The following is a 55,159-nucleotide window of genomic DNA, read 5'->3' on the forward strand; positions in this document are numbered from 1 at the left end:
ATGTGCCAGCCCGGGCGGCCCGTCCCGTACTTCGACGCCCACGACGCGCCCTCAGGATCTTCCGGCTTCGCACGCTTCCACAGCACGAAATCGAGCGGATCTTCCTTCGCGTCGTTCGCGGCGACGCGCTCGCCCGCGCGGAGATCGTCGAGCGACTTGCCCGACAGCTTCCCGTAGTTCGTGAACTTGCGCACCGAGTAATTGACGTCGCCGTCGGTCGCCTGGTACGCGTAGCCGTTCGTCTCGAGCGTTTCGATCATGCCGAGCATCTGCGGGATGAACTGTGTCGCGCGCGGCTCGATGTCGGGCCGCTGGATGCCGAGCGCACTTTCGTCCTCGTGCATCGCGCCGATGAACCGGTCGGTCAGCGACCGGATCGTCTCGCCGTTCTCGACCGCGCGGCGGATGATCTTGTCGTCGATGTCGGTGATGTTGCGCACATACGTGACCCGGTAGCCGATCGCACGCAACCAGCGCTGGACGAGGTCGAACACGACCAGCATGCGCGCGTGGCCCACGTGACAATAGTCGTAGACGGTGATCCCGCATACGTACATCCGCACTTCGCCGGACTGGCGCGGCACGAAAACTTGCTTGTCACGCGCGAGCGTGTTGTAGATGCGCAGTGATTCCATAGAGATGAACCGTGAGCCGAAGGAAACCGCCCTGGCGAAGCTCGCCCAGCATGCGACACGGACGGACCATCTGCTGCGGCGCCAGGCCGAGCGTCCTCGTATCACATGGGGCGGTCAGGCTGCAAGCACAGCGGTGACGGCCACAGAGGCTAAGAAAGACTGTCTGACGCTCGCCGGAACGCGCAGACGTTTTGTTAGAATGGCTCGGAGTATAACATTCCGATTTAGGCCTATGAAACCTCATCGCGGCCGCGCGCAGAGCGCTGCGACCCTCGTTGCGACCACCGTCATGGGCGTCGCGCTGACGCTTTTCGCGGCCCCCGCGGCGCATGCGCAGAAGGCCCCGCCCGTGGCCGACGGCACCCCCGAGGTCGATGCGTCGATCGCCGGCAAGCAGTGGAAACAGGCACTTGCGCAGCTCGACGCGCGCATCGCGTCGAACCCGCACGACGTGCAGGCGCAGTTCAAGCGCGGCACCGTGCTGGCCCGCCTGAACCGCGACGACGACGCGATCCAGCAGTTCGTCGCGATCACGCAGGCCTACCCCGAGCTGCCCGAGCCGTACAACAACCTTGCGGCGCTTTACGCGAAGCACGGCCGCTACGACGAAGCGCGCGCCGCGCTCGTCACCGCGACGCAATCGAACCCGGGCTACTCGCTCGCGTACGAGAACCTCGGCGATCTTTACCTCCGGCTCGCGGCCGAATCGTACAAGCGCGCGCAATCGCTCGGCCGCACGAGCGGCGCGACCGCGCAGCGTCTCGCCGATCTCCAGAAGATCGTGTCGCCGGCAAAGGCCGCGCCGAGCGCCCGCGCGGTGACGCCGGCCACGCGCGCCTACACCGACCGCGCAGCCGCGAACGTGGGCACCACCACGCTGCCGATGTCGCCGACGTTCCAGTTCAACGGTCCGTCGGGCGCACTGGCTGCGCCATACGTCGCGCCGTCGCAATAAGCGGCGCGGCCTTTCTTCCCTCCCAACCTGAGGATCGCAATGAAACGTCTGTTGCTGGCGCTTGGCGGCGCCGCCCTTCTCGCGACCGCGCCCGCATTCGCGCAATCGGCTACCGCGCACCCCGTCGTGCAGCTGAAGACCTCGCAGGGCGACATCCGCGTCGAGCTCTACCCGGAGAAGGCGCCGAAGTCGGTCGCCAACTTCCTCGATTACGTGAAGGCCGGCCAGTACAACGGCACGATCTTCCATCGCGTGATCAAGGGCTTCATGATCCAGGGCGGCGGCTACAAGACCAACTTCGAGGAGAAGCCGACCCGCGCGCCGATCCCGCTGGAGAGCCGCAATGGTCTGAAGAACCTGACGGGCACGATCGCGATGGCGCGCACGAGCGATCCGAATTCGGCCACCGCGCAGTTCTTCATCAACACGGTCGACAACGGCGGCCTCGACTACCCGAACCCGGACGGCAACGGCTATGCGGTGTTCGGCAAGGTCGTGTCGGGCCTCGACGTCGTGAAGAAGATCGAAGGCGTGGCGACGACCTCGCGCGGCCCGATGCAGGACGTGCCGGCGCAACCGATCGTGATCGAATCGGCCAGCATCGTCTCGAAGTAAGAACCTGCCGGCACGTCCGGCGCCACACGCGGCCGCGTCGCACGACCGGCCGCGTGCCATTTAAACCGCCTCACCGAAGGAATTCATCATGGTTGAACTGCATACGAACCACGGCGTGATCAAGCTCGAGCTCGACGCCGCGAAGGCACCGAAGACGGTCGAGAACTTCCTGAACTACGTGAAGAAGGGCCACTACGACGGCACCGTGTTCCACCGCGTGATCAACGGCTTCATGATCCAGGGCGGCGGCTTCGAGCCGGGCCTGAAGCAAAAGCCGACCGACGCGCCGATCGACAACGAGGCGAACAACGGCCTGAAGAACGACAACTACACGGTTGCGATGGCGCGCACGAACGATCCGCACTCGGCCACCGCCCAGTTCTTCATCAACGTGAACGACAACGACTTCCTGAACCACTCGTCGCCGACGCCGCAGGGCTGGGGCTACGCTGTGTTCGGCAAGGTCGTCGAAGGTCAGGACGTGGTCGACAAGATCAAGGGCGTCAAGACGGGCAACGCCGGCTTCCACCAGGACGTGCCGGCCGACGACGTCGTGATCGAAAAGGCCGTCGTGGTCTGACGCACGGTTACGGAGACACTTCGATGTTGCAGGAGAGTCCGCCGCGAAGCGTCTCCGCGGGCGTGCCCGGCGAGCGCGAGTACGCGCAAGCCGCACGCCCGTTCCTGTTTCTCTCCGATCTGCATCTGAGCGAAGCGATTCCGAAGACGGTCGCCGCGTTCGAGCATTTCGTGAAATACACCGCCGACAGCGCCGACTCGGTGTTTATCCTCGGCGACCTGTTCGAATACTGGATCGGCGACGACATCCTCGACGACGATCCGTTCGCCGCACGCATGGCCGCGTTGATGCACACGTTCTCCGAGCGCGGGATCGCGCTCTACGTGATGCACGGCAATCGCGATTTCCTGCTCGGCCGGCGCTTCATGAAGGCAGCCGGCGCGATGCTGCTGCACGACCCGTCGCTGATCATGGCGTTCGGCCAGCGCATCGTGCTCGCGCACGGCGACGCGCAATGCACGGCCGACCGCGGCTACCAGGTGTTCCGCCGCTTCGCGCGCAACCGGGTCGCGCAATGGCTGTTCCTCGCGTGGCCATTCCGCTGGCGCCGCGCGCTCGCGCAGCGCATGCGCTCGAACAGCGAAGCAGGCCGGATGCGCCCTGCTTCGGCCATCTACGATGTCACGCGTGAAGGTGTGGCCGCACTGTTCCGGAAGAGCCGGGCGAGCGTGATCATTCACGGTCATACGCACCGCCCCGCTCGCCACACGGAACCCGGCGGCATTCGCTGGGTGCTGCCCGACTGGGATCTCGATCACGGCACGCCGCGCGGCGGCTACCTGCGCGTCGACGCGGAAGGCATCCACCCGATGCCGCTCGACTGACGCCGCCGCGGCTGCCGCCGTACTTCGCACGACCGGCAGCCATCGGCGCCCGTCGCGTTACACCTGACGTTCGACCGTCTTTCCTTCCAGCACCGCCGACAGCCTGCGCAGGTCGAGACGCGCCGCATCGGCGCCCTGCAGCGTTTCCAGATGCGTGCCGAGCCGCTCGAGCGCGGCGACGATTTCGTCGACACGGCGGCTTTCCTTCGCAGCGTGATCGATCAGCCCGTGGATCGCGAGCGACATCGGATCGTCGGCGTTCGGCGTGATCCCGTACGCGCAGAATGCCGCGCGCTCGGGCTGCGGCTTCGGCTGCGCCGGCATCACGACGCGCGCCGGATTGCCGACCGCCGTGCCGCCTGCCGGCACCGGCTTCACGACCACCGCGTTCGAGCCGATCTTCGCCCCCGCCCCGACCGTGAAACCGCCAAGCACCTTCGCGCCCGCGCCGACGATCACGCCGGCTTCGAGCGTCGGGTGGCGCTTCGCACCGCGCGTGAGCGACGTGCCACCCAGCGTCACGCCCTGATAGATCGTGCAGTCGTCACCGATGATCGCCGTCTCGCCGATCACGACACCCATGCCGTGATCGATGAACACGCGCCGGCCGATCGTCGCGCCGGGATGGATCTCGATACCCGTCATGAACCGGCCGGCCTGCGACGCGAACCGCGCGAGCCAGTAACGCTTCGCGCGCCAGCATGCGTGCGCGAAACGGTGCAGCACGAGCGCATGCAGCCCCGGATAACAGGTCAGCACTTCCCACGCACTGCGAGCGGCGGGATCCCGCTCGCGAATCGTTGCAACGTCTTCGCGCAGTCTCGTGAACATGATGTGGTCTGGGAAAAAGCCGGCGCGCATCGCCGGCAATGACCGGCCGTTATCGCGCCGGGTAATTTGCTTATGACGTCCGGCGATTGTAGGGCCAGTCGCGCACGGCCGCACGCGGTCGCGTGTTCACCCCGCCGACGGCACGGGTATTCGGGCGGGAGGCTGGCTGGAGCGGGCTTCCGGGGAGGATCGGCCGGGTGGAATGCGCCGGACCCGGCGGCTCCGGCCGGCCGTCGCAGGACCCGCCCAGCCCGAAGCGGCACGCGGGCTGCGACCGAACGACCGAACGACCGGCAGCCGGTACGCCGGCCGCTTACGCGTCGCCGTCGGGCTTGCCCGACTTCAGCAGGATGTGCTTCGCGACGCCGCGCAGGATGTTGACCTCCTCGCGCTCGAGGCCAGTGCGCGCGAACAGGCGCCGCAGCCGCGGCATCAGCTTCTTCGGATTGCGTGGATCGAGGAAATCGAGCGCGATCAGCGCGTTCTCGAGGTGCACATACATCCGCTCGATCTCGTCGCTCTGCGCGAGCGTGCCGGCTTCGGCCGACGGTTGCGCCAACGGCCCGCTCGCCTGCTCGAGAAACGCGACGCGCAGCTCGTATGCGAGCACCTGCACGGCCTGCGCGAGATTCAGCGAACTGTAGGCCGGGTTCGCCGGGATGTGCGCGAGCGCGCTGCACTGCTCGACATGCTCGTTCGCGAGACCGGTACGCTCGTTGCCGAACACGAGCGCGATGTCGCCCGTGCCGACCTGCGCACACGCCTGCGTGGCAGCCGCGCGCGGCGCGAGGCGCGGCGGCCCGTACTCGCGCGTGCGCGCGGTCAGCGCGATCGACCAGTGGACGCCGGACAGCGCGTCGCCGAGCGTCGGCACGACATGCGCGGATGCGAGGACGTCGTCCGCGCCGCTGGCCATCGCGATCGCCTCGGGATCGCTCTGCACGTGCGACACGCGCGGCGCGACCAGCACGAGACGCGAAAAGCCCATCGTCTTCAGCGCGCGGGCGGCCGCCCCGACATTGCCGGGATGGCTCGGCTCGACGAGCACGAAGCGGGTGGACGTGAAGCCGCCGGACGGCGGCCGGGACGAGGCCGCGCCCGGCTCGGACGGCGCGGCGGTGTTCTGCGGGGTTTCCACTACGTGACGACTCGGTTCATCAGAATGGCAGTATGGTATCGCCATCGCCGCGGCAAACCCACTCGTCCGGACGGACAGTGGGGGTTTCCCCGTATTCCGGCTGCCTGAAACTGCCGATAATCGGGTAAAATCATGCCTTTACGCGTCGTGCACCTTGTACGGCGCGGGTCGTACCCCGCTCTTTGTCAATTCGCGTCTCATCTCGCCCGGCATGCTTGCGCCGTTCCGGGCGGTTGTTCCACTTCGTGGCGGCCCGTGCCGCCGGCTACAGGATCCAGGCTCATGCATCCCATGCTCAACATTGCTGTCAAGGCTGCGCGCCGCGCCGGACAGATCATCAATCGCGCGTCCCTCGATCTCGACCTGATCGAGATCCGCAAGAAGCAGCAGAACGACTTCGTCACCGAAGTGGACAAGGCCGCAGAAGACGCGATCATCGAGACGCTGAAGACCGCCTACCCCGACCACGCGATCCTCGCGGAAGAATCGGGCGAATCCGACAACGAATCCGAATTCAAGTGGATCATCGATCCGCTCGACGGCACGACCAACTTCATCCACGGCTTCCCGTACTACTGCGTGTCGATCGCGCTCGAGCACAAGGGCGTCGTCACGCAGGCCGTCGTCTACGATCCGAACAAGAACGACCTGTTCACGGCCACCCGCGGCCGCGGCGCGTACCTGAACGACCGCCGCATCCGCGTCGGCCGCCGCGACCGCCTGGCGGACGCACTGGTCGGCACGGGTTTCCCGTTCCGTGAAAAGGACGGCCTCGACGCGTATGCACGCCTCTTCACCGAAATGACGCAGGCCTGCACGGGCCTGCGCCGCCCGGGCGCGGCGGCACTCGACCTCGCGAACGTCGCGGCCGGCCGCCTCGACGCGTTCTTCGAGCAAGGCATCAACGTGTGGGACATGGCCGCGGGCAGCCTGCTGATCACCGAAGCCGGCGGCCTCGTCGGCAACTACACGGGCGACGCCGATTTCCTGCATCGCCATGAGATCGTCGCCGCGAACCCGAAGATCTACGCGCAGATGATCCCGATCCTGAACCGCTACAGCCGAGTGCACCCGGCAGCGGAGTAAGCCCGGGCCGCGCCCGCATGGCGCGGCTTTCGCGCAAACCGCTCGCAGGCATCGTCGTGACCGCGCGCCGCCCGTCGCCCGGGAGGCCGGAAATCTTCCGTGCGCAAGGGGCGCTTCGTGCGCCTATCCTGAAGGTGCCTGAGTCGTTCGGGCGGGTCGGCATATTGCCGCCGCCCATACCGGTTGGCCGGCAACGACAATGAATGGTTTGCGTCCGGCATGCCCGCGCGGCGAACGACGCCGCCCGTCTGCCGGCCCCCGCACGTATCAACACCGCCACGACGCCGTGGCAATCGCATCCGAGTCCCCATGTTACGGCTAAGCGAAATTAAACTCCCCCTCGACCACCCCGAAAGCGCGCTCGAGGCCGCGATTCGCGCGCGCCTCGACGAGCTTGGCGTGGCGGCGGACGAGCTCCTCCGTTACACCGTGTTCCGCCGCGCGCACGATGCGCGCAAGCGTTCGGACATCAAGCTCACGTATATCGTCGATCTCGAGGTCAAGGACGAAGCGGCCGCGCGCAAGCGCATCGCCGGCAAGCCGCATTGCGGCGTGACGCCCGACATGGCGTACCACTTCGTCACGAAGGCGCCCGAGCACGCCGATTTCCTGCGGCCGGTCGTCATCGGCATGGGGCCGTGCGGCCTGTTTGCCGGGCTGATCCTTGCGCAGATGGGGTTCCGCCCCATCATCCTCGAGCGTGGCAAGGCCGTGCGCGAGCGCACCAAGGACACCTTCGGCCTGTGGCGCAAGAGCGTGCTCAACCCCGAATCCAACGTGCAGTTCGGCGAAGGCGGCGCCGGGACGTTTTCCGACGGCAAGCTGTACAGCCAGATCAAGGATCCCAACCACTATGGCCGCAAGGTGCTGGACGAATTCGTCAAGGCCGGCGCGCCCGAGGACATCCTGTATCTGAGCCGGCCGCACATCGGCACGTTCCGCCTCGTCAGCATGGTGGAGAAAATGCGCGCGTCGATTCACGAACTGGGTGGCGAAGTACGCTTCGAAACCCGCGTCGACGACATCGAAATCGATCAGGGCAAGGTGCGCGCGCTCAAGCTGTCGAACGGGGAAACGCTGCGGTGCGACCGCGTGGTGCTGGCCGTCGGCCACAGCGCGCGCGACACGTTCCAGATGCTGCACGATCGCGGCGTCTATATCGAAGCCAAGCCGTTCTCGCTGGGTTTCCGGATCGAACATCCGCAGGGGCTGATCGACCGCAGCCGCTTCGGCAAGTTTGCGGGCCACAAGCAGCTCGGCGCGGCCGACTACAAGGTGGTTCACCACAGCAGTAACGGACGGGCCGTCTACAGCTTCTGCATGTGCCCGGGCGGCACGGTGGTCGCGGCGACCTCCGAGCCCGGCCGCGTGGTCACCAATGGGATGAGCCAGTATTCGCGCGCCGAGCGCAATGCGAATGCGGGCATCGTGGTCGGCATCACGCCGGACGACTACCCCGGCGGCCCGCTCGCGGGCATCGCGTTCCAGCGCAAATGGGAAGAGCGTGCGTTCGAACTCGGCGGCGGCGATTACCGCGCGCCGGGCCAGTTGGTCGGCGATTTCATCGCAGGCCGGCCGTCGACGTCGCTCGGCTCCGTGGAGCCGTCGTACAAGCCCGGCGTGAACCCGACCGACCTCAGCACCGCGCTGCCGGACTACGTGATCGAAGCCATCCGCGAAGCCCTGCCCGAGATCGACAAGAAGATCTCCGGCTTCGCGATGCACGATGCGGTGCTGACCGGCGTGGAGACGCGCACGTCGTCGCCGATCCGGATTCGGCGCAAGGACGATTACCAGAGCATGAACGTCGAAGGGCTTTATCCCGCCGGCGAAGGCGCCGGTTATGCGGGCGGTATCTATTCGGCAGCCATTGACGGTATCGAGGTCGCGCAGGCGGTGGCGCTCAGCATGACGCCGGCGCACGCGTCCTGACGTGTTGTACGGAGCCGGCGCGTGCAGGTCCGTGACCTGAGCGACGCCGGCTTTCGTATGGTCACCCGGGAACGCGATCGGGCAACGGCATGAGGACGGCCGCCGACGGTCGCGCAAGCTCCGGCAACCTGGCCAAACGGCGAACTTTGCACGTGCACGGCGTAGCCACTGGCAAACTCGGGTCTCGTCCCGCAGGGGCGCCATATGCGGATGCGGTGCCTGGCGATCTCCGAACCTTGATCAGACTTCCGAACGCTCCACCACCACTTCACTGATTTGCAGCACGGGTTGGATATCCGTGTAATTGGCGATGTCGGCCATGATCTCCTGCGCGTGCGGGTCGCGCGCCGCCTGGAAAGCTTCGACGGAAGTGCAGACGAAGTCGCACTTGGCCACGTAAACCGGATCAACGCCCGGAGCACCGCCTGCGATGCCTTTGTCCACCGTGTAATACAGACATGCAGCGCCGAGCCGCTGTTTCACCATTGGCATATGGCTCTCGCGGTAGTACGCATGATCGAATCGCGCACCTGCGGCGTACGGGTACATGACACTGACTTTGATCATCGGGTTCTCCTGTTGCTGTACGGTAATCGGGGCGGCGCCGCCCGCGAGACGACGTCGAGGTCGCCGATATAGGGCGTGGCCAGGGCTTCTTCCAGAATCGGGATACTCATTCTTCCGATTGTAAGCACCGGTGACCCCGTCTTGCCAGTTTGGCGGCGCTGGGAGTCCAACGATGCGGGAGCCGTTCGGCGACATCGGACGCTTTGTGGGTCGGCAGTGGGATGAGTACGCCCCTCAGATAGCGGCAGATTGCCATCACCCACACCCGGCCAAACGGCCCACTTCGCGCGCCTGCATCGAAGCCATTGGCAAACCCGGGCAACCCAAGCAACAACTTCATGCCCGACCTGTGACCACGCTGTCGCCCGAAGCCATCGCCGGCCACCCCCAACGATGCAGCAGTCCCTGCGCCAAGCCAGACACGGCATGACAGCCGCATAAGTCAAACACACTCACGGCGTACGAATTGGCCATGAATCGACTGGAAACGTGGTGGATATAGGCGAATTTGCCCGACTGCCGGCGAGCATACTTGAGACCCCAATGCCCCTGCCGGACACATCCATGGCTTCCTCAAACCTGCAAGCGATCGTGTGCGGCAAGACTATCCAGGTTGTCTTGATGGCTGATGCTGGAACGGCCAGTATTTTTGTCGTGGACAATGATGACGGTTCCCATCAGTCAAAAATCATGAACGTCCGCCAGTACTTTGATGCCGGCATGGCTGATGAGGGTGTTGCCCGTCACGTACTCAATGTTGTCGTGGCGGCGATCGAGCGGCGTGGTCAGCGCTGGGCGCACTGAACTTCAGCTTGCTCGTTCGTCGGACCGTACAAGACTCACCCGCGCGTTGACGTCAGAGGGTCGTCAACAATCGCAACTGGTGCTCGGTTTCGGTTCCCTTAACCAGCGCATAGCACCGCGTCTCCCGCCGCTCGACGACAGAAAGGCCCTCCGCATCGGAGAAGGTGTTCCATACGACGCCGTCAATACTTGCAAATTCGCCGCGCGTTCGCGCAAAGGCACGCAACAGCGGACTTGCCTCACGACGAAGAACGACACGGTCCGCATTGAGCACATAGGTCGACCAGCCACCGCGGAGGATCAGGTAATAGGGTATCGAGCGGTGGTCAATTTTCATGAGCGGATCTGTTTCTTTCATTGTCATCGCTACGCGGTCTGACCGTTCGCCTTGCCGGTGACGTTACTGACTCGAGCAGTGCGCGACCGCGGCCGGATGGTGAAACTGGCCAGATCGCGGCGCTTCTCGATGGCGGACGCTTCTGCTTGCGCTGCCCCAACGGCCTCTCCGCTCGTGACAACCAAACAGGGAGGAGCAAATGCGCTTCAATACACCCCGATTCCGCATCGACCCGACGCCCCGCAGGGCCGACGGAGAGTACATCGCACACGCGAGAATTACGACGACACTGCTGGACGGAGGTGAGAGCGAGGTGCATTCCAGCGGCGATCTGGCGGGTAGCGACGCGCGCGACGATGCGATTGCGTACGCGACGCAATGGGCACAAGGATGGCTGGCCGCTCAGCCCGGCTGAAGACACAAGGGAGGTAGCGCAACTGCGGCTTGAGCTTCGGGCATCGTGGATGCGTTACCGCCTGGGGTGCTTCATTTCCTCGGCTTCCATCGCGGCGAGTCGCTCTTCACTTGCGGATACGGATTCCATGACTTCGTTGATCGAAGCCAATGCATATTCGCAGGCCAGCTTCGCTTCTTCGACGGTAGCCTCCGGCTTGTCATCGTCGCTTGGCGGAGGGGAAAGCATGTCTCCGAGCATCATCGCCAACTCGAGGGTGTCCCATTGCTCACCCTTCTGCTCTTTCTTCTTTATGTAGTGCCGGATTTCCGCGTCTTGCTCGGGCGAGAGTGGAAGGTGTCGAAACGTGTTGCTTGGGTTAGCGTCAATCATGATGTTGCTCCGACGATCGAATGCGACTCCCTTGAACTGCGGCCTTCAATGCGAGCGCACCCGATAAAAAGATGAGCGTGATGGCGCAGGTTCCTATTTTCGGCCGCGCGAATGGTGAATGCGGTCGAGGCGGCCCCAAAGCTCGTCCACTTGGAGTGCGAGGACCTTGTTTCGCACGGATTGTGTGCGGAGCCTGATGAGCTTGACTCGCCAATACGCTGGATCGCTCACGGACGATCTGTTGACGAACGCGTGTTGCGCTTGCTCAAGCATCCCGATCGATCGTCTGATATGGGCTAACTCGCGTTCCATGTCGCAGTACCAGCTCATGTTTGTCGCCTTCTGATTACGATCTTCATCTTGACGCGCCGCACGTCGAGCGCACATGCGCTCAATCGAAAGGCGATGCGCGAGTCAATTTCGAGCAGTGTCACTGCCGCACGGCGCGACGGGCGCGCCAATCATTCTTCTTGCCGCTGCGAGGCGGCCGGCCGGCATGCCACCTGCGTCGTCCAGCCGCCTTACCTCATGCTGGGGGTCAAGATGGCGACGTGAGAAGGCCCCTCGGCCGGCACGTCGTGCACGATGTTCGTCTAGAACATCTTGCGGGGCGGCAGCATGCGCTTCGCCCGTAAGCGCTGCCTGGCAACGGCACTGGCTTTTTTCCGCTTGCGTTCCGTCGTGGGCTTTTCATAGCTCGTGCGACTGCGCAACTCCCGAATCAACCCGGTCTTCTCAATACCGCGCCGGAATCGCCGCAGCGCGACATCGATTGGTTCATTGACCTTCAGTGTGACGGTTGTCATGTAGCTCCTGTTTGAAAACGTTTGACTGGAAAACTAGCCGAGTCGTGTCATGACGGTGCTGGCTATCTCGTCAGATTCGAACTCCGAATACCCGGCTCCAATTGAAAATGCACGCACAGCCGCAAACATCTGCAGCTCTTGTTGATGGCACAGCGCAGAATGCGTCACTCCGGCGGGCAGTACAGCGCCGCTCCGAGCGACCTTGCACCGGCTGATCAGATCAAGAAGTTCGTCGACAATCATTTCGTCCTCCAAATTGCTCGCAGGTCACGTTGCCATAGCGAGTCGCGTTAGAGGGCGCTCGAAAAAAAGCCCTGTTTCTCGCGATTGTCGTCAATGACGCTCTCGGCATAGCGCAGCGACGCACGACGTGCGTTACCGGCGGTATCGAACGGGCCGTCGTCGAGAAGCCTGAACGTCTGGCTCTGCGTCAGCGTGTCGGTGGTGCCGCGAAGACAGATCTTGACCGCTGCATCGAAGCCGGCATCGTAGTTATGCGGGCAGCCATCCAACGCAGGCACGTGCGGGTAAATCAGTGGATAGATCTCGAATCCACGGTAGATATGCATGCTCACAATGAACTCCCAGCGATCGATTGCGGCGACTCGCAAGGACGAGCGTATGCAGCCAGCATCGCCTGATGCATGGCGCGACGGGTCGGGGTGAAAGGGACAAACGTTGCGAGCGAGGAAATGCGCGACGCAACACGGTGGCAGGTGGAGGGCGAGCGGTCAAACGGCAAACGGGTGCTCGAACGAAACCATCATACGCGCATCGTCGATTGGGCGTCCATCTTATTTCGACTGCGACCCGGCGGATGACGAAGTGCCTTGCCGCACCGCGCCAATGGGACACCACATGCCGTCGCGCCCTCGTTCACCGAGGCGCTTACGCCGTGGCCTGTTGACCGGATGAAGGCCACGCCGAGTGCAGCCGACGCGCTGAACATGTCGATCACTGTCGTCGATGAGGCTTGAGCACGCGCTCGCCCTGCTCAACCCCGGGTTGCGGGCAATCCGTGCGGCCACCGCCAACGGTCGGTCGCAATCGCCTACAACTGACCGGGCGTCGAACTTCGAGCAGTGCCGTACGGGCCACTGATCAACTTGGGCAGCCCAAGCAACTTTTCGCGGTCACATGAGCACGCCTCTGCCGCAGTACCCGCTACCGCCACTCCCATGATGCAGCAGTACCTGCGCCTTATCTGATAAGGCCCTATCGCAAAAGCTACGCTTCAACCTACGCCGGGTCGTTCGATCTAACGGCATTCATTCGACCACCGTGTGCCGGTCGGGCATACCAAGGACATCGCGCTTCCCTTTCCAGGCGACCAACACGAACATGGCAGCCCCCCTGACCCGGTATCACGACTTCATCGGCTACGTTTTGTTGTCTGCCCCAGACGACTTCCCCGCAGAAGACTATCTGTCAGCGGACGAGCAAATGACGCTTGAGAAGGCTTTTGTCGAGTTGCAAAGCGCCCTGCCTGTTGTCGTGCCCAAGGTTTCCTCAGATTGCCTCCCTCTTCTGAGAACAATGCTTGAGATGTCGCTGGAGGCGTACCAATGCGGCGACCCCATCCGCGGCGCTCACATCCTCCAGGAATTCGAGGGGCTAATTTGGCCCAGCCGCGTACTTCCCGAGCGGTTCGCCATTGAAGCAAAAAACCGACTGAGTCGGTAGTCAACTGTCCCTCATCTTCGGGCATCAATCCTATTCTTGCGGCCTCGGTGGCTCCGGCGGATGTGGCGGATCGTGCGGACCATTTGATGCACCACCGTGATCCGGATCGGGTGTCGGCGTTTGAGGCCCCCCAAGGCGTTCGCCATTGAGCAACCCCTTCTGCTGCGCGTGCATTTTTTTTGGCTTGACCACCGGATGGCCCAAAATTGGTCCGTGCCCCGAAGGTTGAGGCAGATCGACCAGGCCCGCTGACCACGCGAACGGCAATGCGACGACTAGCATTGCTCCAACGGCTAAACGTTTCGTCGCAGAACGACCCATATCGCCTCCTTACGTCTTCTATGCGATCAGCTTCAGGGGCATGCGCACGCGCGATAACGCGTCCATACAGACACAATCTAGACCGTCGACCGCAACCCGCCCCTCGGGGTTAGCACTACGTTGCGGATTGCATTCGCGCTATGAAACGTGGGGCAGGGGTTCTGAAATTTGGGCGAAGGCACTGGAACATTCCGGCGCGCAAAGCAACTTTTTCCCGTCAAATGAGCACCAACCCTATCGCAGTCGCTGCAAACGTCACTCCAATGATGCAGCAGTACCTGCGGCTTATCTGACAAGACCATCTGCGCAAACCTACGCTTGATATTCAGACGGCAGGTCCTTGTCTCACGCGATCGCTTCTTCGCAAAAGTCTCCACTCAACATTCCGCACTGCTGTTGGATTGCGCCTGACTCGGCGCCGACTCATTTTTCTCCGGCGCGTGCATCCAATCACCGACCTTGAACGTACATGAGCTGACTGGCTCGGAGCGGTCCTGGGATCGCGATACGATGGCAGGTGCAGACCATTGCTATCGTTCCCGACTTCGTGACACCTCAAAGGCCGCTACGGATTCAGACCACCCGGTGGAGCATACAGTGCACATGAGAAGCAATCTCGCGTCTGAAGGTGATAGGTCGACCGGCGATTCCGAGAACCGCCGGCGCGAAGACCTCAACCGGCTTCTCCTCGACGTGGGTACCGGCGATCAAGATGCGTTCAGCATCCTCTACCGCCGCACCTCTGCAAAAATGTTCGGAGTGTGCGTGACGATGCTGCGAGATCGCGGTGAAGCCGAGGAGGTGTTGCAGGAGGTCTATGTCACGGTATGGCATCGGGCCGGGACGTTCGATCCGGCACTGGCCAGCGCAATTACATGGCTGGGGGCCATCGCGCGCAATCGGGCGATCGACTGCCTTCGACGTCACCGCGAGGTGCGCGTCGACGAGTCGACGATGGAAGAAGCGGTCGACGAACGACCGTCACCCGTCACAGTGGCTGAAAGCAGCGAGGAACGGCGACGGCTGGAGCATTGCCTGGAAAATCTGCCGGTCACGCAGCGGAGCGTCGTGCGAGAGGCATTCTTTTCGGGCGCAACGTATGCGGAACTGGCTGACCGCCTTCGTGTTCCGCTCGGTACGTTGAAAAGCTGGATTAGGCGCAGTTTGCTCCAACTCAAAGCTTGCCTCGAACGATGAACACCCCACTTTCCGGCCCGAATGACATTCGTTGTGCCGAATACGTGTTGGGCGTGCTCGACGGGACGGAGCGCTGGCAGTTCGAACAGGCCATGCAGCGCGATCCCCAACTGGCCACGAGTGTTGTCAACTGGCAAAACTATTTGATGCCGCTAAACGACGATATTGTCGACATCGAGCCTCCGTCGTACGTGTGGGTACGCGTCCAGAAAGACTTGGGATTGGCACCCGCCAACCGGCCCCGACCACGAGCCGGTTTCTGGAACAATCTGCGTGGCTGGCGCTGGATCGGTATCGGTTCAAGCATCGCGGCTGTTGCACTAGCCGTCCTGCTCGTTCTACCGCCCCGCGCACCCACCGTTACGGAAACCGGTCACGATGGCTACAGGATTGCAAGCCTCATCCGTGAAGGTGGCACCGCCGGCTGGACCGCGATCGTCGATGTGGAGCACGCGCGCATGCTCGTTGCGCCAGCTGGCAATATCCCCTTCGTGGCCAATCGCTCTACCGAACTGTGGTTGATTGCACCAGGTGGGCAACCCGCTTCCCTCGGCTTGATCGCCGCAGACCGTCCGACCGTCGTGGCGATTTCGAAAGCGACGCTCGCCTCGCTTGATGCCCACGCAGTGCTGGCCGTGTCGCTTGAACCGCGCGGCGGCTCGTCGACCGGGCAACCGACTGGCCCAGTGCTCGCACAAGGTGCCATCGGCGGCGTATAGGCCAGGCACACGGGCCGTCCATCGCAGTCGCGGATTAGCAAGGACGCATGCATCCGTCTCCGGGTTCGTCTCGTATCTTCGATTGCTTCCAGCCGGAAGCATCGATCTTTCGGGAGAACCCAGATGGAATCCTGCAGCAAACTGAGAATGACCGCCATGATGCTCACGCTGGCGATCGCCCTGGGCGCTACACATGCCTCTAACGCGGGTTCGATGTCCATGGAAAAAACCGTGGAGGTGGGCGGCGCAGCGATGTATCCGTCGAAGAATATCGTCGAGAACGCTGTGAACTCGAACGACCACACGACGCTGGTTGCAGCCGTGAAGGCCGGCGGACTGGTCGATACCTTGTCGAGCAAGGGCCCGTTCACGGTTTTCGCGCCAACTAACGAGGCATTCGCCGCGCTACCGACCGGAACGGTGCAGACATTACTTAAGCCGGAAAACAAGGCGACGCTGGTCAAGATACTCACGTATCACGTCGTACCCGGACGCCTCACCGCACATGATCTGGCCGTGGCGGTTGACCAAGGCGGCGGAAAGGCAATGCTGAAGACGGTCGAGGGTGACTCGCTGATCGTCAGCCATGACGCAAAGGGATGGGCTATCACTGACGACAAGGGCAATGTCGCACATGTGACGATCGGCGACGTCATGCAGTCCAACGGAGTGATTCACGTGGTCGATACTGTACTGTTGCCGTGATACCCGTAAAGTGCCAAGGGAACGGGCCGCGATCGACTGATCTCCAATATGTCGCCCCGTTCCCGATACGAGCGTGCCCGACCCCATTAGCCGCTGGCAAACAGAAGCAGCCAAAGCAACTTTTCCCGGTCACATGAGCATGCAACCCACCGCAGCACATGCACCCGTCACCCCAATGATGCAGCAGTACCTGCGCCTTAACTGACAAGGCTCAACGCGCAAACCTACGCCAAGACCCACGCTGAAGTTTTTCCGAATCGGCGCTTATCGCACCCGGTAAATCTCGGCTTTCCAGTCGAGCAGGAATTCGGCAACTCGCGTGGAATGTCCCGGATTCCCGTTCAGACCCATCCTCTCAGTGGCAACGTTATCCAAGTATGCCGCGATGGATGAGACGTCCGCTCCCCCCTGCAACATTGAGAACACTTCCGGCAAATAACTTTGGTATTCGTCACGTGTAACAGCATTTGGTGCAACACCGATAGGGTCCCATACGTAGTACAGAACCTCATCGACTCGTCGGTAAAGCTCCAACTCAGTACCGCCCAGCTTCTGTCCCATACCGCCTCAATTCGCTTTCCGCGATCGCCCCTCAGCGAAGGGGCACGCCAATTGTCAACGATCTAGACCTCGATGCCGGCTGACCGCTCCTGGCTGGTAGCGGCGTCGGCCGACGGGAAGTGAGTGGGTTGCATCTCATGGCCAACCTCGTTCACTCGGAAGCCCCCTCGATAGCCTTTAAAATCATTTGTTGGTCGTCGATTACACTCTCATCTCCGGAAAAGCGGGACATCTCCATATGCCCATCGTCGAACACGTCGATCTCGATACGCTCACCTGGCACAGTTATCGAGATCAGAATGGTGTCCGGGCGATGTCGGCCCAATGTATAAAAGAGGCGGCGTTCGTCGAGGTTACTAAGCAATTCGTACAAGGGATGCGTCATATGTCCTCCGTCACGGTCAGCAGATCACGACAAAGCCGAAAATGACACGGTAGGTCGATTCGTTCACGTAGCGGTCTCCGGTCGACATATCGAGGAAATGGACAGAACGTCCGATGTTCGATCAGCGAACCCGTACAGTCACAATCTAGACTGCCGACCGCAACTGGTGTGCCGGGGTTAGCACTACGTGGCGGGTAGCGCCCGCAGCGCAAAGCCCACGAGCTGGGGCAGGAACACGGGTCGCTGCCGATTCCCAACGTCTGCAACTGGCCGAACGGCGAACTTCGCGCAGTCGTGTCCGGCCCGCTGGTAAACTCGGGCAACCAAAGCAACAACCTCATGCCTGACCTATGACCACGCTGTCGCCCGAAGCCTTCGCCGGCCACACCCCCATGATGCAGCAGTACCTGCGCATCAAGGCAGATCACCCCGACACGCTCGTCTTCTACCGGATGGGCGACTTCTACGAGCTGTTCTTCGAAGACGCGGAAAAGGCCTCGCGCCTGCTCGACCTGACCCTCACGCAGCGCGGTGCATCGGCCGGCACGCCGATCAAGATGGCCGGCGTGCCGCATCACGCGGTCGAACAGTATCTGGCGAAGCTCGTGAAGATGGGCGAATCGGTCGCGATCTGCGAGCAGATCGGCGATCCGGCCACGTCGAAGGGCCCCGTCGAGCGCAAGGTCGTGCGCGTCGTCACGCCCGGCACGCTGACCGATGCCGCGCTGCTGTCCGACAAGAACGACGTGTATCTGCTCGCGATGTGCACGGGCCACAACAAGCGCGGTGTCGCGGTCAATGTCGGCCTCGCGTGGCTGAACCTCGCCAGCGGCGCACTGCGGCTCGCCGAAATCGAACCTGAACAGCTCGCCGCCGCACTCGAGCGCATCCGGCCGGCCGAAATCCTGACGCCGGACGGCGCGACCGACGCCGTGCCCGCGGGCGCAGGCGCGAGCAAGCGCGTGCCGGCCTGGCATTTCGACATCGCATCCGGCACACAGCGCCTGTGCGACCAGCTCGATGTCGCGAGCCTCGACGGCTTCGGCGCACACTCGCTGACGAGCGCGTGCGGCGCGGCCGGCGCGCTGCTGCTCTATGCCGCGGCGACGCAAGGTCAACAACTGCGGCACGTGCGCAGCCTGAAGGTCGAGAACGAAACCGAATACATCGGGCTCGACCCGGCCACGCGCCGCAACCTCGAACTGACCGAGACGCTGCGCGGCACCGAGTCGCCAACGCTGTATTCGCTGCTCGACACCTGCTGCACGACGATGGGCAGCCGCCTGCTGCGTCACTGGCTGCATCACCCGCCGCGCGCGTCGGTCGCCGCGCAGTCGCGCCAGCAAGCGATCGGCGCCCTGCTCGACGCGCCGGCAAACGCGAGCCTCGATGCGCTGCGCAGCGCGCTGCGCCAGATCGCCGACGTCGAACGGATCACCGGACGTCTCGCGCTGCTGTCCGCGCGGCCGCGCGACCTGTCGAGCCTGCGCGATACGTTCGCCGCGCTGCCAGCGCTGCGCGAGCGCATCAGCGCGATCGTCGCGAACGCGGATGCGCTCACGCGCGTCGACGCGGCGCTCGCACCGCCCGCTGAATGCCTCGACCTGCTCACCAGCGCGATTGCGCCCGAGCCGGCCGCGATGGTGCGCGACGGTGGCGTAATCGCACGCGGCTACGACGCCGAGCTCGACGAACTGCGCGACATTTCGGAGAACTGCGGGCAGTTCCTGATCGATCTCGAAGCGCGCGAGCGCACGCGCACCGGCATCGCGAACCTGCGCGTCGAATACAACAAGGTGCATGGCTTCTACATCGAGGTCACGCGCGGCCAGACGGACAAGGTGCCCGACGATTACCGCCGCCGCCAGACGCTGAAGAACGCCGAGCGCTACATCACGCCCGAGCTGAAGACCTTCGAGGACAAGGCACTGTCCGCGCAGGAGCGCGCGCTCGCGCGCGAGCGCGCGCTGTACGACTCGGTGCTGCAGGCGTTGCTGCCGTTCATCCCCGAGTGCCAGCGCGTCGCGTCCGCACTCGCCGAGCTCGACCTGCTCGCCGCCTTCGCCGAACGCGCACGCGCGCTCGACTGGGTTGCGCCGACTTTCACCGACGAGATCGGCATCGACATCGAACAGGGCCGCCACCCGGTCGTCGAAGCGCAGGTCGAGCAGTTCATCGCGAACGACTGCCGGTTCGGCACCGAGCGCAAGCTGCTGCTGATCACCGGTCCGAACATGGGCGGTAAGTCGACGTTCATGCGGCAAACCGCACTGATCGCGCTGATGGCGTACGTCGGCAGCTACGTGCCGGCGAAGTCGGCCTGCTTCGGGCCGATCGACCGGATCTTCACGCGCATCGGCGCAGCCGACGATCTCGCGGGCGGCCGCTCGACGTTCATGGTCGAAATGACCGAAGCCGCTGCGATCCTCAACGACGCGACGCCGCAAAGCCTGGTGCTGATGGACGAGATCGGCCGCGGCACGTCGACGTTCGACGGCCTCGCGCTCGCGTGGGCGATCGCGCGCCACCTGCTGGCGCACAACACGTGCTACACGCTGTTCGCAACGCACTACTTCGAGCTGACGCAACTGCCGGCCGAATTCCCGCAAGCGGCCAACGTCCACCTGTCGGCCGTCGAGCACGGCCATGGCATCGTGTTCCTGCACGCGGTCAACGAAGGCCCGGCGAACCAGAGCTACGGCCTCCAGGTCGCGCAGCTCGCGGGCGTCCCGGCGCCGGTGATCCGCGCCGCGCGCAAGCACCTCGCGTATCTCGAACAGCAGTCGGCATCGCAGCACACGCCGCAACTCGACCTGTTCAGCGCGCCGCCGGCCGCTGTCGACGGTCTCGAATGCGCGGACGCGCCGGCCCTGCCCGACACGCCGCATCCGGCGCTCGAAAAACTGCGCGACATCGATCCCGACGATCTCAAGCCGCGCGAGGCGCTCGACCTGTTGTACGAACTGCGCACGCTGGTCCGGTCGCATGATGCCGACGGGCACGCGTAAGCGCATTGCGCGGGGCCTGCCGGCTCGCGCCGTCGCCGCGCTCGTCGCGGCGGTACTCGCACTCGCGCAGGCCGGTGCGCAGGCTGCACCGCCGAAGCGCACCGCCGCGCCCTACTCGTTCGCGGTCGTGTCGGGCGTCATCAACGCCCCGGTAGACGAGCCGTCGGCCCAGCGGCTGCTCGATTCGATCGCGCGCGAGCGCAACCTCGCTTTCGTCGTCTATGCGGGCGATCTCAAGGGTTCGAAGGAAGCGTGCCGCGATGCGCTGTATTCGCAGCGTGGCGCGATCCTGGATTCGGCGCGCGTGCCGCTCGTGTTCATTCCCGGCCACGACGACTGGTTGACGTGCAACACCGCGGCCGGCGGTGGCTACGATCCGGTCGAGCGGCTCGATTTCCTGCGGCAAACGCTGCTCGCCGATTCGGCGCTGCCCGACCCCGGTGCGCTGCAGATCACGCGAGAGAGCGAAGTCGCCCGGTTCCGGCCGTATCGCGAGAACGCGCGCTGGATGCGCGACGACATCGTCTACGTTGCACTCAACGCGCCGGCGCCGAACAACCACTACCTGACGGCCGGCGGCCGCAACGGCGAGTTCGAGGACCGCATCATCGCGAACGGCTTCTGGATCGACCACGCGGCCGAATATGCGAAGCGTCGCGAGGCGCGCGCGATGGTCGTGATTTTCGAGGGCGATCCGCAGTTCGAACGCTATGAGCGCTCGGAGCGCTTCGCATGGCTGCGCTTCAACCGGCCGCGCGTGCGCGACGGCTTCCGGGAACTGAAACGAACGCTGGTGAAGGCGGCGGCGACGTTCCGCGGCCCGATACTGGTGATGCACGCGAGCGGCGAACCGCTGGCGAACGGCTTTCTGATCGACCGTCCGCTACACGCTGACGACGGTGAACTGGTCGGAAACCTGACGCGCGTCGCGATCGGACCGCGCCATCCGGCGAATCAGTGGGTGAAGGTGAGCGTGTCGCCGTCGCGGCAGACGATCTTCAACGTGAGCCTGCAGGAGGTGCCGAAGAACCTGCCCGTGCCGCCCGCATTGCCGCTCGTGCCGCGTGACGACGTGCCGCTGCCGCAGATGCCGGAAATCCCCGCGTTGCCGGCGCTGCCCGACTCGTCGTCGGTCGCGCCGCCACTGCAGGGCGACGGCGCCGCCCCGGGCGGCGCGTCGTGGCCGTCGCCGCCCCCTGCATCGGGGCCGGCGCCCGGCCTGCCTGCAAGCTCAGTGCAGGGTACGCCCTGACGGTGCTTCGCCGTCTTCGTCGTCATCCTCGTCGACGATCTCGAGCCCTTCCGCGCCATGCGCATGCTCATGCTCGATTTCGTCTTCGGTGGCTTCGCGAACGTCCTTCACGGTGAGCGCGAAACGCAGCGCCATGCCTGCCAGCGGGTGATTGCCGTCGAGCACGACCTTGTCTTCGGCGATGTCGGTGACCGTGTAGATCAGCGAATCGACTTCCTCGTCGCCGTCTTCCGGCGTGCCTTCGAACTGCATGCCCACTTCCAGCGGCTCGGGGAAACGATCACGCGGCTCGATCTTCACGAGTTCGGGATCGTAGTCGCCGAACGCGTCCTGCGGCTCGAGCTGAACCTCTGCCTCGTAGCCCGGCTCATGGCCGTCGAGTTGTTCCTCGATCTTGGGGAACGTGCCATCATAGCCGCCGTGCAGATAGACCATCGGCTCGTCACTTTCCTCGATCAGATTGCCCTGTGCATCCGACAGCTTGTAAGTGACCGACACGACGGTGTTTTTTGCGATTTTCATCCAATTCTCCCAAATACAACTGTCATTATACGATGCGCAACCGGTCTCAAGCCGAACCGCGGGATGCCGCTGCCGCCCCGCTCGGCGCGCCGCCTTCCGATCTTCCCACACCGCTGCTCGGCGGTCTTACGCCGGCGCAATTCATGCGCGGCTACTGGCAAAAGAAGCCGCTGCTGATCCGCCAGGCGATCCCCGGTGTCGCCTCGCCGGTTACGCGCGACGCCTTGTTCGAGCTGGCTGGCGACTATGACGCCGAATCGCGACTGATCACCCATTTTCGTAACAAGTGGCAACTGGCGCACGGTCCGTTCGAACCGGGCGCGCTGCCTGCCGTCACGCGCAAGTCCTGGACCCTGCTCGTGCAAGGGCTTGATCTGCACGTCGACGCGGCCCGCACGCTGCTCGACCGCTTCCGCTTCATCCCCGACGCGCGCCTGGACGACCTGATGATCTCGTATGCGACGGACGGCGGCGGCGTCGGCCCGCATTTCGATTCGTACGATGTCTTCCTGCTGCAGGTCGAAGGCCGGCGCCGCTGGCGCGTCGGTGCGCAGAAGGACCTGTCGCTGCAGCCGGACGTGCCGCTGAAGATCCTCGAAAACTTCGAACCGGGCGACGAATGGGTGCTGGAGCCCGGCGACATGCTGTACCTGCCGCCGCACATTGCGCACGACGGCGTCGCCGAAGGCGAGTGCATGACCTGCTCGATCGGCTTCCGGGCCCCGTCCGCCGGCGAACTGGGCGCCCAGTTCCTGTACTATCTCGCGGAGCGCGGCGGCCTGCGCGACGGGGGCGGCGACGATCTCTACCGCGACCCGAAGCAGCCGGCCGTCGACACGCCCGCGCAGTTGCCGCCGGCGATGGTCGAGCGTGTCGCCGAGATCGTCGACGCGATCCGCTGGCGCAAGCGCGACGTCGCAGAATTCCTCGGTTGCTACCTGAGCGAGCCCAAACCGAACGTCGTTTTCGACCCGCCCGAGCGTCCGCTGTCAGAATCCGCGTTCGTCACGCAAGCGTCACGGCGTGGCGTGTGTCTCGACAGAAGGGCCGCATTGATGTATAACGCGCGCTCGTACTTCATTAATGGCGAGGAAGGACCGCTCGAGCAGGCCGGTGAATGGCTGCCCGAACTGGCCAATCAACGCCAGATGGAGGCGAAACGGTTTGTAACACTATCCCGGGTTCCCTCAATGACAGCCTTATTGCACGAGTGGTATCGTGCGGGCTGGATACGGGTCGGAAACCGGAATTAGTGTGAGTCGCCCCGTATGCCCGTACGGATCAAATTCTGTATGGGAAAGACAACGTATTGACCCCGCATTTGTCGACGGTCGATAGGAAAGTGCATATAATTTCCGCCCAAGCCGTAGGGAAGATTCACGCTCTAAGAAGTGCATCTCCACCAGCGGCCCAGGTCGGTGTTGGAGCACATTACCGGTATTGTTTCGCGCTGTTGCTTACCTTTAACCATAAAAGGACGTGATCATGAAGAAATCCCTCCTCGTAGCTTCCCTGTTGGCTGCTGTTGCACTGGCTGCTTGCAACAAGAGCGCTGATCAAGCTGCTTCGTCGGCTGCAAGCGACGCGGCGGCTGCTGCTTCGACGGCTGCTTCGGCAGTTGCTGGTGCAGCGAGCGACGCTGCTGCCGCTGCTTCGTCGGCAACGGCTGCTGCGAGCGACGCTGCTGCTGCAGTGGCGTCGGCTGCTTCGGCAGCGACGGCTGCTCCGGCTTCGGGCGCAAGCCAGTAAGCCTCAGCGTCAGCTGAAAAAAACCGGCCCGAGGGCCGGTTTTTTTACGTCTGCCGTTTCCGTACACATCGCCCGGCCGCCGCAGCGGGCCGCCGTAACGGCCCCGTCCTGCTCACCCGAGCATCAGCCAGTCGAAGCCCGCGTCCTGCGAGGCCACGATCACGTCCTCCCCATCCGTCCCCAGTACGCCGCCGAACGCCCGGCGAGCCAGTTCCGGCAGGTTGTTCTGCTGGCTCAGGTGCGCCGCGACCAGGTGCTGGAGGCGGCTGCGTTCGAGCGACGCGAGGATGTCGGCCGCCGCGTCGTTGCTCAGGTGGCCGTGATTGCCGCCGATCCGCGCCTTCAGCGACTGCGGATAGCGGCTGCCGGCCAGCATCGCGGTATCGTGGTTGGATTCGAGCACCAGCGCGTCACAGCCGCTCAGGACGGCCGTAATGTGCGGCGTGGCCATCCCGACGTCCGTCAGCACGCCGAGTCGGCTGCAGCCGTCCATGAAGACGAACTGGAGCGGTTCTCGCGCATCGTGGGGGACCGTGTAGGGCATCACGGCCAGATCCTGTATCGCGGCCGTCTCGTCGCCCCACAGCACGTGGAGATCGACATCGGCCTCGTCCGCGCCGATCGCGCGCGCGGTACCCCAGCTCATATAGAGCGGCAACGATGCGCGGCGGGCGAGCGTCAGCGCACTGCCGACGTGGTCGCTGTGTTCGTGGGTGATGAGGATCGCATCGAGATCATCGATGCCGAGATTCAGTCGGCCGAGCCGGCGCTCGACCTCCTTGGCGGAAAAACCGCAGTCGAGCAGCACGCGCGTGGTTGTCGTGCCGCTCGAGGCCTCGACAACCAGCGCGTTACCTTCGCTGCCGCTTCCGAGGCTGGCGAATCTCACGCGCTCAGTTCAGCTGAGCGTGCAGCAGCGAGATGATCCGCTGCGCGTCCGACGAGTTGTCGACCTGGCCGTTTGCGCCGACCACCGCGACCTGCGTGCCGCCGGTACCTTGCGCGCGCACGTTGACGAGGTATTCCTTGCCCGGCTTCGCTGCCGACGGGCCGCCGTAGAACAGCTTGCCGAACAGGCCGTCACGCTTGAGCTCTTCCATCGTATTCGCATAGCGGACCGTGTACACGCCCTTCTCGCGGTCGCGATTGTCGACCGTGAAGTTGGTGCGGTCGAGCGCCAGGCCCACGCGCAGCCACGCACGGTCGAACGACTCGGCCAGCTGCAGCGTCGCCGCGCCGCCACTCGTGTCGCTAACCTGCGCGGGTGCCGTCGCAGGATGCGCATCGGTCAGCAGCTGTTTCGCCTGCGCGTCGGTCAGGCCGAACTTCTGCATCAGCTTCGACAGGAACACGGCTTCGAGCACCGGGTTGCGCGGACGCTCTTCCCAGCGCGACGACGTGCCGCCCTGCGGGCCGACCATCATTTCCTCCATCGCGCTGTGCGTGATCGAGATGTCGGTGTTGCCGTCCGACGTGCGGTTCACGAGCGTGCGGAAGCGGTCGCGCGTGCCCGACGAGTACGCGAAATCGATGACCTTGCCGATCGTGCGGCGGAACCAGTCATCCGGAATGTTCGCGCGGTTTTCAGCCCAGTCGGTGGCCATGATGCCCGTCGACGGCGCATCGGTCTTCAGCGAGAAGCCGTTCTCCTGCCAGAATTCCTTCAGGATCGGCCACAGTTGCTCGGGCGTGCGGCCATCGACGACCAGCCAGCGGCGATCGCCGTCGCGCTCGATGTGCATGCCGAGCGGATCCTGCGCGCTCGGGATGCCGTCGGTCGCATTGCCGGCCTGCGTCGTGACCCGCGGCGGCAGCGTGCCGAGCCCCGCGTTGCTCGGCGGCGCGACGAACTGCTGCGTCGTCGGCACCGGCTTCAGGTCGCTCGGCACGGCCAGCGGCGGCGCCGAACCGGTGTTCTTGTAGTTGACCCGGTCGGGGGCCAGGTAGTCGTTCAGCGTATCGCAGCCAGCGAGCGCGCCCAGCGCCAGCACCATCACCGACAGCTGGATGGTGCGAGAGGAAATGGCGAAACGTTTCATGAAATCCTTCGTCTTGCTAGAACGCTCGTCAGGAGCGGCGCCGGACGGAGCCGGCCGGTGCGGGTTGATCAGGGGTCGAGCCGGCGGCCGCAGGACGCGGCCGCCTCGGCATCAGAGGACGCCGGCCTCGACGAGGGCCGAACGCACGGCATCGTGGCAGCGCTCGTCGAGCGCCGTGAGCGGCAACCGGATGCCGCCCTGCATCTTGCCCATCGCCTGCAGCGCCCACTTCACCGGGATCGGGTTCGCTTCGATGAACAGGTTCTTGTGCAGCGACAGCAGCTTCATGTGCAGCGCGCGTGCCGTCTGGACATCGCCAGCCAGCGCCGCGCGGCACAGGTCGCTCATCGCACGCGGTGCGACGTTCGCCGTCACCGAGATGTTGCCGTGGCCGCCGAGCAACATCAGCGCGATCGCGGTCGGATCGTCGCCGCTGTAGATCGCGAAATGCTTCGGTGCGGCCTTGATCAGGTGCGCGGCGCGATCGATGTTGCCGGTCGCTTCCTTCACGCCGATGATGCCCGGCACTTCCGCGAGGCGCAGCGTCGTCTCGTTCGCCATGTCCGCGACCGTGCGGCCCGGCACGTTGTACAGGATCACCGGCAGGTCGACCGCTTCGGCGATCGTCCGGAAGTGGCGGTACATGCCTTCCTGTGTCGGCTTGTTGTAGTACGGCACGACCTGCAGCGTCGCGTCCGCGCCGACAGCCTTCGCGTGCTTCGTCAGCTCGATCGCCTCGGCGGTCGAATTGCCGCCCGCGCCCGCGATGATCGGGATGCGTTTTGCCGCATGCTCGACCGCCGTGCGGATCATCAGGATGTGCTCTTCGACGTTGAGCGTTGCCGACTCGCCGCTCGTACCGACCACGACCAGCGCATCGGTGCCTTCCGCGATGTGCCAGTCGATCAGTTTGCGAAACGCCGGCAGGTCGAGACTGCCGTCTTCGAGCATCGGGGTGACGATCGCGGGGATGCTGCCGCGGATTTGAATGCCGTCTTGGGTGCCGTTAGCCATGAAACGCGATTGAATGTGTACCGGTAAACGTTGAGATTGTAGCGGATTAGCCGGGCAGTTCGTAACGTGGAATTCCCGCCCCCGCCTTCGGGGTCGCGCCCTCGCGCACCGCGCAGAGACGCTGGACGAACGCCTCGCGCGGCGCGGCGACGAAACCGTCCTCGTACGCAACCACCCGCAAGCGGCCGTGTACGGCGTCCAGCAGCTCGCCCGGGGCGAGCAGGAACGCGGGGTTGGACGGTTTGCCGACCGTTTCGTTTCCTTGCGCGAAGGTTTCGTAGATCAGCACGCCGCCCGGCGCCACTGCATCGAGCAGATGGGGCCAGAGCGGACGATGCAGGTAATTCGTGACGATCACGGCCGCAAACTGCTCGCCGGCCGGCAGCGGCCACGGCGCGCCTTCGAGATCGGCCGCGCGGGCATCGACGCCGGGAATCGCGCGCAACGCGGCCAGCGCGGCCGGATCGCGGTCGAGCGCGACGACCGGATGCCCGTGCGACGCGAACCAGCGCGCATGGCGGCCACCGCCCGCGGCGACGTCGAGCGCCGCGCCGCCGGCCGGGACGAGCCGCGACCATTGGGCGACCCAGCGCGACGGCTCGGCCTGCGCGACGTGGCCGCCCGCGGCGGCGATGACGGATTCGCTCATGCGCCGGATCAGTTGTACGACAGGCCCATCGCGTCGCGCACGTCACGCATCGTTTCCGTCGCGTACTTGCGCGCCTTGTCGCAACCGTCCGCGACGATCGCGCGCAACAGCGACGGATCGTCCATGTACTTCTGCGCGCGCTCGAGCATCGGCTGCTGTTCGCGCAGGATGCCTTCGACGACCGGCTGCTTGCAATCGAGGCAACCGATGCCCGCCGAGCGGCAACCCTTCTGCACCCACTCGTGCGTCGCTTCGTCCGTATAGACCTGGTGCAGCTGCCACACCGGGCACTTGTCCGGATCGCCCGGATCGGTGCGGCGCACGCGCGCGGGATCGGTCGGCATCGTGCGGACCTTCTTCGTGATCGTCTCCGCGTCTTCGCGCAGGCCGATCGTGTTGCCGTACGACTTGGACATCTTCTGCCCGTCGAGGCCCGGCATCCGCGATGCTTCGGTCAGCAGCGCCTGCGGCTCGACCAGGATGATCTTGCGCGCGCCTTCGAGATAGCCGAACAGGCGCTCGCGGTCGCTCATCGACAGGCTCTGCGATTCCTGCAGCATCGCGCGCGCCTGTTCGAGCGCCTCGTCGTCGCCCTCCTGCTGATAGGCGTTGCGCAGCTCGTGATAAAGCTTCGCGCGCTTGCCGCCGAGCTTCTTCGCGGCTTCGAGCGCCTTCTCCTCGAAGCCGGGCTCACGGCCATACAGGTAGTTGAAGCGGCGCGCGATCTCGCGCGTCATCTCGACGTGCGGCACCTGGTCTTCACCGACCGGCACGAGCGAGCCGCGATACAGCAGGATGTCGGCCGCCATCAGCACCGGGTAGCCGAGGAAGCCGTAGGTGGACAAGTCCTTGTCCTTCAGCTTCTCCATCTGCTCCTTGTAGGTCGGCACGCGTTCGAGCCAGCCGAGCGGCGTGCTCATGCCGAGCAGCAGCGCGAGTTCGGCATGCTCGGGCACCTTGCTCTGGATGAACAGCGTCGCCTGTGCCGGATCGATGCCGGACGCGAGCCAGTCGATCAGCACGTCCCACACGTTCTTCTCGATGACCTCGGGAGTCTCGTAGTGCGTCGTCAGCGCATGCCAGTCGACGACGCAGAAGAAGCACGGGTACTCGGACTGCAGCTTCACCCAGTTTTTCAGCACGCCGTGGTAATGACCGAGGTGCAGCGACCCGGTAGGTCGCATGCCGGAGAAAATACGTTCTGGGAACATGATTATCGTTAGAAAAGCGAGGCGAATGGGGACAGGATGGCGCTCAGGACGGCGTAGCCGACGTTGACGAGCGGACGCAGCCAGAAGTTCGTCAGCACGCCCGTCGCGACCAGCGCGAGGACGATGATGAAACCGTACGGCTCGATGCGCGACAGCGCGATCGATTGCTTCGGCGGCAGCAGCGCCGCCAGAATGCGGCCGCCGTCGAGCGGCGGCAGCGGAAACAGGTTCAGCACGCCGAGCACGAGGTTCGCGCTGACGCCGGCAAACGCCATCCGCGTGAAGAACGGCTCGTCGACGCCGACGGCGGGCAGCACGAGGGTCAGCAGGCCCCAGACCAGCGCCTGCACGAAGTTGCAGGCCGGGCCCGCGAGCGATACCCACAGGCTGCCCCAGCGCGGATTGCGCAGGTTGCCGAACGACACCGGCACCGGCTTCGCATAGCCGAACAGGAACGCGCCGCCCGTCAGGAAGTACATCACGAGCGGGATCGCGATCGTGCCGAGCGGATCGATGTGGCGCATCGGGTTGAACGACACGCGCCCCATCACGTAGGCGGTGTTGTCGCCGAGCAGGCGGGCGGCATAGCCGTGCGCGGCCTCGTGCAGCGTGATCGCGAAGATCACGGGCAGCGCGTAGACAGCGATGGTCTGTATCAGGGAAGCATCCATATCGCGTTATTGTAACAAGCGCACTCGCGCAAAATTGAACGGCTCGCTCATGCGGCCGAGAGGCCGAACGGTTCGAGCGCGCCGCGCCCCATCCGCACGAGTTCGGGCTCGTCGCCGGTCAGGTCGATCACCGTCGACGGTTCGCGCGGGCACGCGCCGCCGTCGATCACGAGATCGACCTGCTTCTCGAGCCGCGTGCGGATTTCTTCGGGATCGTTGAGCGGCTCGTCATCCGGCGGCAGGATCAGCGTCGTGCCGAGCAGCGGCTGGCCGAGCGACTCCAGCAACGCGAGCGTGATCGCATGGTCGGGTACGCGCAGCCCGATCGTCTTGCGCGACGGGTGCGACAGCCGGCGCGGCACTTCCTTGGTCGCCTGCAGGATGAACACGTACGGGCCCGGCGTCACCGACTTGATCTGCCGGTACTGGCGGTTGTCGACCATCGCGAAGTTGGCAAGCTCCGACAGGTCGCGCACGAGCAGCGACAGATGCTGCTTCTCGTCGAGGCCGCGGATCCGGCGCACGCGCTCGACCGCATCCTTGTCGTCGAGATGGCACGCGAGCGCATAGCTCGAATCGGTCGGCATCGCGATCACGCCGCCCTTGCTGACGATCTCCACCGCCTGCTTGATCAGGCGCGGCTGCGGATTATCCGGATGAATCCTGAAGAACTGGGACATGGGGGTACGTAAAGGGGGAGAAATCGGCAACGCACGGCGGCGGCACAGGCGGCGGTCAGCCGCCCGGCGTCAGAGCCAGCGCTCCCAGACCGGTGTGAGATCGGACGGCAACGGCGGCAGGCTGCCGAGCTCGACGCGGCCCTCGCCCGGCGCATGGAAATCCGAGCCGCGCGACACTTCGAAGCCGAAGCGGCGCGCAACGTCCGCGTATTCACGGTACTGGTCGGGCGTGTGGCTGCCCGTGATGACCTCGATCGCGCGGCCGCCCAGATCGATGAATTCGCCGAAGAACGCGTCGAATTCGACAGGCGTATAGCGGTAGCGGCCCGGATGCGCGACCACGGCTTCGCCGCCTGCCGTACGGATCCAGCCGACCGCGTCGGGCAGCGACGCCCAGCGATGCGGGACGAAGCCGGGCTTGCCGTCGCCGAGCAGGCGGTCGAACACGTCGGACGTCGATTCGGCGTGGCCGTTTTCGACGAGAAAGCGCGCGAAATGCGTGCGCGAAATCAGGTCGGGATTCGAGACGTACTTGAGCGCCCCTTCGTACGCGCCGGGGATGCCGAGCGTCGCGAGCTGCTCGCCGATCGCCACCGCGCGCGCCGCACGGCCATGGCGCGTGCGGTACAGGCCGTCGACGAGCGCCGGGTTCGCGGGATCGATGTTCAACCCGACGATGTGCACGGTGCGCGACGCCCACGTGACCGAAATCTCGACGCCGCTCAGGTAGCGCATGCCGACTGCTTCCGCCTCGCTGCGCGCTGCCGCCTGGCCGCCGATCTCGTCGTGGTCGGTCAGCGCCCACAGGGTCACGCCGCCGGCATGCGCACGGCGCGCGACGTCGGCAGGCGACAGCAACCCGTCGGATACATTGGAATGGCAGTGGAGATCAGCGTTCATTGTCGGCATGGCAGGTAAGGCTTCATTCTACTGCAACGCGGCAATCGCGCCGCCCGCCTGCCCCGCCGCCGATGTCGCGCCTACGCGCAGAACGCCTCGATCAGCGCCGCGACCTGCTCGGGCTGGTCGTGATGCACCATGTGACCGGCATCGTCGATGAGCTTTTCGCGCCAGTCCGGAAACGCGTCGAAGCGCGCCTTGAATTCCGGCAGCGGGATGTCGCCGGCGATGTACGCAAGCGTCGGCGAATTGACGGCCTCGACGTGCAGCACCTTCGCACGCACCTGCTTCCAGGTGGCCATCACCTCGTCGAGCCGGTACAGCTGCGGGCCCGGCATCTTGTGCGCGGGGTCGGCCAGCAGGTGGTACGAGCCGTCGTCGCCGCGCTTCGACCAGTGCTCGGCGAGGAACGCGGCCCGACGCGGGGCGAGCCGCGGGTTGGTCTTGATCAGGCGCGCCGCCACGTCGTCGAGGGACGCATACGGCCGCAGCGCCGGCGGCGCGCGCAGTTCGTCCAGCCAGCCGCGCAGCCGGCGCGGCGCCTGTTCCGCCCGAGACGGCGCAAGCCCGAAACCCTCGAGGTCGACCACGCGCCGCACGCGCTCCGGCCGTGCGCCGGCGTACAGACAGACGACGTTCGCGCCCATGCTGTGCCCGACCAGGTTGACTTCGCCGGCCGGCGCGTAGTGGTCGACGAGCGCATCGAGGTCGCTCAGGTATTCATGGAACCAGTAGTGGCCGCCGCCCTGCCGCGCGACCGGCCAGTCGGACAGCCCGAAGCCGCGCGCATCGGGTGCGATCACCTGCCAGTCGCCCGCCAGTGCATCGACGACGAACTGGAACGACGCCGCGACATCCATCCAGCCGTGCAGCATGAACAGCATCGGCGCATCGGGCCGGCCCCAGCGCCGCACATGCAGCTTGACGCCGCGCACCGTGACGAAATCGGAAACAGAACTCGAGGCACTCATTGCAGCCGCCAAAAAAAGAATGGTCGTTCGATTATAGCGACGACGCCCCCGTTCGGGCGGCCGGCAATCGAGGCTCCGCTCTAGCGGCGACGTGCGCGGCCAGCAGGAAACCCGCTCGGCCGGGTGCGCGGGCCGGTGGCCGGCGAGAAGCGGCCGACCGCGATCCGGCTATGGCGCGGCGTTGCCGTCCGCCGCGTCCTGCGCGGCCAGCGCGTCGAGTTCGGCCTGCTCGAAGCCGGCGTCGCGCCGCGCATCGAAGTTGAACGGGCCGCGCAGCCGCGGCGCATGGTATTCCTCGGCGAGCTGCCGGTAGGTCGGCACCGGATCGCGGCCGGCGTCATCGCACAAATGCCGGAACCAGCGGTTGCCGATCGCGACATGGCCGATTTCGTCGCGCAGGATCACGTCGAGGATCGCGGCCGACGCGTCGTCGCCCGCCTGAAGGAGCCGCGCGCGGATCGGCGGCGACGCGTCGAGCCCGCGGGCCTCGAGCGTGCGCGGCACGAGCGCCATGCGCGCCAGCACATCGCGCCGGGTCCGCTCGCACATCTCCCACAATCCGTTGTGCGCGGGAAAATCGCCGTACGCGTGCCCGAATGCCGCGAGACGGTCCGACAGCAGCGTGAAGTGATAGGCCTCCTCGGCCGCGACCTTCAGCCAGTCCGCATAGAACGCGTCCGGCAGGCCCGCGAAACGCCAGACCGCGTCGAGCGCCAGGTTGATCGCGTTGAACTCGATATGGGCAAGCGCGTGCAGCAGCACGGCGCGCCCTTCGGGCGAACGCATGCTGCGCCGCTGGAGCTGGCGCGGCTCGACGAGCGGCGGGCGCGCCGGGTGCCCGGGCAGATCGGCCGGTTCGGGCAGCTCGCGCGACGCCGCGATCTCGGCGCGCCCGGCCCGCCATGCCTCGTGCAGCGCGCGCACCTGCGCGGCCTTGGCCGCGGGTTCGGACACGCGCAGCGCGTCGAGCGCCGCGCCGCGCACACAAACCGGCGCATTGCCGAAGGAAGAAGACGCCATGCTCATAAACGGGGACACCCTGCGTACGCGTCGCGGGAGCAGTTGCACGCGACGGTTTACAATATGCGATTGTTCCGCGGCGCCATGCGCCGGGCAAACCGGACGCGCCATTCTACCGGCGCCCATCATCGAAGAGACAAGGAGACTCCGTGACGATCTACAAGCTGGGCGATACGGCCCCGACGATCCACGAAAGCGTATTCGTCGCCGATACGGCGGCCATCATCGGCAAGGTCGTGCTCGAGGAGAACGCGAGCGTGTGGTTCGGCGCGACGATTCGCGGCGACAACGAGACGATTACGGTCGGCCCGGGCAGCAACGTCCAGGAAGGCGCGGTCCTGCATACGGACCCGGGCTTTCCGCTGACGATTGCCGAAAACGTGACGATCGGGCACCAGGCCATGCTGCACGGCTGCACGATCGGCGAAGGTTCGCTGATCGGGATTCAGGCGGTGGTCTTGAATGGGGCGGTCATCGGCCGCAACTGTCTGGTTGGTGCCGGCGCGGTCGTGACGGAAGGCAAGACGTTCCCGGACAACTCGCTGATTCTCGGCGCACCGGCGAAGGTCGTGCGCGAGCTGTCGGCGGAAGACATCGCGCGGCTGCGCGCAAACGCGAAGACGTATGTCGAGCGGCGCGCGCATTTCAAGGAGCAACTCGTGCGGATCGGGTGATTCGCACGGATTTCAAGGAAGAAGAGTGAGCGACCAGTTACAGAAGTTCATGTTCAATGCGGCGCCCGTGCGCGGCGAGATCGTTTCGCTGCGCAATACGTGGCAGGAAGTGCTCGCCCGCCGCGACTACCCTGCCCCGGTGCGCACGGTGCTCGGCGAGATGATGGCCGCGTGCGCGCTGCTGTCCGCGAACCTGAAATTTCACGGCACCCTGATCATGCAGATCTTCGGCGACGGGCCGGTCCAGATGCTGGTCGTCCAGTGCGGTTCGGATCTGTCGATGCGGGCCACCGCGAAATTCGCCGGCGACGCGGCGCAGACGATCGGCGACGACACGAGCTTCGCGTCGCTCGTCAACGCAAGCGGCCACGGCCGTTGCGTGATCACGCTCGACCCGGCCGACAAGCTGCCGGGCCAGCAGCCGTACCAGGGCATCGTGCCGCTGAACGGCGTCGACGGCCCGCTCGAATCGGTGTCGCAGGTGCTCGAGCACTACATGCACCACTCGGAGCAGCTCGACACGCGGCTGTGGCTCGCGGCCGATCGCGACCGCGCGGTCGGCATGCTGCTGCAGAAGCTGCCGGGCGACGGCGGCATCGTGCCGCGCAACGCCGAAACCGATATCGACACGTGGGAGCGCGTCTGCACGCTCGGCGGCACGCTGTCCGCGAAGGAACTGCTCGAGGTCGAACCGGAAGTCGTGTTCCGCCGGCTGTTCTGGCAGGAAAACGTGCAGCACTTCGAACCGGCCGGCACGCGCTTCCAGTGCTCGTGCTCGCGCGAGAAGGTCGGCGCGATGCTGCGCATGCTCGGCCGCGAGGAAGTCGACAGCGTGATCGTCGAGCGCGGCCACGTCGAGATCCACTGCGAGTTCTGCAATCAGCGCTACGAATTCGATCCCGTGGACGTCGCGCAGTTGTTCGCGGCGCCCGGCGTCGAAACCGGCATTGCGCCGGCCACCGACCAGCGTCACTGAGCGGCGCGCCCGCCGCCCGCGATCCGGGCACGGGCGCATAATGACGCACGAGCGCCGTACGCATGGCTTCGGCGCCGGAGGCTCGGCCTCCGGCGCAAGCCGCTTCCCGCCACCGGCGCGCTGCTGGAGAAACCCATGAATCGCCTCCGCCCGTTTCGCCCCCTCATCCTGACGAGCGTTGCCGCCGGTACGCTCGCGCTCGCCGGCTGCGCGATGCCGCCGCCGACGTCCACGCTCCTGAGCCGCCTGCCCGAGCCGGGCGCGTCGAACGGCCAGCCGCCCGCGCTGTCGAGCGCCGAACGCAAGCGCTACGACGAGATCGACCGGCAGGTCCTGCGCGAGCAGAACAGCGCGATGGCCGCCGAAGCGGCCGCGCGCGCGTGGGCCTATTACTCGCCGCCGCCCGTGACGGTCTACGGCGGGTACTACGGCGGATGGGGAAATCGCTGGGGAACGGGTGTCGGCTACGGCTACCCGGGCTGGTGGTGGTAAGCGGTCGCCCGGCCGATTAACGACTAGCAGGAAATAAAAAAGCGCGGCATTTCCCGTGCTTTTTCAATGGATACGGCGTATCGCGATCAGTGATGCGCCGTCTTGCCCTTGTCGCCGCCATGATGCCGCGACGGCTTCGCGATCGACTGCGGATTCGGCACGACACGCACCGGCGCCGCGGAGACGGTACCGCGCGTGGACGTGTTCGCCGGCGTGGTGTTCAGCGGTCCTGCAGGTGCATTGGGCGACACGAACTGCACGAAGACTTCGCCGTCCTTCACCATGCCCATCTCGTAGCGCGCACGCTCCTCGATGGCCGCGGTGCCGCTCTGCAGATCCTGCACTTCGCCCGCAGTACGCTCGTTGCGCAACTTCTCGTCCGCATTCTTCTGGAGCTGGTCGTCGAGCTGCTGACGCAATTCATGCACCCGCAGCCAGCCGCCGTGTCCCCACCATAGGGGGTACTGAATGAGCGCCAGCAAGGCAATCAGGACGACAGTGACAAGCCGCATGTAAGAGACGCAGATATAAGAAGCGCCGCTCCGCGCACATGCGCAGAGCGGCGTCGATATGACGAACCCGATAGTAGCGCGTTAGCGCAGGTTATAGAAAGCCGATTTACCCGGGTAGCTAGCGATGTCGCCGAGGTCTTCCTCAATGCGCAGCAGCTGGTTGTACTTCGAGATGCGGTCGCTGCGCGACAGCGAACCCGTCTTGATCTGACCGGCGTTCAGGCCGACCGCGATATCGGCGATCGTCGAATCTTCCGTTTCGCCCGAGCGGTGCGAGATCACGGCCGTGTAGCCCGCGCGCTTCGCCATCTCGATCGCCGCGAACGTTTCGGTCAGCGTACCAATCTGGTTGATCTTGATGAGGATCGAGTTCGCGATGCCCTTCTCGATGCCTTCCTTCAGGATGCGCGTGTTCGTGACGAACAGGTCGTCGCCGACCAGCTGCACCTTCTTGCCGAGGCGGTCGGTCAGCAGCTTCCAGCCTTCCCAGTCGCTTTCGTGCATGCCGTCCTCGATCGACACGATCGGGAACTTGTCGGCGAGCGTCGCGAGGTAGTCGGTGAATTCGGCCGACGACAGTTGCAGGCCTTCGCCCGCGAGCTGGTACTTGCCGTCGTGGTAGAACTCGGATGCCGCGCAGTCGAGCGCGAGCAGCACGTCTTCGCCCGCACGGTAGCCGGCCTTCTCGATCGCTTGCAGGATCGTCGACAGGCACTCGTCGTTGCTGCCGAAGTTCGGTGCGAAACCGCCTTCGTCGCCGACTGCCGTGCTCATGCCGCGGTCGCTCAGGATCTTCTTCAGTGCGTGGAACACTTCCGCGCCGCAACGCAGGGCTTCACGGAACGTCGGCTGGCTCACCGGGACGATCATGAATTCCTGGATGTCGAGGCTGTTGTTCGCGTGCGCGCCGCCGTTGACGATGTTCATCATCGGCACCGGCAGTTGCATCGCGCCCGAGCCGCCGAAATAGCGGTACAGCGGCAGGCCGGCTTCCTCAGCGGCTGCCTTCGCGACGGCCATCGACACGGCCAGCATCGCGTTCGCGCCGAGGCGCGACTTGTTGTCGGTGCCGTCCAGCTCGAGCAGCGTCTTGTCGAGGAACGCCTGTTCCGACGCGTCGAGGCCCATGATGGCTTCGGAGATTTCGGTGTTGATGTGCTCGACTGCCTTCAGCACGCCCTTGCCGTTGTAGCGGCCGGCTTCGCCGTCGCGCAGTTCGATCGCTTCACGCGAGCCGGTGGACGCGCCCGACGGCACCGCCGCGCGGCCCATCGTGCCCGATTCGAGCAGCACGTCGCATTCGACGGTGGGGTTGCCGCGCGAATCCAGAATCTCGCGGCCGATGATATCTACGATGGCACTCATGGGTTTCCTCTGAGAATGACGATGGATTCTTCAAACTGCGACGGCGTGCGCGCCGGAACCGCTTTCGCTACAGACGCGCGAAGCCGCCGCAAGGTTCATTCGATCTTTAATTGAAATCGTTTTCCAGGAACGGATTGCGCTTCACCGCCTGGTCGAGCGTGACGAGGGTCTCCAGCAGCGCACCCATCCGGTTCAGCGGCACCGCGTTCGGGCCGTCCGACTTCGCTTCGGCCGGATTCGGGTGGGTTTCCATGAAGAGGCCGGCGACGCCCGTCGCGACCGCTGCACGCGCGAGCACCGGCACGAATTCGCGCTGGCCGCCCGAGCTCGTGCCCTGCCCGCCCGGCAACTGCACCGAGTGGGTCGCATCGAACACGACCGGCGCGTTCGTCTCGCGCATGATCGCGAGCGAACGCATGTCCGACACGAGATTGTTGTAGCCGAACGAGACGCCGCGTTCGCATGCCATGAAACGGTCTTCCGACAGCCCCGCCTCACGTGCCGCGTCGCGCGCCTTGTCGATCACGTTCTTCATGTCGTGCGGCGCGAGGAACTGGCCCTTCTTGATGTTGACCGGCTTGCCCGAACGCGCGCACGCGTGGATGAAGTCGGTCTGGCGGCACAGGAACGCCGGCGTCTGCAGCACGTCGACGACCGACGCGACCTGTTCGATCTCGTCGATCGAATGCACGTCGGTCAGCACCGGCAGGCCGAGCTGGCGCTTCACCTCGGACAGGATCCGCAGGCCTTCGTCCATTCCGAGGCCGCGGAACGACTTGCCCGAGCTGCGGTTCGCCTTGTCGTAGGACGACTTGTAGATGAACGGAACGTTCAGCTTCTCGCAGATCTCCTTCAGGCGGCCCGCCGTGTCGATCGTCATTTGCTCCGATTCGACGACGCAGGTACCCGCGATCAGGAAGAAAGGCTTGTCGAGTCCGACCTCGAAATCGCACAGCTTCATGCTTTACACTCCGCGCGCTTGCTTGTTGGCGAGCGCGGCTTCGACGAACGACTTGAAGAGGGGATGACCGTCACGCGGCGTGGACGTGAATTCCGGGTGGAACTGGACGCCGACGAACCACGGGTGCATCGAACGCGGCAGTTCCATCATTTCCGGCAGATCCTCGCTCGGGGTACGGGCGCTGATGATAAGGCCGCCGGCTTCGAGCTGGGGCACGAAGCGGTTATTGACTTCATAACGGTGGCGATGGCGTTCGTTCACGTCCTTGCCATAGATTTCTTCCGCCATCGTGCCCGGCTTGATCGGGCAACGCTGCGAACCCAGGCGCATCGTGCCGCCGAGATCGGATTCCTCGGTGCGCGTCTCGACCTTGCCGTCGCGGTCGTACCACTCGGTGATCAGCGCGACCACGCGTTCCGGCGTGTCCGGCTCGAATTCCGTGCTGTTCGCCTGCTTCAGGCCGACGACGTCACGCGCGAATTCGATCACCGCGAGCTGCATGCCGAGGCAGATGCCGAGATACGGCACCTTGGCTTCGCGCGCATAGCGGATCGCCGCGATCTTGCCTTCCGTGCCGCGACGGCCGAAACCGCCCGGCACCAGCACGGCGTCGAGATGCTTCAGGCTGTCGACACCGTTCGCCTCGATCTCTTCCGAGTCGATGTACTCGATGTTGACCTTGGTCGACGTGTGCAGCGATGCGTGGCGCAGCGCCTCGATCAGCGACTTGTACGACTCGGTCAGGTCGACGTACTTGCCGACCATGCCGATCGTCACTTCGTGCTTCGGGTTCTCGAGCTTCTCGACGAGCGCCGACCACATGCTCAGGTCGGCATCCTTCGGCGACAGCTTCAGTTCCTCGCAGATGATCCGGTCAAGGCCCTGGTCGTGCAGCATCTGCGGAATCTTGTAGATGCTGTCGGCGTCCCACACCGAGATCACGGCGTCTTCCGGCACGTTCGAGAACATCGAGATCTTCTTCGATTCGTCGTCCGGGATGCGGCGGTCCGCACGGCACAGCAGCACGTGCGGCAGGATGCCGATCTCGCGCAGCTTCTGCACGCTGTGCTGGGTCGGCTTCGTCTTCAGCTCGCCGGCCGTCGCAACGTACGGCACCAGCGTCAGGTGCACGAAGCACGCGCTGTTGCGGCCGAGGCGCAGGCTCATCTGGCGCGCAGCCTCGAGGAACGGCAGCGACTCGATGTCGCCGACCGTGCCGCCGATCTCGACGATCGCGACATCCGGCTCGCCGCAGGTCGCCGACGCGGCCCCGCGCTCGATGAACGCCTGGATTTCGTTCGTGATGTGCGGGATGACCTGCACGGTCTTGCCGAGATAGTCGCCGCGGCGTTCCTTGCGGATCACCGATTCGTAGATCTGGCCGGTCGTGAAGTTGTTGGCCTTGCGCATCTTCGTGCTGATGAAGCGCTCATAGTGGCCGAGGTCGAGGTCCGTCTCCGCCCCATCCTCCGTCACGAACACTTCCCCGTGCTGGAACGGGCTCATCGTGCCGGGGTCGACGTTGATGTACGGATCGAGTTTGAGGAGGGTGACTTTCAGACCGCGCGATTCAAGGATCGCGGCGAGGGAAGCGGCGGCAATACCCTTGCCAAGGGAAGAAACTACGCCGCCGGTGACGAAAACATATTTGGTCATCGCTGGATGCTCGCGGGAAAAACGGATTATACCGTAAAGCCCGCCCTTCTCTCAGCAATTGGCGTGATGATCGCGCCCTTTCGCGCCGACCCGCGCCAGCCGTGCGCGCCTGGACGAACCGGCCGGCCGGTCTGCGTGCGGCGCCCGCGCCGGGGCGCAGCCCGGCGGCCCGTGCGACGCGTCAGGCGCGCTTTGCGAGCGGGGCGCTGCCCTGTGAAACGCCGCCCTCCTCCGCCTTCAGCGAATTCAGCATCCGCTGCAATGCGCGCGCGGTCTCGAGCGGCCGCTCCATCGGGAACAGGTGACTGCCTTCCAGCCATTCGACGCGGCCGCGCGCCGCACGTCGCGTCGCATCGAGCCCGACCTGCCGCACCTCGCGCGATCGCGTGCCGGCGAGGAAACCGAGCGGCACCGGCGCGCCGCGCGCGAGCCGCGGGCCGAGCGTGTGCGGCAACGTCCGGTAGATCAGGTATTCGACCTGCCGGTCGAACGCGAGCGCCCGCTCGCCATCGGCGCCCGCCTGCGGAATCCCGTAATCGATGTAGTCGGCCAGCATCCGTTCGTCCCAGCGCGCGAACGCCGGCTTCTCGCGGAAGTGGCGCCAGACTTCGTCGCGGCTCACCCAGCGCGTGCGCCGGTTGCGCGTCGCGGCGGCCGGCGACAGCCGCTCGTCGAGCCCCGCCCACTGGCTCGCGCGCAGTGCGCCGGCACGCCAGCCCGCGATGATCGGCGAATCGATCATCACGACGCCGCGCACCCATTGCGGCTTCCTCAGCGCGGCCATCAGCGACAGGTAGCCGCCGAGCGAATGGCCGACGAGCCACACCGGGCGCTCGTAGCGACGGCCGATGTCGTCGAGCAGCTGCTCGACGAGGTGCGGCCAGTCGCGCGTCACCGGGTAACGGCGGTCGTGGCCGATCCGTTCGATGTAGCGCAGCTCGTAGTCGTCGGCCAGTTCGGCGAAGATCGTCCGGTACGTCGACGCCGGGAAGCCGTTCGCATGCGAGAAGTGGAGGATGTCCTTCAAACGCCGATGTCTCCTTTGTCGGCTGGCGTTAGCGCTTGAGCGCTGACGCCAGCCCCATGCTTCGCGGTCGACGGGAGTGATGCTTGAGCACCGACTCCCGCCCCATGCTTCGTTTTCTGCCGGGGCCGTGCTTCGGTACTTCACGCCGGCCCCGCGTCTTTTTTCCGATACGCCGGCCTTCGCCGCGCTCACCGGTCCATCCAGTACCGGCGCTGCTCGTCGCGATAACGCACGAATGCGAACCCGCCATCGGCCGGTGCGACGTCGAACCGTATGGCGCCGTCGCGATCGGTGCGCGGCAGCGGAATCCCGCGCGCCTCGTAGCGGGCGAGAACGCTCCGGTGCGGATGCCCGAAACGATTGCGATAGCCTACAGGAAATACCGCAACGCGCGGCCCGACCGAATCGAGGAAAGGCTCGACCGACGACGTGCGGCTGCCGTGGTGCGGCACGACCAGGATCTGCGCGGCCAGCGCGTCGCGCGCGGTGCCCACGAGCTGACGCTCGCCGCGTGCATCGACGTCGCCCGTCAGCAGCGCGGAAGTGCCGCCCGCGTCGATGCGCAGCACGCACGATTGCCCGTTCGACGAGCCCGTGCTTCGACCGCCCGGCGGCCACAGTATCGTGAAGACGACGCCGTCCCAGCGCCAGCGCTGCCCGGCCGCGCATGGCAGACGGTCGGCGACGCCCGCGGCTGCCGCGTCGCGCCACAGCCGGCTGTTCGACGGAATGCCGGCCAACAGCTGGCGCACGTCGGCCGCCGCATAGACGGCCGGTGCGCCGCCCGCATGATCGGCATCCGCGTGGCTGAGCACGAGCGAATCGATCGTCGCGATGCCGCGTGCACGTAACATCGGCGCGACGATTCGCGTACCGGCATGGGTCGATTCCGCGCCCGGCCCCGCGTCGAACAGCAAGGTTCGCCGTGCGGTTTCGACCAGCACCGACGCACCCTGCCCGACATCGAGCACGGTCAAACGGAAACCGCCCGGCGGCGGCGTGTCAGGTGCGGGCGCAACGAGCGGCAGCCACGTGAGCGGCGCCGCCCAGCGCAACGGCCAGCCGCGCGGCATCAGCGCCCAGACGACACCCAGGCAAGCCAGCGCGAGCACCGGCCAGTCGGGCATGCGCACCCGGAACACGCCGGCCGGCCAGCCGGCGAGGTATCCGAGCAACGTCATCATCGGTTCGAGCGCCACATGGGCGAGCCGGAACGCATAGGCATCGAATGGTGCGGGCATGGCGATGCCGGCCAGCACGACCGGCGTCACGACCGAACTGACCCACGGAATCGCGAATGCATTGCCGAACGGGCCCGACAGGGAAATCTGCGCGAACCACGCGGCCGTGAGCGGTGCGAGACCGATCGTCACCGCGTACTGCACGCGCGTCGCCTCGGCGATGCGGCGTCCGGCGTGCATGCCCCACGCGCGCAACCGGCTCGACAGACGAGCCGCGCCGCTGCCCTCGTCGCCTTCCGCGTCCGCCTCACGCACCGCTCGCCAGCCGGCGACGGCCAGCAGGATCACGGCGACTGCACCGAACGAAAGCCAGAACCCGGCCGACAGCACGGCCCACGGATCGGCGAGCAGCACGCCGCCGAGCGCGGCGCACAGCACCGCGGACGTCGGCACGCTGCGTCCGGCCAGATACGCGATGCCGCCGCCCGCGATCATCCACCACGCGCGCTGCGCCGGCACGTTGAAACCGGCGAGCGCCGCATAACCGGCCGCAGCCGTCAGCGCGGCAAGTGCGGCCGCGTAAGGCGCAGGCAACGCGAGCGTCGCGGCCCGCGCGCGCCAGCGCAGCCGGCGCCAGACCATCGACACGAGCCCGCCGGCCATCGCGCCGACCAGCCCGACATGAAGACCGGAAATCGCGACCAGGTGGCTCGTGCCCGTGTTGCGCAGGACGCGCCAGTCGTCGTCGCCGATACCCGACTGGTCGCCGATCGCCAGCGCGGCGACGATGCCGCGATGCGCTGCATCGCTACCGAGCGTTTCGCCGATGCGCGTCCGCAACCTATCGCGCACCCGGTCGATCGTCGCCCGCCATCCCGAGGCGCGCGCATCGAGCAATGCCGCCCGGCGCGGCGCGCTGACATGGCCGATTGCCCGAATGCCCGCGGCGAGCCACGCCGCCTCGCCGTCGCGCACGCCGGGATTGGCCTCGGCATGCGGGCGTTTCAGGCGCACGACGAAACGCCAGCGCTGTGCGGCACGCAGGTCGGGACGTGCTTCGCGTGTCGCGGCCGCGCCATACGCGCGCCACGACAGCCGGATCAACGGCGGAAAACGGGCCAGCCCCGCATCGTTCGACTCGACCGCGAACAGCAGCCGCGCACCGGTCTCGTCGACGACGGGCAGCCCCCGGATCACGCCGGTCACGACGATGTCGCGCCCTTCCCATTCCGCAGGCAAGCGGTCGCTCAACCGCCATTCGGCCCGAGCAGCTGCATAACCGAACCCCGCGATGCAGGCCGCGAACGCGCACAGCATCCAGCCGAGTGCGGCAGTCGTACGCGTGCGCCGGCGACGCATGCACCACGCCCCCAGCACCGTGCAACCCGCGAACAGGATTGCCCCGATCGTCCATGCGATCGCCCCCGGCAACGCCGCCTGCCGCTGCAGCACGACGACGCCGAGCGCGAACGCGACCCACCCCACGCGCATTCCGCCTCCTCGTCGACCTGGCGCCGCTCCACAAAACGCAGCGCCTTCCGGCAACGATTATGCGGACGAAAGTGCGAGTCGCGGCAGCGCGGCGAGCGCGTTAGCCGAAGTGCATACGGACATTTCGCCCGTATCGAGCCCGCGCAGTTCGGCGAGCACAGCACCGATGCGCGGCACCTGGTCGGGCGTGTTGCGGGACTTGTACGCCCATTCGGGCGCGATGTCGGGGGCGTCGGTCTCGACCACAAGCGCGTCGAGCGGCAACTCCGTCGCGAGCCGCCGGATCTGCAGCGCACGCGTGAACGTCACGTTGCCGCCGAAGCCGAGATGCAGCCCTTGCGCGAGATACGCTTCGGCCTGCTGGAAACTGCCGTTGAACGCATGCGCGATGCCGCGCCGCACGCCGAAACGGCGCAGGCCGGCGAGCACGCGGTCCTGCGACTTGCGCACGTGGCACAGCACGGGCAAATCGAATTCGCGCGCCAGCTTGAGCTGCCCCTGATAGAAGAATTGCTGCCGGTCTTCGTCGAGCCCCGGCACGAAGTAGTCGAGGCCGATTTCGCCGATCGCGACGAAGCGCGGATCGTCGAGGCTCGCCTCGATCTCCATGCGCAGGCGGTCGAGATCCTCGTCGCGCGCCTGCGGCGTATACATCGGATGGATGCCGAGCGCATAAACGGCACCCGGCGTGCGCTGCGCGAGTTCGCGCACCGTCGTGAAGTTGTCGCGCCCGATGCTCGGAATCACGATGCGCGACACGCCGGCCGTGTGCGCAGCCTGCGCGACCGCGGCGCGATCGGCGTCGAACTCGGCGGCATCGAGATGGCAATGCGTGTCGATCCACATGGCGGCAGTCCTGCACCCTTGCGCCGCGCCGGGGCGACCCCGGCAGCAGGCCAAAGGCGTTCGCTTCTTACACCGGCAGCGCCGGCTCCTCGTGCAACACACCGTCGCGCAGCCGCATGATACGGTCGCAGCGCGCGGCAAGATCGGGATCGTGCGTGACGATCACGAAGCTCGTTTCGAGCGTCTCGGACAGTTCGAGCATCAGGTTGAACACCGTGTCGGCCGTCGTGCCGTCGAGGTTGCCGGTCGGCTCGTCGGCGAGCACGCACGCGGGCTTCGTGACCAGCGCGCGCGCGATCGCGACACGCTGGCGCTCGCCGCCCGACAGCTCGCCCGGCCGGTGCTTCGCGCGCGGACCGAGACCGACGCGTTCGAGCATCGCCTGGGCCTGCTCGCGCGCGTCCTCGGTCGTCATCCGGCGGATGCGCAGCGGCATCGCGACGTTGTCGAGCGCGGTGAATTCGGGCAGCAGGTGATGGAACTGGTAGACGAAACCGAGCGCGCGGTTGCGCAGCTCGTTGCGCTCGCGCTCGGCGAGTTGCGTAAACGGCTTGCCGAGCAGCGACACTTCGCCCGCGCTCGGCTCGTCGAGCCCGCCGAGCACGTGCAGCAGCGTGCTCTTGCCCGAACCCGACGCGCCGACGACCGCGAGCTTCTCGCCGCGCCGCACCGTCAGCTCGGTATTGTTGAGCACCTGCACGTTGAAGCCGCCCTGCACGAACGCCTTCGTGACCCCGCGCGCCTGAAGCACGTATTCCTGCATACTGGCCGAATCCTGTCTGTTGTGTTGTCGTGAATCCGCGAATGCGGTCGCGCGATCATTCATAGCGGAGCGCCTCGGCCGGCTTCACCTTCGCGCCGCGCCAGCTCGGATAGAGCGTCGCGATGGCCGACAGCGCGAACGCGATCAGCCCGATCCGGATCACGTCGCTCGCGACGAGTTCGGACGGCAGCTCGCTGATGAAGTACACGGACGGCGGCAGGAACTGCACACCGAACAGGTGCTCGATCATCGGGATCAGCCACGGGATGCTCCACGCGATCAGGCAGCCGAGCGCGACGCCGGACGCGGTGCCGACGAAGCCGATCGTCACGCCCTGCACGACGAAGATCTTCATGATCGACCCCGGCTGCGCGCCGAGCGTGCGCAGGATCGCGATGTCGGCCTGCTTGTTGGTCACCGTCATCACGAGCGACGACACGAGGTTGAACGCGGCCACCGCGATGATCAGCGTGAGGATGATGAACATCATCCGCTTCTCGATCTGCACGGCCGAGAACCACGTCTTGTTCTGCTGGGTCCAGTCGCGAATGTACAGGCTGCCCGACAGCGTGTGCGACAGCTCGACCGCGACTTCCGGCGCCTTCTGCATGTCCTTCAGCCGCAGCCGCACGCCGGTCGGCGCAGACATCCGGAACAGCGCCTCGGCGTCGCGGATGTTGATCATCGCGAGCGTGCTGTCGTATTCGTAGTGACCCGATTCGAACACGCCGACGACCGTGAACTGCTTCAGGCGCGGCATCATGCCGGCCGGCGTGATCGATCCTTCGGGCGCGACGAGCGTGACCTTGTCGCCGACCGTCACGCCGAGGTTGCCGGCGAGCGCATCGCCGAGCACGATGCCGAACTGGCCCGGCACGAGCGCGGCGAGCTGGCCGGCCTTCATGTCCTTGCCGATGTCGGACACTTGCGGCTCGAGCGTCGGCTCGACGCCGCGCAGCATCACGCCGCTCACCGCGTCCTGGCGCGTAAGCAGCGCCTGCGCGTCGACGTACGGCGCCGCGCCGATCACCGACTGGTTGCGGCGCGCCTCTTGCGCGGTCAATTGCCAGTCGGGCATCGAGCCCGTCGGCGAAAACACCTCGACGTGCGCGAGCACCGACAGCATGCGGTCGCGCACTTCCTTCTGGAAGCCGTTCATCACCGACAGCACGACGATCAGCGCCGCGACGCCGAGCGCGATCCCGAGCATCGACACGAGCGCGATGAAGGAAATGAAGCCGTTGCCGGTCGTGCGTTTGCCGGCGCGCGTGTAGCGCCAGCCGATCTGCCATTCGTACGGAAGTTTCAAGCGAATCCTTTCTGCTGGTTACGGCGGGGAGGCGCCCCGCGGCCGGACCGCCGCCCGGCGGCGGCCACCGGCCCGGGCACGGTCGAAAAACGGCCGCCGGACGCAAACGGGCCGTCAGCCGGCCCGATCACGCGCGCAGTTTGCCATACAATGCGCACCATCATGCACGACCGACGCCTCCATTTTCTCGTTCCGTTCGCGCTGCCGTCGGCGGCCGATGCGGCCTCGTCCCTGCATACGCTGGACAGCCCCGCGCTCGAAAAGTTGCTCGCCCGCGCCAGCCTCGTCGAGCGCGTGGCCGGCGAGGACTTCCAGCGCACACTGCCGCACGAGCGCTGGCTGGCCCGCCAGTTCGGCGCGACCCAGGGTAACGCCGCAGACGAGGCGCCGCTCGCGCCCTACATGCTGCTGGCGGACGGCGGCGAACCCGGCGCGCACGCGTGGGCGTGCGTCGAGCCCGTGCACGTCGAAATCGCGCACGATCACCTGGTGCTCGTCGATCCGGCCGCCCTCGCGCTCGACGACGGCGACGCGGCCGCCCTGCTCGCAGTTGCGCGCCCGCTGATCGAGGAGCTCGGCGTGCGGCTCGAAGCGCCGAACCCGGCGCGCTGGTACCTGTCGAGCGACCAGCTCGCCCGGCTGGCCGGCGCCGCGCCGCTGCGCGCCAGCGGCCGCAACATCGAGATCTGGCTGCCGCACGAGGCCCACACCGGCGAACGTTCGCGGATGTGGATGAAGCTGCAGAACGAAGTGCAGATGGCGTGGTTCCAGCACCCGGTCAACGAAGCCCGCGAAGCGCGCGGGCTGCCGACCGTCAATTCGATCTGGTTCCATGCGCAGGGCACGCTGAAGCCGGTCGGCAAGCCGTTCGCGCGCGTGCTGTCCGCGTCGCCCGCCGCGCTCGGACTCGCGCGTGCCGCGCAAACCGGCACCGGCAACGCACCCGCGACGTTCGGCGCGCTGCCGGCCGCCAACGGCGCAACGCTCGTCGAATTGCCGACGCTGACCACCCCGTTCATCGAGCAGGACTGGGCGCGCTGGCACGACGGGCTCGCCGCGCTCGAGCGCGACTGGTTCGCGCCGGCCCTCGCCGCGCTGCAGAACGGCGAACTGGCGAGCATCGATTTCACGCTGTGCGGCGACACCAGCTCCGTGACGCTGCACGCGACGCGCGGCGACCTGCGCAAGTTCTGGCGCCGCCGCGCGCTCGCCTCCCTGTTCGAATAACCTGCCCACCGCGTATGACCCGGATCGTTACCCGCCCCGTCGCGCCCGCCGACGCCGAAGTGCTCGCGCGCCACGGCCTGCACCCCGTTCTCGCGCGCCTGTACGCGTCGCGCGGCGTGCAGTCGCCCACCGACATCGAGACCGCGCTTGCGCGCCTCGTTCCGCCCACCGAGCTGAAGGGTTGCGCCGATGCGGCGTCGCTGCTCGCCGACGCGATCGCCGACAAGCGGCGCCTGCTCGTCGTCGCCGACTACGACTGCGACGGCGCAACGGCATGCGCGGTCGCGGTGCGCGGCCTGCGGATGTTCGGCGCGCAGATCGACTACCTGGTACCGAACCGCTTCGAGTACGGCTACGGCCTCACGCCCGAGATCGTCGAGCTCGCGGCCGCGCGCAAGCCCGACCTGCTGATCACCGTCGACAACGGGATCGCGAGCGTCGCGGGCGTCGAAGCCGCGAACGCGCGCGGCATCGACGTGCTCGTGACCGATCACCACCTGCCCGGCGACGCGCTGCCCGCCGCCCGCGCGATCGTCAACCCGAACCAGCCCGGCTGCGCGTTCCCGAGCAAGCACCTCGCCGGCGTCGGCGTGATGTTCTACGTGCTGCTCGCGCTGCGCGCCGAGCTGCGCCGCCGCGGCGCGTTCGCGAGCAAGGAAGCCGAGCCGCGCCTCGACGGCCTGCTCGACCTCGTTGCGCTCGGCACCGTCGCCGACGTCGTGCGGCTCGACGGCAACAACCGCGTGCTCGTCGCGCAGGGGCTGCAGCGCATCCGCAACGGCCGCATGCAGCCGGGCATCGCCGCGCTGTTCCGCGCCGCCGCGCGCGAAGCGCGCACCGCGTCGGGCTTCGACCTCGGCTTCGGCCTCGGCCCGCGCCTGAACGCCGCGGGGCGATTGTCCGACATGTCGCTCGGCATCGAGTGCCTGATCACCGACGACATCGGCCGCGCGTGGGATCTCGCGCAGCAGCTCGACGTGATGAACCGCGAGCGCCGCGAGATCGAGGCCGGCATGCAGCAACAGGCGCTCGCCGATCTCGCCGACGTCGACCCGGCCGACGCGTGCACGATCACGCTGTTCAACCCCGAGTGGCACCAGGGGGTGATCGGCATCGTCGCCGGCCGGCTCAAGGAAAAATTCCACCGGCCGTCGTTCACGTTCGCGCACGCCGATGAAGAAGGCAAGCGGGTCAAGGGTTCCGGCCGGTCGATCGCCGGCTTCCACCTGCGCGACGCGCTCGATCTCGTGTCGAAGCGCGAGCCCGACCTGATCGTTGCATTCGGCGGCCACGCGATGGCGGCCGGCCTCACGCTGGACACCGCGAACGTGCCGCGCTTCGCGGCCGCGTTCGAGGCCGTCGCGCGCGAATGGCTGTCGGACGACGCGCTCGCCCGCGTGATCGAGACCGACGGCGAACTCGAGGACGCGTACTTCACGCCGCAGTTCGTCGGCCTGCTCGACGAAGCCGTGTGGGGACAAGGGTTTCCGGCCCCGCTTTTCTCGGGCGAATTCGACGTCGTGTCGCAATCGCTCGTGAAGGAAAAGCACCTGAAGCTGCAGCTGGCACGCGGCCGCCAGCGCTTCAACGCGATCTGGTTCAACCACACCGAGCCGCTGCCCGCGAGCGCCCTGGTCGCGTACCGGCTCGTCGCCGATACGTGGAACGGCGTCACGCGCGTCCAGCTGATCGTCGAGCACGCGGCCGGCTGAGCGCGGGCCGCCCGGCCCGCTGTAGCGCCCTCCCCCGCACGCACGCCGCGCCGGACGGGGCCTCGGCGCGCGCGTGCGCACCGTTTGCGTCACCGGGCAAGCCTGCCGATCGGCTATAATTCCGCTTTTTTACGAAGCAAGAATAGCGAACGATCATGGAAGCGGAACGTCTCAACGCGATCGAAAGCTCCCTGCTTGACCTGCGCACCCGCGCGGGCGAGCTTCGGGGGTATCTTTGACTACGACGCCAAAGCTGCGCGTCTGACCGAAGTCAACAAGGAACTCGAAGACCCGAACGTCTGGAACGATTCGAAGAACGCCCAGGCGCTCGGTCGCGAGAAGAAGCTGCTCGATGGCGTCGTCACGACGCTCACCGTACTCGATAGCGACCTGCGCGACGCGCTCGACCTGTTCGAGCTGGCTCGCGAGGAAGGCGACGAGGACACGCTGCTCGCGTCGGAAGACGACGCCGCGAAGCTCGAGGCGCGCGTCGGCGACATCGAGTTCCGCCGGATGTTCTCGAACCCGGCCGACCCGAACAACTGCTTCATCGACATCCAGGCCGGCGCCGGCGGCACCGAGGCGTGCGACTGGGCATCGATGCTGCTGCGCCAGTACCTGCGCTACTGCGAACGCAAGGGCTTCAAGGCCGAAGTGCTCGAAGAGTCCGACGGCGACGTCGCCGGCATCAAGAACGCGACGGTCAAGGTCACGGGCGAATACGCATACGGCTTCCTGCGCACCGAAACGGGCATCCACCGCCTCGTGCGCAAGTCGCCGTTCGACTCGTCGGGCGGCCGTCACACGTCGTTCTCGTCGGTGTTCGTCTATCCGGAAATCGACGACTCGATCGAAGTCGAGATCAACCCGGCCGACCTGCGCATCGACACGTACCGCGCATCGGGCGCGGGCGGCCAGCACATCAACAAGACCGACTCCGCGGTGCGGATCACGCACATGCCGACCGGTATCGTCGTGCAGTGCCAGAACGACCGCTCGCAGCACCGCAACCGTGCCGAAGCAATGGCGATGCTGAAGTCGCGCCTGTACGAAGTCGAAATGCGCAAGCGCCAGGCCGAACAGGACAAGCTCGAATCGAGCAAGACCGATGTGGGCTGGGGCCACCAGATCCGCTCGTACGTGCTCGACCAGAGCCGCGTGAAGGACCTGCGTACGAACGTCGAAATGAGCAACACGCGTGCGGTGCTCGACGGCGATCTCGACGACTTCATCAGCGCGAGCCTCAAACAGGGCGTGTAAGCGCCGCGGCGCGGCCTGGTCCGCGCCGCCCTTCCCGTTTGCGTTGCCGCACCCACTCCGAATTCCGACCATCATGACCGAACCGACCCAAACGCAGCCCGCCGTCACGGCGGACGAAAACCAGATCATCGCCGAGCGCCGCGAGAAGCTGCGCGCCCTGCGCGAGCAAGGCGTCGCCTACCCGAACGACTTCCGGCCCGAGCACCACGCAGCCGACCTGCAGGCGAAATTCGCCGATTCGGACAAGGCCGCGCTCGAAGCGAACCCGGTCGAGGTGTCGGTGGCCGGCCGCATGATGCTCAAGCGCGTGATGGGCAAGGCAAGCTTCGCGACGGTGCAGGACGGTTCGGGCCAGATCCAGTTCTTCGTGACGCCGAACGACGTCGGCGCCGAAACCTACGACGCATTCAAGAAGTGGGACCTCGGCGACATCGTCGCCGCGCGCGGCGTGCTGTTCCGCACCAACAAGGGCGAGCTGTCGGTCCAGTGCAAGGAGCTGCGCCTGCTGTCGAAGGCGCTGCGGCCGCTGCCGGACAAGTTCCACGGCCTGTCCGACCAGGAAATGCGCTACCGCCAGCGCTACGTCGACCTGATCGTCACGCCGGAAACGCGCGACACGTTCCGCGCCCGCACGAAGACGATCGCGTCGATCCGCAAGTTCATGGACAACGCCGAGTTCATGGAAGTCGAGACGCCGATGCTGCACCCGATCCCGGGCGGCGCAGCGGCCAAGCCGTTCGTCACGCATCACAATGCGCTCGACATGCAGATGTTCCTGCGCATCGCGCCGGAGCTGTACCTGAAGCGCCTGATCGTCGGCGGCTTCGAGCGCGTGTTCGAGATCAACCGTAACTTCCGGAACGAAGGCGTGTCGCCGCGTCACAACCCGGAATTCACGATGATGGAGTTCTACGCCGCGTACACCGACTACCGCTGGCTGATGGACTTCACCGAGCAACTGATCCGCCAGGCGGCGATCGATGCGCTCGGCACCGCGACGATCCAGTATCAGGGCCGCGAGCTCGACCTCGCGAAGCCGTTCCATCGCCTGACGATCACGCAGGCGATCCAGAAGTACGCACCGGGCTACACCGACGGCCAGCTGTCGGACGATGCGTTCCTGCGCACCGAACTGAAGCGCTTCGGCGTCGACGTGTCGCAGCCGGCGTTCCTGAACGCAGGCATCGGCGCGCTGCAGCTCGCGCTGTTCGAGGAAACGGCCGAAGCGCAGCTGTGGGAACCGACGTTCATCATCGACTACCCGGTCGAGGTGTCGCCGCTCGCACGCGCATCGGATACGGTGCCGGGCATCACCGAGCGTTTCGAGCTGTTCATGACCGGCCGCGAAATCGCGAACGGCTTCTCGGAGCTGAACGATCCGGAAGACCAGGCCGCACGCTTCAAGAAGCAGGTCGAGCAGAAGGATGCCGGCGACGAGGAAGCGATGTTCTTCGACGCCGATTACATCCGCGCGCTCGAATACGGGATGCCTCCGACGGGCGGCTGCGGGATCGGCATCGACCGTCTCGTGATGCTGCTGACCGACAGCCCGACGATCCGCGACGTGCTGCTGTTCCCGCACCTGCGCCGCGAAGACTGATCCGCCGCACCCGCGTGTGCGCCGCGCCCTGCGGCGCGCACGCGACAGCTTTGTAACGACGCGTAAGTCCCGCCAGCCGGCGTTCGCCGGCTTTCGATCCTCCCCCGTTTTATTCCCTCGTCGCGACGACCTTCTCCGGGTTTTCCCTGGAACGACCGCCGGCGCCCCGCTGCAATTCGTTACACCTTGATACGGCGCGCCGCTTGCCGGTAGACGACACTCCTTTTGCGTCACCACGCATGACCACGGGACCAGAACCAGGCGCAGGAACGCCCGGTCTGCTCGCTCCCGAGCGTGGGATCCGGCCGGGCACCGAAGTGCCGCCCCGGATCGACATCGGAGAAAAAAATGGACAACCAGAATCAGACCACGCCGCAAAAGCAACGCCTCCACCCGCTCATCGCCACTGCCGCCGGCGCCGTCATCGTCGCCAGCCTCGCGGCGACGGCAGCCATCACGGGCATCTTCCCGAAGGCCAGCAGCAGCAACGCACAGAACGGCCAGACCCAGGCCGCGCTGATCGCGTCGCAACCGGCCGTCGATACGGCTGCCGCCGCCAGCGCCGCGCTCGCCGCGCAAGCGCAGCAGCAGGCAGCGGAACAGGCCGCCGCGCAACAGAAGGCTGCCGCCGTCGCGCAGGCCGAGCCGAAGCCCGCGCCGCGCCCGGCAGCGCCGCCGCACCGCCGTCATACGACGGCACCGCAGCCGCCGCAATACGCGCAGCAGCCGTCGGCGCCGGCCCAGGCCTACTGCCAGAGCTGCGGCACGGTCGTCGCGATTTCGCAGACGCGCACGCCGGGCCAGAGCTCGGGGATCGGCGCCGTGGGCGGCGCTGCAGCCGGCGGCCTGCTCGGCAACCAGTTCGGTCACGGTAACGGCCGCACCGCGATGACGATCATCGGCGCGCTGGGCGGCGGTCTCGCCGGCAACCAGGTCGAGAAGCAGGTGCGCGCGGAAACCGACTATCAGGTGCAAGTGCAGATGGAAAGCGGTGCGACGCGTACGTTCACGTACCACAACCCGCCGCCGTTCGGCCAGGGCCAGCGCGTGCGGATCGAGAACGGCACGCTGGTCGGCGCGTAATCGCCCGATCGCATCGGTGCCCCCTGCCCGCGTGTCGTGCGCGGGCCAGCGGCCCGAAAACGAAAACGGCTCGAGAGCAATTGCCCTCGAGCCGTTTTTTCATTGGCGCCATGCGTGCCGATGCGGCACGCGCGGTGCCCGGTCCGTCAGTCCTCGTCGTCGAAATCCGACTCGTCGATCCAGTGTGCCTGGATCGCCTCGAGGATCTTCTCGCCCGAGTGTTTCGGATCGTCGTCGAAGCCGTCGAGTTCGAGCACCCACTGGCGCAGGTCGACGAAGTTGATCCGCTGCGGGTCGATGTCCGGGTGCTTGTCCGCCAGCGCAATGGCTATTTCACGCGAATCGGTCCATTTCATCGCCTGCCTCCGGTTTGGGTCAGTGGTTTTCCTTCGCGTGGTTGATCGAGTACTTCGGAATCTCGACCACCAGGTCCGAATCTTCCTTCACGATTGCCTGGCACGACAGGCGCGACGTCGGCTCGAGGCCCCACGCCTTGTCCAGCAGATCGTCCTCGTCCTCTTCGGACGGCGTCAGATCGTTGAAGCCCTCGCGGATCACCACGTGGCACGTCGTGCATGCGCACGACTTCTCGCATGCATGCTCGATCTCGATCCCGTGATCGAGCAGGTTGTCGCAGATACTCTTGCCGGGCGTCGCGTCGATCACTGCGCCATCCGGGCACAGTTCGACGTGAGGCAGCACCACCAGTTGAGGCATGTCCGTTCCGTCAGTCAGGGTGCGGCGCGAGGCGCCGCACGGTTCATTATCGCGCGCAGGCCGTCGCCGGCCGATGCGCGGTTCGCAAGTTCAGATCTCGTCGAGCCGGCGGCCCGACAGCGCGCGCTTGATGCTCTTGTCCATCCGGCGCGCCGCGAATTCATCGGTGCCGTCGGCCAGCGTCTTGGTCGCCGCTTCGATCGCATTCGTATCGTCGCCCTGTGCGACCGCGCGCAGCGCCGCGGCCAACGTGTCGACCTGCGCGCGCTCGTCCGCGTCGAGCAGTTCGCCATCGGTCGCCAGCGCGGCCTGCGTCGCCTCGAGCATCCGCTCGGCCTCGACCTGTGCTTCGCGCAGCGCGCGGGCACGCATGTCGATTTCGGCGGTCTTGAAGCTGTCCTCGAGCATCTTCGCGATGTCGTCGTCGGCGAGGCCGTACGACGGCTTCACGACGACCGACGCCTCGACGCCCGACAGCTGTTCACGTGCGAACACCGACAGCAGGCCGTCCGCGTCGACCTGATAGGTCACGCGAATGCGTGCGGCGCCGGCCGTCATCGGCGGAATGCCGCGCAGCTCGAAGCGCGCGAGCGACCGGCAGTCGGCGACGAGCTCGCGCTCGCCCTGCACGACGTGGATTGCCATCGCGGTCTGGCCGTCCTTGAAGGTCGTGAATTCCTGCGCACGCGCGATCGGAATCGTCGAGTTGCGCGGAATGATCTTCTCGACGAGGCCGCCCATCGTCTCGACACCGAGCGACAGCGGAATCACGTCGAGCAGCAGCCAGTCGTCGCCGGTGCCGCGATTGCCCGCGAGCAGGTCGGCCTGGATCGCCGCGCCGAGCGCGACGACCTGGTCCGGATCGAGGTTCACGAGCGGCGGCTGGCCGAAATATTTCGCAACGGCGTCGCGAATCACCGGCATGCGCGTCGCGCCGCCGACGAGCACGACACCCTTGATGTCGCCCGGCGTGACCTGCGCGTCGCGCAGCGCCTTGCGGGTCGGCGTGAGCGTACGCTGCACGAGCGGCTCGACGAGCGACGCGAACGTATCGTGCGAGATCGTCTGCACGAGGTGCGCACCGCCCGACAGCGTGACGTCCAGCGACGCCTGCGGCGCGGCGGACAGCGCTTCCTTCAGCACGCGCACGCGG

At 66.0% G+C, this 55,159-nt stretch carries 57 protein-coding genes and 1 pseudogene (2 of these 58 cut by a window edge); 24 read left to right on the forward strand and 34 right to left on the reverse strand.

Features of this window, described 5'->3' with window-relative positions; translation table 11 throughout:
* Nucleotides 1-635: the start of a cysteine--tRNA ligase gene (cysS, locus tag ACWMMN_RS10850; RefSeq protein ID WP_256085044.1), read on the reverse strand. It extends 763 nt beyond the left edge of the window; only the first 635 of its 1,398 coding nucleotides appear in the window; its start codon is at nucleotides 633-635; its stop codon lies off the left edge, out of view.
* Nucleotides 636-867: 232 nt separating this feature from the next.
* Between cysS and ACWMMN_RS10855 the strand changes: the two genes are divergently transcribed.
* The 4 genes from ACWMMN_RS10855 to ACWMMN_RS10870 all read left to right on the forward strand — a co-directional run bounded on the left by ACWMMN_RS10855 (nucleotide 868) and on the right by ACWMMN_RS10870 (nucleotide 3,609).
* The gene (locus ACWMMN_RS10855; protein ID WP_342702463.1) at nucleotides 868-1,590 is read left to right on the forward strand and encodes a tetratricopeptide repeat protein; all 723 of its coding nucleotides are present in this window, start codon (nucleotides 868-870) and stop codon (nucleotides 1,588-1,590) included.
* Nucleotides 1,591-1,629: 39 nt separating this feature from the next.
* On the forward strand, nucleotides 1,630-2,205 hold the full coding sequence (locus ACWMMN_RS10860) for a peptidylprolyl isomerase (protein WP_059233797.1): 576 nt from the start codon (nucleotides 1,630-1,632) through the stop codon (nucleotides 2,203-2,205).
* A gap of 88 nt (nucleotides 2,206-2,293) precedes the next feature.
* The gene (locus tag ACWMMN_RS10865) at nucleotides 2,294-2,785 is read left to right on the forward strand and encodes a peptidylprolyl isomerase (RefSeq protein ID WP_011352518.1); all 492 of its coding nucleotides are present in this window, start codon (nucleotides 2,294-2,296) and stop codon (nucleotides 2,783-2,785) included.
* A 23-nt stretch (nucleotides 2,786-2,808) separates the two neighbouring features.
* Complete coding sequence (locus ACWMMN_RS10870) at nucleotides 2,809-3,609, forward strand: UDP-2,3-diacylglucosamine diphosphatase (protein WP_059233796.1); 801 nt, start codon at nucleotides 2,809-2,811, stop codon at nucleotides 3,607-3,609.
* Nucleotides 3,610-3,666: 57 nt separating this feature from the next.
* Here the strand turns inward: ACWMMN_RS10870 and cysE are convergent, their stop codons facing one another.
* Both cysE and ACWMMN_RS10880 read right to left on the reverse strand, forming a co-directional pair.
* Entirely contained in the window at nucleotides 3,667-4,470 is an 804-nt protein-coding gene (cysE, locus tag ACWMMN_RS10875; RefSeq protein ID WP_059233795.1) for a serine O-acetyltransferase, read from the reverse strand.
* 283 nt (nucleotides 4,471-4,753) lie between these two features.
* Entirely contained in the window at nucleotides 4,754-5,578 is an 825-nt protein-coding gene (locus ACWMMN_RS10880; RefSeq protein WP_486422655.1) for an RNA methyltransferase, read from the reverse strand.
* 282 nt (nucleotides 5,579-5,860) lie between these two features.
* Here ACWMMN_RS10880 and ACWMMN_RS10885 point away from each other — a divergent pair, with 282 nt between their 5' ends.
* A complete protein-coding gene (locus tag ACWMMN_RS10885) occupies nucleotides 5,861-6,664 on the forward strand; it encodes an inositol monophosphatase family protein (RefSeq protein WP_006493635.1) in 804 nt (267 codons plus the stop codon).
* A gap of 309 nt (nucleotides 6,665-6,973) precedes the next feature.
* On the forward strand, nucleotides 6,974-8,596 hold the full coding sequence (locus ACWMMN_RS10890; protein ID WP_174993510.1) for an NAD(P)/FAD-dependent oxidoreductase: 1,623 nt from the start codon (nucleotides 6,974-6,976) through the stop codon (nucleotides 8,594-8,596).
* Between the two features lie 240 nt (nucleotides 8,597-8,836).
* On the opposite strand, the gene ACWMMN_RS10895 is transcribed toward ACWMMN_RS10890, so the two are convergent.
* On the reverse strand, nucleotides 8,837-9,163 hold the full coding sequence (locus ACWMMN_RS10895; protein WP_059233792.1) for an EthD family reductase: 327 nt from the start codon (nucleotides 9,161-9,163) through the stop codon (nucleotides 8,837-8,839).
* A 564-nt stretch (nucleotides 9,164-9,727) separates the two neighbouring features.
* Between ACWMMN_RS10895 and ACWMMN_RS10900 the strand changes: the two genes are divergently transcribed.
* Nucleotides 9,728-9,967 (forward strand): hypothetical protein, encoded by a 240-nt coding sequence (locus ACWMMN_RS10900; protein WP_059236703.1) that lies wholly within the window; start codon nucleotides 9,728-9,730, stop codon nucleotides 9,965-9,967.
* Nucleotides 9,968-10,019: 52 nt separating this feature from the next.
* Here the strand turns inward: ACWMMN_RS10900 and ACWMMN_RS10905 are convergent, their stop codons facing one another.
* Nucleotides 10,020-10,304, reverse strand: a complete 285-nt coding sequence (locus ACWMMN_RS10905) for a hypothetical protein (protein WP_174993546.1) — start codon at nucleotides 10,302-10,304, stop codon at nucleotides 10,020-10,022.
* 199 nt (nucleotides 10,305-10,503) lie between these two features.
* Here ACWMMN_RS10905 and ACWMMN_RS10910 point away from each other — a divergent pair, with 199 nt between their 5' ends.
* Complete coding sequence (locus ACWMMN_RS10910) at nucleotides 10,504-10,719, forward strand: hypothetical protein (protein ID WP_174993511.1); 216 nt, start codon at nucleotides 10,504-10,506, stop codon at nucleotides 10,717-10,719.
* Between the two features lie 54 nt (nucleotides 10,720-10,773).
* On the opposite strand, the gene ACWMMN_RS10915 is transcribed toward ACWMMN_RS10910, so the two are convergent.
* The 4 genes from ACWMMN_RS10915 to ACWMMN_RS10930 all read right to left on the reverse strand — a co-directional run bounded on the left by ACWMMN_RS10915 (nucleotide 10,774) and on the right by ACWMMN_RS10930 (nucleotide 12,472).
* Nucleotides 10,774-11,091, reverse strand: a complete 318-nt coding sequence (locus ACWMMN_RS10915) for a hypothetical protein (RefSeq protein WP_486422656.1) — start codon at nucleotides 11,089-11,091, stop codon at nucleotides 10,774-10,776.
* Between the two features lie 593 nt (nucleotides 11,092-11,684).
* The gene (gene rpsU, locus ACWMMN_RS10920; RefSeq protein WP_059233790.1) at nucleotides 11,685-11,897 is read right to left on the reverse strand and encodes a 30S ribosomal protein S21; all 213 of its coding nucleotides are present in this window, start codon (nucleotides 11,895-11,897) and stop codon (nucleotides 11,685-11,687) included.
* A gap of 33 nt (nucleotides 11,898-11,930) precedes the next feature.
* Nucleotides 11,931-12,140, reverse strand: coding sequence for a hypothetical protein (locus tag ACWMMN_RS10925; protein WP_081051811.1), 210 nt, complete (start codon nucleotides 12,138-12,140; stop codon nucleotides 11,931-11,933).
* Nucleotides 12,141-12,187: 47 nt separating this feature from the next.
* Nucleotides 12,188-12,472, reverse strand: a complete 285-nt coding sequence (locus tag ACWMMN_RS10930) for a hypothetical protein (protein ID WP_174993513.1) — start codon at nucleotides 12,470-12,472, stop codon at nucleotides 12,188-12,190.
* Nucleotides 12,473-13,238: 766 nt separating this feature from the next.
* Between ACWMMN_RS10930 and ACWMMN_RS10935 the strand changes: the two genes are divergently transcribed.
* The 4 genes from ACWMMN_RS10935 (at nucleotide 13,239) to ACWMMN_RS10950 (ending at nucleotide 16,522) form a co-directional block, all read left to right on the forward strand.
* Entirely contained in the window at nucleotides 13,239-13,580 is a 342-nt protein-coding gene (locus tag ACWMMN_RS10935) for a hypothetical protein (RefSeq protein WP_486422657.1), read from the forward strand.
* A 924-nt stretch (nucleotides 13,581-14,504) separates the two neighbouring features.
* Nucleotides 14,505-15,098 (forward strand): sigma-70 family RNA polymerase sigma factor, encoded by a 594-nt coding sequence (locus ACWMMN_RS10940; RefSeq protein ID WP_486422658.1) that lies wholly within the window; start codon nucleotides 14,505-14,507, stop codon nucleotides 15,096-15,098.
* The gene (locus ACWMMN_RS10945; RefSeq protein ID WP_174993514.1) at nucleotides 15,095-15,817 is read left to right on the forward strand and encodes an anti-sigma factor; all 723 of its coding nucleotides are present in this window, start codon (nucleotides 15,095-15,097) and stop codon (nucleotides 15,815-15,817) included. Before ACWMMN_RS10940 ends, ACWMMN_RS10945 begins: the two co-directional genes overlap by 4 nt.
* A gap of 123 nt (nucleotides 15,818-15,940) precedes the next feature.
* On the forward strand, nucleotides 15,941-16,522 hold the full coding sequence (locus tag ACWMMN_RS10950) for a fasciclin domain-containing protein (RefSeq protein ID WP_059233785.1): 582 nt from the start codon (nucleotides 15,941-15,943) through the stop codon (nucleotides 16,520-16,522).
* A 264-nt stretch (nucleotides 16,523-16,786) separates the two neighbouring features.
* Here ACWMMN_RS10950 and ACWMMN_RS10955 read toward each other — a convergent pair whose 3' ends face one another.
* Complete coding sequence (locus tag ACWMMN_RS10955; protein WP_059233784.1) at nucleotides 16,787-17,083, reverse strand: immunoglobulin domain-containing protein; 297 nt, start codon at nucleotides 17,081-17,083, stop codon at nucleotides 16,787-16,789.
* Nucleotides 17,084-17,234: 151 nt separating this feature from the next.
* Entirely contained in the window at nucleotides 17,235-17,468 is a 234-nt protein-coding gene (locus ACWMMN_RS10960; protein WP_059233783.1) for a hypothetical protein, read from the reverse strand.
* A 350-nt stretch (nucleotides 17,469-17,818) separates the two neighbouring features.
* Between ACWMMN_RS10960 and mutS the strand changes: the two genes are divergently transcribed.
* On the forward strand, nucleotides 17,819-20,476 hold the full coding sequence (gene mutS / locus ACWMMN_RS10965) for a DNA mismatch repair protein MutS (protein WP_174993516.1): 2,658 nt from the start codon (nucleotides 17,819-17,821) through the stop codon (nucleotides 20,474-20,476).
* Entirely contained in the window at nucleotides 20,457-21,728 is a 1,272-nt protein-coding gene (locus tag ACWMMN_RS10970; protein ID WP_196486598.1) for a hypothetical protein, read from the forward strand. Before mutS ends, ACWMMN_RS10970 begins: the two co-directional genes overlap by 20 nt.
* Here ACWMMN_RS10970 and ACWMMN_RS10975 read toward each other — a convergent pair.
* Nucleotides 21,708-22,250: an FKBP-type peptidyl-prolyl cis-trans isomerase gene (locus ACWMMN_RS10975; protein ID WP_059233742.1), complete on the reverse strand. Its 543-nt coding sequence runs from the start codon at nucleotides 22,248-22,250 to the stop codon at nucleotides 21,708-21,710. The two genes, ACWMMN_RS10970 and ACWMMN_RS10975, sit on opposite strands and share 21 nt — an antisense overlap.
* A 32-nt stretch (nucleotides 22,251-22,282) precedes the next feature.
* Here ACWMMN_RS10975 and ACWMMN_RS10980 point away from each other — a divergent pair, with 32 nt between their 5' ends.
* Entirely contained in the window at nucleotides 22,283-23,503 is a 1,221-nt protein-coding gene (locus tag ACWMMN_RS10980) for a cupin domain-containing protein (protein ID WP_059233741.1), read from the forward strand.
* A gap of 56 nt (nucleotides 23,504-23,559) precedes the next feature.
* Nucleotides 23,560-23,806 (forward strand): annotated as a pseudogene (locus tag ACWMMN_RS10985) (hypothetical protein).
* A gap of 305 nt (nucleotides 23,807-24,111) precedes the next feature.
* On the opposite strand, the gene ACWMMN_RS10990 reads toward ACWMMN_RS10985, so the two are convergent.
* The 10 genes from ACWMMN_RS10990 to ACWMMN_RS11035 form a co-directional block, all read right to left on the reverse strand.
* Nucleotides 24,112-24,888 carry an MBL fold metallo-hydrolase gene (locus ACWMMN_RS10990; protein WP_340624265.1) on the reverse strand — a complete coding sequence of 259 codons (777 nt, stop codon included), beginning with the start codon at nucleotides 24,886-24,888 and terminating at the stop codon, nucleotides 24,112-24,114.
* A 4-nt stretch (nucleotides 24,889-24,892) separates the two neighbouring features.
* The gene (gene bamC / locus ACWMMN_RS10995; RefSeq protein WP_256085051.1) at nucleotides 24,893-26,038 is read right to left on the reverse strand and encodes an NlpB/DapX family lipoprotein; all 1,146 of its coding nucleotides are present in this window, start codon (nucleotides 26,036-26,038) and stop codon (nucleotides 24,893-24,895) included.
* Nucleotides 26,039-26,149: 111 nt separating this feature from the next.
* Nucleotides 26,150-27,052 carry a 4-hydroxy-tetrahydrodipicolinate synthase gene (gene dapA / locus ACWMMN_RS11000; protein WP_059233738.1) on the reverse strand — a complete coding sequence of 301 codons (903 nt, stop codon included), beginning with the start codon at nucleotides 27,050-27,052 and terminating at the stop codon, nucleotides 26,150-26,152.
* A gap of 46 nt (nucleotides 27,053-27,098) precedes the next feature.
* A complete protein-coding gene (locus ACWMMN_RS11005) occupies nucleotides 27,099-27,701 on the reverse strand; it encodes a class I SAM-dependent methyltransferase (RefSeq protein ID WP_059233737.1) in 603 nt (200 codons plus the stop codon).
* A gap of 8 nt (nucleotides 27,702-27,709) precedes the next feature.
* Nucleotides 27,710-28,912 (reverse strand): tryptophan--tRNA ligase, encoded by a 1,203-nt coding sequence (locus tag ACWMMN_RS11010; RefSeq protein WP_006487046.1) that lies wholly within the window; start codon nucleotides 28,910-28,912, stop codon nucleotides 27,710-27,712.
* Between the two features lie 8 nt (nucleotides 28,913-28,920).
* Complete coding sequence (locus ACWMMN_RS11015) at nucleotides 28,921-29,583, reverse strand: site-2 protease family protein (protein WP_059233736.1); 663 nt, start codon at nucleotides 29,581-29,583, stop codon at nucleotides 28,921-28,923.
* Nucleotides 29,584-29,630: 47 nt separating this feature from the next.
* Nucleotides 29,631-30,263, reverse strand: a complete 633-nt coding sequence (locus ACWMMN_RS11020; RefSeq protein WP_059233735.1) for an L-threonylcarbamoyladenylate synthase — start codon at nucleotides 30,261-30,263, stop codon at nucleotides 29,631-29,633.
* Nucleotides 30,264-30,332: 69 nt separating this feature from the next.
* On the reverse strand, nucleotides 30,333-31,163 hold the full coding sequence (locus ACWMMN_RS11025) for a 3',5'-nucleoside bisphosphate phosphatase (protein ID WP_486422659.1): 831 nt from the start codon (nucleotides 31,161-31,163) through the stop codon (nucleotides 30,333-30,335).
* A gap of 80 nt (nucleotides 31,164-31,243) precedes the next feature.
* Nucleotides 31,244-32,134 carry an alpha/beta fold hydrolase gene (locus ACWMMN_RS11030; protein ID WP_059233734.1) on the reverse strand — a complete coding sequence of 297 codons (891 nt, stop codon included), beginning with the start codon at nucleotides 32,132-32,134 and terminating at the stop codon, nucleotides 31,244-31,246.
* A gap of 168 nt (nucleotides 32,135-32,302) precedes the next feature.
* Nucleotides 32,303-33,160: a ferritin-like domain-containing protein gene (locus ACWMMN_RS11035; RefSeq protein WP_486422660.1), complete on the reverse strand. Its 858-nt coding sequence runs from the start codon at nucleotides 33,158-33,160 to the stop codon at nucleotides 32,303-32,305.
* Between the two features lie 143 nt (nucleotides 33,161-33,303).
* On the opposite strand from ACWMMN_RS11035, the gene ACWMMN_RS11040 reads away from it, so the two are divergent.
* The 3 genes from ACWMMN_RS11040 to ACWMMN_RS11050 all read left to right on the forward strand — a co-directional run bounded on the left by ACWMMN_RS11040 (nucleotide 33,304) and on the right by ACWMMN_RS11050 (nucleotide 35,296).
* Complete coding sequence (locus ACWMMN_RS11040) at nucleotides 33,304-33,828, forward strand: gamma carbonic anhydrase family protein (protein WP_059233732.1); 525 nt, start codon at nucleotides 33,304-33,306, stop codon at nucleotides 33,826-33,828.
* 25 nt (nucleotides 33,829-33,853) lie between these two features.
* Nucleotides 33,854-34,804, forward strand: coding sequence for an Hsp33 family molecular chaperone HslO (gene hslO / locus ACWMMN_RS11045; protein WP_034188925.1), 951 nt, complete (start codon nucleotides 33,854-33,856; stop codon nucleotides 34,802-34,804).
* A 135-nt stretch (nucleotides 34,805-34,939) separates the two neighbouring features.
* Nucleotides 34,940-35,296: a hypothetical protein gene (locus ACWMMN_RS11050; RefSeq protein WP_486422661.1), complete on the forward strand. Its 357-nt coding sequence runs from the start codon at nucleotides 34,940-34,942 to the stop codon at nucleotides 35,294-35,296.
* A gap of 86 nt (nucleotides 35,297-35,382) precedes the next feature.
* On the opposite strand, the gene ftsB is transcribed toward ACWMMN_RS11050, so the two are convergent.
* The 9 genes from ftsB to ACWMMN_RS11095 form a co-directional block, all read right to left on the reverse strand.
* Nucleotides 35,383-35,808, reverse strand: a complete 426-nt coding sequence (ftsB, locus tag ACWMMN_RS11055; protein ID WP_486422662.1) for a cell division protein FtsB — start codon at nucleotides 35,806-35,808, stop codon at nucleotides 35,383-35,385.
* Nucleotides 35,809-35,889: 81 nt separating this feature from the next.
* A complete protein-coding gene (eno, locus tag ACWMMN_RS11060; RefSeq protein WP_011352544.1) occupies nucleotides 35,890-37,173 on the reverse strand; it encodes a phosphopyruvate hydratase in 1,284 nt (427 codons plus the stop codon).
* A 106-nt stretch (nucleotides 37,174-37,279) separates the two neighbouring features.
* Complete coding sequence (kdsA, locus tag ACWMMN_RS11065; RefSeq protein WP_047898480.1) at nucleotides 37,280-38,134, reverse strand: 3-deoxy-8-phosphooctulonate synthase; 855 nt, start codon at nucleotides 38,132-38,134, stop codon at nucleotides 37,280-37,282.
* 3 nt (nucleotides 38,135-38,137) lie between these two features.
* Nucleotides 38,138-39,790: a CTP synthase gene (pyrG, locus tag ACWMMN_RS11070; protein ID WP_059233729.1), complete on the reverse strand. Its 1,653-nt coding sequence runs from the start codon at nucleotides 39,788-39,790 to the stop codon at nucleotides 38,138-38,140.
* Between the two features lie 181 nt (nucleotides 39,791-39,971).
* Nucleotides 39,972-40,817: an alpha/beta fold hydrolase gene (locus ACWMMN_RS11075; protein ID WP_486422663.1), complete on the reverse strand. Its 846-nt coding sequence runs from the start codon at nucleotides 40,815-40,817 to the stop codon at nucleotides 39,972-39,974.
* Between the two features lie 188 nt (nucleotides 40,818-41,005).
* Complete coding sequence (locus ACWMMN_RS11080; protein ID WP_486422664.1) at nucleotides 41,006-43,489, reverse strand: DNA internalization-related competence protein ComEC/Rec2; 2,484 nt, start codon at nucleotides 43,487-43,489, stop codon at nucleotides 41,006-41,008.
* 57 nt (nucleotides 43,490-43,546) lie between these two features.
* Nucleotides 43,547-44,335, reverse strand: coding sequence for a TatD family hydrolase (locus ACWMMN_RS11085; protein WP_059233726.1), 789 nt, complete (start codon nucleotides 44,333-44,335; stop codon nucleotides 43,547-43,549).
* A 67-nt stretch (nucleotides 44,336-44,402) separates the two neighbouring features.
* The gene (gene lolD / locus ACWMMN_RS11090) at nucleotides 44,403-45,161 is read right to left on the reverse strand and encodes a lipoprotein-releasing ABC transporter ATP-binding protein LolD (protein WP_392387930.1); all 759 of its coding nucleotides are present in this window, start codon (nucleotides 45,159-45,161) and stop codon (nucleotides 44,403-44,405) included.
* Nucleotides 45,154-46,407, reverse strand: a complete 1,254-nt coding sequence (locus tag ACWMMN_RS11095; RefSeq protein ID WP_059233724.1) for a lipoprotein-releasing ABC transporter permease subunit — start codon at nucleotides 46,405-46,407, stop codon at nucleotides 45,154-45,156. Before ACWMMN_RS11095 ends, lolD begins: the two co-directional genes overlap by 8 nt.
* A gap of 150 nt (nucleotides 46,408-46,557) precedes the next feature.
* Here ACWMMN_RS11095 and ACWMMN_RS11100 point away from each other — a divergent pair, with 150 nt between their 5' ends.
* The 5 genes from ACWMMN_RS11100 (at nucleotide 46,558) to ACWMMN_RS11120 (ending at nucleotide 53,289) form a co-directional block, all read left to right on the forward strand.
* Complete coding sequence (locus ACWMMN_RS11100) at nucleotides 46,558-47,634, forward strand: regulator (RefSeq protein ID WP_486422665.1); 1,077 nt, start codon at nucleotides 46,558-46,560, stop codon at nucleotides 47,632-47,634.
* Nucleotides 47,635-47,648: 14 nt separating this feature from the next.
* Nucleotides 47,649-49,346, forward strand: coding sequence for a single-stranded-DNA-specific exonuclease RecJ (recJ, locus tag ACWMMN_RS11105; protein ID WP_059233722.1), 1,698 nt, complete (start codon nucleotides 47,649-47,651; stop codon nucleotides 49,344-49,346).
* A 155-nt stretch (nucleotides 49,347-49,501) separates the two neighbouring features.
* Nucleotides 49,502-50,606, forward strand: a protein-coding gene (gene prfB / locus ACWMMN_RS11110; RefSeq protein ID WP_155627123.1) for a peptide chain release factor 2 whose coding sequence is annotated in 2 segments (ribosomal slippage) — nucleotides 49,502-49,582 and nucleotides 49,584-50,606 — 1,104 coding nt in all. Because the reading frame shifts where the segments join, the coding sequence is not laid out codon by codon here.
* 73 nt (nucleotides 50,607-50,679) lie between these two features.
* Nucleotides 50,680-52,206, forward strand: a complete 1,527-nt coding sequence (lysS, locus tag ACWMMN_RS11115; protein ID WP_059233721.1) for a lysine--tRNA ligase — start codon at nucleotides 50,680-50,682, stop codon at nucleotides 52,204-52,206.
* Between the two features lie 348 nt (nucleotides 52,207-52,554).
* On the forward strand, nucleotides 52,555-53,289 hold the full coding sequence (locus tag ACWMMN_RS11120) for a glycine zipper 2TM domain-containing protein (protein ID WP_059233720.1): 735 nt from the start codon (nucleotides 52,555-52,557) through the stop codon (nucleotides 53,287-53,289).
* Between the two features lie 146 nt (nucleotides 53,290-53,435).
* On the opposite strand, the gene iscX is transcribed toward ACWMMN_RS11120, so the two are convergent.
* The 3 genes from iscX to hscA all read right to left on the reverse strand — a co-directional run.
* On the reverse strand, nucleotides 53,436-53,645 hold the full coding sequence (gene iscX, locus ACWMMN_RS11125; protein WP_021157676.1) for a Fe-S cluster assembly protein IscX: 210 nt from the start codon (nucleotides 53,643-53,645) through the stop codon (nucleotides 53,436-53,438).
* A gap of 19 nt (nucleotides 53,646-53,664) precedes the next feature.
* Complete coding sequence (fdx, locus tag ACWMMN_RS11130; protein ID WP_006478392.1) at nucleotides 53,665-54,006, reverse strand: ISC system 2Fe-2S type ferredoxin; 342 nt, start codon at nucleotides 54,004-54,006, stop codon at nucleotides 53,665-53,667.
* 90 nt (nucleotides 54,007-54,096) lie between these two features.
* Nucleotides 54,097-55,159, reverse strand: the 3' portion of a protein-coding gene (gene hscA / locus ACWMMN_RS11135) for a Fe-S protein assembly chaperone HscA (protein ID WP_342702498.1). 806 nt of this gene lie beyond the right edge of the window; the window shows 1,063 of its 1,869 coding nt (coding positions 807-1,869); its start codon lies off the right edge, out of view; its stop codon occupies nucleotides 54,097-54,099.

The organism is Burkholderia cepacia complex sp. TUM26381 (genome assembly GCF_057439935.1).

Excerpts from the sequence above, each read along its gene's own strand:
- ACWMMN_RS11080 (WP_486422664.1), bottom strand. The coding sequence starts at position 43,489 with ATGCGCGTGGGGTGGGTCGCGTTCGCGCTCGGCGTCGTCGTGCTGCAG.
- ACWMMN_RS11100 (WP_486422665.1), top strand. The coding sequence starts at position 46,558 with ATGCGCACCATCATGCACGACCGACGCCTCCATTTTCTCGTTCCGTTC.
- ACWMMN_RS10890 (WP_174993510.1), top strand. The coding sequence starts at position 6,974 with ATGTTACGGCTAAGCGAAATTAAACTCCCCCTCGACCACCCCGAAAGC.
- ACWMMN_RS11085 (WP_059233726.1), bottom strand. The coding sequence starts at position 44,335 with ATGTGGATCGACACGCATTGCCATCTCGATGCCGCCGAGTTCGACGCC.
- ACWMMN_RS10975 (WP_059233742.1), bottom strand. The coding sequence starts at position 22,250 with ATGAAAATCGCAAAAAACACCGTCGTGTCGGTCACTTACAAGCTGTCG.
- ACWMMN_RS11010 (WP_006487046.1), bottom strand. The coding sequence starts at position 28,912 with ATGTTCCCAGAACGTATTTTCTCCGGCATGCGACCTACCGGGTCGCTG.
- ACWMMN_RS10945 (WP_174993514.1), top strand. The coding sequence starts at position 15,095 with ATGAACACCCCACTTTCCGGCCCGAATGACATTCGTTGTGCCGAATAC.
- fdx (WP_006478392.1), bottom strand. The coding sequence starts at position 54,006 with ATGCCTCAACTGGTGGTGCTGCCTCACGTCGAACTGTGCCCGGATGGC.
- ACWMMN_RS11015 (WP_059233736.1), bottom strand. The coding sequence starts at position 29,583 with ATGGATGCTTCCCTGATACAGACCATCGCTGTCTACGCGCTGCCCGTG.
- ACWMMN_RS10915 (WP_486422656.1), bottom strand. The coding sequence starts at position 11,091 with ATGATTGACGCTAACCCAAGCAACACGTTTCGACACCTTCCACTCTCG.
- ACWMMN_RS10895 (WP_059233792.1), bottom strand. The coding sequence starts at position 9,163 with ATGATCAAAGTCAGTGTCATGTACCCGTACGCCGCAGGTGCGCGATTC.
- rpsU (WP_059233790.1), bottom strand. The coding sequence starts at position 11,897 with ATGACAACCGTCACACTGAAGGTCAATGAACCAATCGATGTCGCGCTG.
- iscX (WP_021157676.1), bottom strand. The coding sequence starts at position 53,645 with ATGAAATGGACCGATTCGCGTGAAATAGCCATTGCGCTGGCGGACAAG.
- dapA (WP_059233738.1), bottom strand. The coding sequence starts at position 27,052 with ATGGCTAACGGCACCCAAGACGGCATTCAAATCCGCGGCAGCATCCCC.
- pyrG (WP_059233729.1), bottom strand. The coding sequence starts at position 39,790 with ATGACCAAATATGTTTTCGTCACCGGCGGCGTAGTTTCTTCCCTTGGC.
- ACWMMN_RS11030 (WP_059233734.1), bottom strand. The coding sequence starts at position 32,134 with ATGAGTGCCTCGAGTTCTGTTTCCGATTTCGTCACGGTGCGCGGCGTC.
- ACWMMN_RS10910 (WP_174993511.1), top strand. The coding sequence starts at position 10,504 with ATGCGCTTCAATACACCCCGATTCCGCATCGACCCGACGCCCCGCAGG.
- ftsB (WP_486422662.1), bottom strand. The coding sequence starts at position 35,808 with ATGCGGCTTGTCACTGTCGTCCTGATTGCCTTGCTGGCGCTCATTCAG.
- ACWMMN_RS10935 (WP_486422657.1), top strand. The coding sequence starts at position 13,239 with ATGGCAGCCCCCCTGACCCGGTATCACGACTTCATCGGCTACGTTTTG.
- ACWMMN_RS10980 (WP_059233741.1), top strand. The coding sequence starts at position 22,283 with ATGCGCAACCGGTCTCAAGCCGAACCGCGGGATGCCGCTGCCGCCCCG.
- eno (WP_011352544.1), bottom strand. The coding sequence starts at position 37,173 with ATGAGTGCCATCGTAGATATCATCGGCCGCGAGATTCTGGATTCGCGC.
- ACWMMN_RS10950 (WP_059233785.1), top strand. The coding sequence starts at position 15,941 with ATGGAATCCTGCAGCAAACTGAGAATGACCGCCATGATGCTCACGCTG.
- ACWMMN_RS10900 (WP_059236703.1), top strand. The coding sequence starts at position 9,728 with ATGGCTTCCTCAAACCTGCAAGCGATCGTGTGCGGCAAGACTATCCAG.
- ACWMMN_RS10870 (WP_059233796.1), top strand. The coding sequence starts at position 2,809 with ATGTTGCAGGAGAGTCCGCCGCGAAGCGTCTCCGCGGGCGTGCCCGGC.
- lolD (WP_392387930.1), bottom strand. The coding sequence starts at position 45,161 with ATGAATGATCGCGCGACCGCATTCGCGGATTCACGACAACACAACAGA.
- ACWMMN_RS11020 (WP_059233735.1), bottom strand. The coding sequence starts at position 30,263 with ATGTCCCAGTTCTTCAGGATTCATCCGGATAATCCGCAGCCGCGCCTG.
- ACWMMN_RS10970 (WP_196486598.1), top strand. The coding sequence starts at position 20,457 with ATGCCGACGGGCACGCGTAAGCGCATTGCGCGGGGCCTGCCGGCTCGC.
- lysS (WP_059233721.1), top strand. The coding sequence starts at position 50,680 with ATGACCGAACCGACCCAAACGCAGCCCGCCGTCACGGCGGACGAAAAC.
- ACWMMN_RS10855 (WP_342702463.1), top strand. The coding sequence starts at position 868 with ATGAAACCTCATCGCGGCCGCGCGCAGAGCGCTGCGACCCTCGTTGCG.
- ACWMMN_RS10955 (WP_059233784.1), bottom strand. The coding sequence starts at position 17,083 with ATGGGACAGAAGCTGGGCGGTACTGAGTTGGAGCTTTACCGACGAGTC.
- kdsA (WP_047898480.1), bottom strand. The coding sequence starts at position 38,134 with ATGAAGCTGTGCGATTTCGAGGTCGGACTCGACAAGCCTTTCTTCCTG.
- ACWMMN_RS10940 (WP_486422658.1), top strand. The coding sequence starts at position 14,505 with ATGAGAAGCAATCTCGCGTCTGAAGGTGATAGGTCGACCGGCGATTCC.
- ACWMMN_RS11035 (WP_486422660.1), bottom strand. The coding sequence starts at position 33,160 with ATGAGCATGGCGTCTTCTTCCTTCGGCAATGCGCCGGTTTGTGTGCGC.
- ACWMMN_RS10860 (WP_059233797.1), top strand. The coding sequence starts at position 1,630 with ATGAAACGTCTGTTGCTGGCGCTTGGCGGCGCCGCCCTTCTCGCGACC.
- recJ (WP_059233722.1), top strand. The coding sequence starts at position 47,649 with ATGACCCGGATCGTTACCCGCCCCGTCGCGCCCGCCGACGCCGAAGTG.
- ACWMMN_RS10885 (WP_006493635.1), top strand. The coding sequence starts at position 5,861 with ATGCATCCCATGCTCAACATTGCTGTCAAGGCTGCGCGCCGCGCCGGA.
- mutS (WP_174993516.1), top strand. The coding sequence starts at position 17,819 with ATGACCACGCTGTCGCCCGAAGCCTTCGCCGGCCACACCCCCATGATG.
- ACWMMN_RS11120 (WP_059233720.1), top strand. The coding sequence starts at position 52,555 with ATGGACAACCAGAATCAGACCACGCCGCAAAAGCAACGCCTCCACCCG.
- bamC (WP_256085051.1), bottom strand. The coding sequence starts at position 26,038 with ATGAAACGTTTCGCCATTTCCTCTCGCACCATCCAGCTGTCGGTGATG.
- ACWMMN_RS11050 (WP_486422661.1), top strand. The coding sequence starts at position 34,940 with ATGAATCGCCTCCGCCCGTTTCGCCCCCTCATCCTGACGAGCGTTGCC.
- ACWMMN_RS11025 (WP_486422659.1), bottom strand. The coding sequence starts at position 31,163 with ATGAACGCTGATCTCCACTGCCATTCCAATGTATCCGACGGGTTGCTG.
- ACWMMN_RS10905 (WP_174993546.1), bottom strand. The coding sequence starts at position 10,304 with ATGAAAATTGACCACCGCTCGATACCCTATTACCTGATCCTCCGCGGT.
- ACWMMN_RS11005 (WP_059233737.1), bottom strand. The coding sequence starts at position 27,701 with ATGAGCGAATCCGTCATCGCCGCCGCGGGCGGCCACGTCGCGCAGGCC.
- ACWMMN_RS10960 (WP_059233783.1), bottom strand. The coding sequence starts at position 17,468 with ATGACGCATCCCTTGTACGAATTGCTTAGTAACCTCGACGAACGCCGC.
- ACWMMN_RS10865 (WP_011352518.1), top strand. The coding sequence starts at position 2,294 with ATGGTTGAACTGCATACGAACCACGGCGTGATCAAGCTCGAGCTCGAC.
- ACWMMN_RS10925 (WP_081051811.1), bottom strand. The coding sequence starts at position 12,140 with ATGATTGTCGACGAACTTCTTGATCTGATCAGCCGGTGCAAGGTCGCT.
- cysE (WP_059233795.1), bottom strand. The coding sequence starts at position 4,470 with ATGCGCGCCGGCTTTTTCCCAGACCACATCATGTTCACGAGACTGCGC.